Source organism: Nocardia sp. NPDC050717 (assembly GCF_040654275.1).
Lineage (GTDB): Bacteria > Actinomycetota > Actinomycetes > Mycobacteriales > Mycobacteriaceae > Nocardia.
Genome location: NZ_JBFAHR010000007.1, coordinates 56,432 through 114,102 on the forward strand (window position 1 = coordinate 56,432; position 57,671 = coordinate 114,102).

44 protein-coding genes (2 of these 44 running past the window's edge) are annotated in these 57,671 nt (G+C 70.6%); 22 read left to right on the forward strand and 22 right to left on the reverse strand.

The window, feature by feature from the left end:
• The 5 genes from AB0H56_RS16055 to AB0H56_RS16075 all read right to left on the reverse strand — a co-directional run.
• On the reverse strand, positions 1-534 hold the 5' portion of the coding sequence (locus AB0H56_RS16055) for an NADH-quinone oxidoreductase subunit C (RefSeq protein ID WP_357163085.1). 222 nt of this gene lie to the left of the window's left edge; 534 of the gene's 756 nt are visible here — the first part of the coding sequence; the start codon lies at positions 532-534; its stop codon lies beyond the left edge, outside the window.
• Complete coding sequence (locus AB0H56_RS16060) at positions 531-1,085, reverse strand: NADH-quinone oxidoreductase subunit B (RefSeq protein ID WP_067489943.1); 555 nt, start codon at positions 1,083-1,085, stop codon at positions 531-533. Before AB0H56_RS16060 ends, AB0H56_RS16055 begins: the two co-directional genes overlap by 4 nt.
• A 10-nt stretch (positions 1,086-1,095) precedes the next feature.
• On the reverse strand, positions 1,096-1,476 hold the full coding sequence (locus AB0H56_RS16065; RefSeq protein WP_110039922.1) for an NADH-quinone oxidoreductase subunit A: 381 nt from the start codon (positions 1,474-1,476) through the stop codon (positions 1,096-1,098).
• 374 nt (positions 1,477-1,850) lie between these two features.
• Complete coding sequence (locus AB0H56_RS16070) at positions 1,851-2,252, reverse strand: hypothetical protein (RefSeq protein WP_357163088.1); 402 nt, start codon at positions 2,250-2,252, stop codon at positions 1,851-1,853.
• A 194-nt stretch (positions 2,253-2,446) separates the two neighbouring features.
• The gene (locus tag AB0H56_RS16075) at positions 2,447-2,998 is read right to left on the reverse strand and encodes a TetR/AcrR family transcriptional regulator (RefSeq protein WP_357163091.1); all 552 of its coding nucleotides are present in this window, start codon (positions 2,996-2,998) and stop codon (positions 2,447-2,449) included.
• Between the two features lie 73 nt (positions 2,999-3,071).
• Between AB0H56_RS16075 and AB0H56_RS16080 the strand changes: the two genes are divergently transcribed.
• A complete protein-coding gene (locus AB0H56_RS16080) occupies positions 3,072-4,277 on the forward strand; it encodes an FAD-dependent monooxygenase (protein WP_357163094.1) in 1,206 nt (401 codons plus the stop codon).
• Positions 4,278-4,352: 75 nt separating this feature from the next.
• Here AB0H56_RS16080 and AB0H56_RS16085 read toward each other — a convergent pair whose 3' ends face one another.
• On the reverse strand, positions 4,353-5,234 hold the full coding sequence (locus AB0H56_RS16085) for a LysR family transcriptional regulator (RefSeq protein ID WP_232998849.1): 882 nt from the start codon (positions 5,232-5,234) through the stop codon (positions 4,353-4,355).
• 199 nt (positions 5,235-5,433) lie between these two features.
• On the opposite strand from AB0H56_RS16085, the gene AB0H56_RS16090 reads away from it, so the two are divergent.
• From AB0H56_RS16090 to AB0H56_RS16110, 5 genes are read left to right on the forward strand one after another with little or no spacing between them, the layout of a single operon-like run.
• Positions 5,434-6,876 carry a form I ribulose bisphosphate carboxylase large subunit gene (locus AB0H56_RS16090; protein ID WP_357163098.1) on the forward strand — a complete coding sequence of 481 codons (1,443 nt, stop codon included), beginning with the start codon at positions 5,434-5,436 and terminating at the stop codon, positions 6,874-6,876.
• Positions 6,877-6,884: 8 nt separating this feature from the next.
• Positions 6,885-7,307 carry a ribulose bisphosphate carboxylase small subunit gene (locus tag AB0H56_RS16095; protein ID WP_357163100.1) on the forward strand — a complete coding sequence of 141 codons (423 nt, stop codon included), beginning with the start codon at positions 6,885-6,887 and terminating at the stop codon, positions 7,305-7,307.
• Positions 7,297-8,307 carry an AAA family ATPase gene (locus AB0H56_RS16100; RefSeq protein ID WP_357163103.1) on the forward strand — a complete coding sequence of 337 codons (1,011 nt, stop codon included), beginning with the start codon at positions 7,297-7,299 and terminating at the stop codon, positions 8,305-8,307. Before AB0H56_RS16095 ends, AB0H56_RS16100 begins: the two co-directional genes overlap by 11 nt.
• Positions 8,292-9,380, forward strand: a complete 1,089-nt coding sequence (locus AB0H56_RS16105) for a class 1 fructose-bisphosphatase (RefSeq protein ID WP_357163106.1) — start codon at positions 8,292-8,294, stop codon at positions 9,378-9,380. The genes AB0H56_RS16100 and AB0H56_RS16105 overlap by 16 nt, the downstream gene beginning before the upstream one ends.
• Before the next feature lie 9 nt (positions 9,381-9,389).
• Entirely contained in the window at positions 9,390-10,268 is an 879-nt protein-coding gene (locus AB0H56_RS16110) for a phosphoribulokinase (protein ID WP_357163109.1), read from the forward strand.
• On the opposite strand, the gene AB0H56_RS16115 is transcribed toward AB0H56_RS16110, so the two are convergent.
• Together AB0H56_RS16115 and AB0H56_RS16120 are read right to left on the reverse strand one after the other, a co-directional pair.
• Entirely contained in the window at positions 10,269-10,622 is a 354-nt protein-coding gene (locus AB0H56_RS16115) for a PLD nuclease N-terminal domain-containing protein (RefSeq protein WP_110039931.1), read from the reverse strand.
• Between the two features lie 7 nt (positions 10,623-10,629).
• Entirely contained in the window at positions 10,630-11,667 is a 1,038-nt protein-coding gene (locus tag AB0H56_RS16120) for a hypothetical protein (protein ID WP_357163112.1), read from the reverse strand.
• Positions 11,668-11,782: 115 nt separating this feature from the next.
• On the opposite strand from AB0H56_RS16120, the gene AB0H56_RS16125 reads away from it, so the two are divergent.
• On the forward strand, positions 11,783-12,394 hold the full coding sequence (locus AB0H56_RS16125; RefSeq protein WP_357163115.1) for a TetR/AcrR family transcriptional regulator: 612 nt from the start codon (positions 11,783-11,785) through the stop codon (positions 12,392-12,394).
• Here AB0H56_RS16125 and dinB read toward each other — a convergent pair.
• Complete coding sequence (gene dinB, locus AB0H56_RS16130; RefSeq protein WP_357163118.1) at positions 12,380-13,615, reverse strand: DNA polymerase IV; 1,236 nt, start codon at positions 13,613-13,615, stop codon at positions 12,380-12,382. The genes AB0H56_RS16125 and dinB overlap by 15 nt on opposite strands.
• Positions 13,616-13,749: 134 nt before the next feature.
• On the opposite strand from dinB, the gene AB0H56_RS16135 reads away from it, so the two are divergent.
• From AB0H56_RS16135 to AB0H56_RS16155, 5 genes are read left to right on the forward strand one after another with little or no spacing between them, the layout of a single operon-like run.
• The gene (locus AB0H56_RS16135; RefSeq protein WP_357163121.1) at positions 13,750-14,862 is read left to right on the forward strand and encodes a winged helix DNA-binding domain-containing protein; all 1,113 of its coding nucleotides are present in this window, start codon (positions 13,750-13,752) and stop codon (positions 14,860-14,862) included.
• 31 nt (positions 14,863-14,893) lie between these two features.
• Positions 14,894-15,973: a dihydrodipicolinate reductase gene (locus AB0H56_RS16140; protein WP_357163123.1), complete on the forward strand. Its 1,080-nt coding sequence runs from the start codon at positions 14,894-14,896 to the stop codon at positions 15,971-15,973.
• The gene (locus tag AB0H56_RS16145; protein ID WP_280220428.1) at positions 15,970-16,449 is read left to right on the forward strand and encodes a carboxymuconolactone decarboxylase family protein; all 480 of its coding nucleotides are present in this window, start codon (positions 15,970-15,972) and stop codon (positions 16,447-16,449) included. Before AB0H56_RS16140 ends, AB0H56_RS16145 begins: the two co-directional genes overlap by 4 nt.
• Before the next feature lie 18 nt (positions 16,450-16,467).
• Positions 16,468-16,881, forward strand: a complete 414-nt coding sequence (locus AB0H56_RS16150; protein WP_357163126.1) for an NUDIX domain-containing protein — start codon at positions 16,468-16,470, stop codon at positions 16,879-16,881.
• Positions 16,878-17,372, forward strand: a complete 495-nt coding sequence (locus AB0H56_RS16155; protein WP_357163129.1) for a hypothetical protein — start codon at positions 16,878-16,880, stop codon at positions 17,370-17,372. The genes AB0H56_RS16150 and AB0H56_RS16155 overlap by 4 nt, the downstream gene beginning before the upstream one ends.
• A 7-nt stretch (positions 17,373-17,379) precedes the next feature.
• On the opposite strand, the gene AB0H56_RS16160 is transcribed toward AB0H56_RS16155, so the two are convergent.
• Entirely contained in the window at positions 17,380-18,459 is a 1,080-nt protein-coding gene (locus AB0H56_RS16160; protein ID WP_357163132.1) for an epoxide hydrolase family protein, read from the reverse strand.
• A 114-nt stretch (positions 18,460-18,573) separates the two neighbouring features.
• On the opposite strand from AB0H56_RS16160, the gene AB0H56_RS16165 reads away from it, so the two are divergent.
• Complete coding sequence (locus AB0H56_RS16165) at positions 18,574-19,053, forward strand: MarR family winged helix-turn-helix transcriptional regulator (protein WP_357163135.1); 480 nt, start codon at positions 18,574-18,576, stop codon at positions 19,051-19,053.
• Positions 19,054-19,182: 129 nt separating this feature from the next.
• Complete coding sequence (locus AB0H56_RS16170; protein ID WP_357163137.1) at positions 19,183-20,220, forward strand: fused (3R)-hydroxyacyl-ACP dehydratase subunits HadA/HadB; 1,038 nt, start codon at positions 19,183-19,185, stop codon at positions 20,218-20,220.
• On the opposite strand, the gene AB0H56_RS16175 is transcribed toward AB0H56_RS16170, so the two are convergent.
• Both AB0H56_RS16175 and AB0H56_RS16180 read right to left on the reverse strand, forming a co-directional pair.
• Positions 20,221-22,410 (reverse strand): molybdopterin-dependent oxidoreductase, encoded by a 2,190-nt coding sequence (locus AB0H56_RS16175; protein WP_357163140.1) that lies wholly within the window; start codon positions 22,408-22,410, stop codon positions 20,221-20,223.
• 122 nt (positions 22,411-22,532) lie between these two features.
• Positions 22,533-38,657, reverse strand: coding sequence for an amino acid adenylation domain-containing protein (locus AB0H56_RS16180; RefSeq protein WP_357163143.1), 16,125 nt, complete (start codon positions 38,655-38,657; stop codon positions 22,533-22,535).
• A 268-nt stretch (positions 38,658-38,925) separates the two neighbouring features.
• On the opposite strand from AB0H56_RS16180, the gene AB0H56_RS16185 reads away from it, so the two are divergent.
• The 6 genes from AB0H56_RS16185 to AB0H56_RS16210 all read left to right on the forward strand — a co-directional run bounded on the left by AB0H56_RS16185 (position 38,926) and on the right by AB0H56_RS16210 (position 45,576).
• Positions 38,926-40,158 (forward strand): helix-turn-helix domain-containing protein, encoded by a 1,233-nt coding sequence (locus AB0H56_RS16185; RefSeq protein ID WP_357163146.1) that lies wholly within the window; start codon positions 38,926-38,928, stop codon positions 40,156-40,158.
• 260 nt (positions 40,159-40,418) lie between these two features.
• The gene (locus AB0H56_RS16190; RefSeq protein ID WP_357163149.1) at positions 40,419-41,387 is read left to right on the forward strand and encodes a hypothetical protein; all 969 of its coding nucleotides are present in this window, start codon (positions 40,419-40,421) and stop codon (positions 41,385-41,387) included.
• A 45-nt stretch (positions 41,388-41,432) separates the two neighbouring features.
• Complete coding sequence (locus tag AB0H56_RS16195) at positions 41,433-42,482, forward strand: Gfo/Idh/MocA family oxidoreductase (RefSeq protein ID WP_357163152.1); 1,050 nt, start codon at positions 41,433-41,435, stop codon at positions 42,480-42,482.
• A 79-nt stretch (positions 42,483-42,561) separates the two neighbouring features.
• On the forward strand, positions 42,562-43,749 hold the full coding sequence (locus AB0H56_RS16200; protein WP_357163155.1) for an FAD-dependent oxidoreductase: 1,188 nt from the start codon (positions 42,562-42,564) through the stop codon (positions 43,747-43,749).
• 10 nt (positions 43,750-43,759) lie between these two features.
• Entirely contained in the window at positions 43,760-44,698 is a 939-nt protein-coding gene (locus AB0H56_RS16205) for a sigma-70 family RNA polymerase sigma factor (RefSeq protein WP_357163158.1), read from the forward strand.
• Positions 44,699-45,219: 521 nt separating this feature from the next.
• Entirely contained in the window at positions 45,220-45,576 is a 357-nt protein-coding gene (locus AB0H56_RS16210; RefSeq protein ID WP_357163161.1) for a hypothetical protein, read from the forward strand.
• A 411-nt stretch (positions 45,577-45,987) separates the two neighbouring features.
• Here AB0H56_RS16210 and AB0H56_RS16215 read toward each other — a convergent pair whose 3' ends face one another.
• Together AB0H56_RS16215 and AB0H56_RS16220 are read right to left on the reverse strand one after the other, a co-directional pair.
• Entirely contained in the window at positions 45,988-47,781 is a 1,794-nt protein-coding gene (locus AB0H56_RS16215) for a long-chain fatty acid--CoA ligase (protein ID WP_357163164.1), read from the reverse strand.
• Between the two features lie 39 nt (positions 47,782-47,820).
• Positions 47,821-49,116, reverse strand: coding sequence for an ABC transporter permease (locus AB0H56_RS16220; RefSeq protein ID WP_357163166.1), 1,296 nt, complete (start codon positions 49,114-49,116; stop codon positions 47,821-47,823).
• Between the two features lie 78 nt (positions 49,117-49,194).
• Here AB0H56_RS16220 and AB0H56_RS16225 point away from each other — a divergent pair, with 78 nt between their 5' ends.
• Complete coding sequence (locus tag AB0H56_RS16225; protein WP_357163168.1) at positions 49,195-49,785, forward strand: WHG domain-containing protein; 591 nt, start codon at positions 49,195-49,197, stop codon at positions 49,783-49,785.
• A gap of 114 nt (positions 49,786-49,899) precedes the next feature.
• Here AB0H56_RS16225 and AB0H56_RS16230 read toward each other — a convergent pair whose 3' ends face one another.
• The 8 genes from AB0H56_RS16230 to AB0H56_RS16265 all read right to left on the reverse strand — a co-directional run bounded on the left by AB0H56_RS16230 (position 49,900) and on the right by AB0H56_RS16265 (position 57,182).
• Positions 49,900-50,682 (reverse strand): carbonic anhydrase family protein, encoded by a 783-nt coding sequence (locus tag AB0H56_RS16230; RefSeq protein WP_357163171.1) that lies wholly within the window; start codon positions 50,680-50,682, stop codon positions 49,900-49,902.
• A 254-nt stretch (positions 50,683-50,936) separates the two neighbouring features.
• Positions 50,937-53,321 carry an excinuclease ABC subunit UvrA gene (locus AB0H56_RS16235; RefSeq protein WP_357163174.1) on the reverse strand — a complete coding sequence of 795 codons (2,385 nt, stop codon included), beginning with the start codon at positions 53,319-53,321 and terminating at the stop codon, positions 50,937-50,939.
• 56 nt (positions 53,322-53,377) lie between these two features.
• The gene (locus AB0H56_RS16240) at positions 53,378-53,785 is read right to left on the reverse strand and encodes a VOC family protein (protein ID WP_357163177.1); all 408 of its coding nucleotides are present in this window, start codon (positions 53,783-53,785) and stop codon (positions 53,378-53,380) included.
• 10 nt (positions 53,786-53,795) lie between these two features.
• Positions 53,796-54,239: an AraC family transcriptional regulator gene (locus AB0H56_RS16245; protein ID WP_357163180.1), complete on the reverse strand. Its 444-nt coding sequence runs from the start codon at positions 54,237-54,239 to the stop codon at positions 53,796-53,798.
• A gap of 42 nt (positions 54,240-54,281) precedes the next feature.
• A complete protein-coding gene (locus tag AB0H56_RS16250) occupies positions 54,282-54,698 on the reverse strand; it encodes a MerR family transcriptional regulator (RefSeq protein WP_357163183.1) in 417 nt (138 codons plus the stop codon).
• Positions 54,699-54,707: 9 nt separating this feature from the next.
• Positions 54,708-55,253, reverse strand: coding sequence for a class I SAM-dependent methyltransferase (locus AB0H56_RS16255; protein WP_357163186.1), 546 nt, complete (start codon positions 55,251-55,253; stop codon positions 54,708-54,710).
• 52 nt (positions 55,254-55,305) lie between these two features.
• Complete coding sequence (locus tag AB0H56_RS16260) at positions 55,306-56,091, reverse strand: N-acetylmuramoyl-L-alanine amidase-like domain-containing protein (protein WP_357163189.1); 786 nt, start codon at positions 56,089-56,091, stop codon at positions 55,306-55,308.
• 50 nt (positions 56,092-56,141) lie between these two features.
• Entirely contained in the window at positions 56,142-57,182 is a 1,041-nt protein-coding gene (locus AB0H56_RS16265; RefSeq protein ID WP_357163192.1) for an NAD(P)-dependent alcohol dehydrogenase, read from the reverse strand.
• Positions 57,183-57,370: 188 nt separating this feature from the next.
• Here AB0H56_RS16265 and AB0H56_RS16270 point away from each other — a divergent pair, with 188 nt between their 5' ends.
• Positions 57,371-57,671 carry the 5' end (the start) of a glucose 1-dehydrogenase gene (locus AB0H56_RS16270; RefSeq protein WP_357163195.1) on the forward strand. The gene runs 749 nt beyond the window's last position, so 301 of the gene's 1,050 nt are visible here — the first part of the coding sequence; the start codon lies at positions 57,371-57,373; its stop codon lies beyond the right edge, outside the window.

Sequence of the window (57,671 nt, forward strand, 5' to 3'; positions counted from 1 at the left end):
GATGTGCGGATCGGCATCGGGCGCCGACACTTCCAGCCGGATGCGCCTGTTGTGGGTGATCGACATGAGGTGATACACCGCGTGCAGTTCGCGGCCGCGCTCGTCGGGGTAGTGCACGCCGTTCACGCCGAGGCACAGTTCGAACCGCAGCGAGGAGTCGTCGCGCAGCGCGCTCGCCACCTCGACCAGGTGTTCGCGCCGCACGTGCAGGGTGATCTCGTCGCGGAAGACGACGATCCGCTCGATCACGGTGTCGAAGGCGATGACCCGGTGGGTGAGGGCGGCGCGCAGGGTGCCGACGAAGCCGTCGAACCAGCCGCCGTAGGGCGGGGGCGTGCCCGCGGGCAGCGCGACGGGGGTGACCAGGCCGCCGTAGCCGGAGGTGTCGCCGGTGCCGGTGACACCGAACATGCCGCGCCGGGTGCCGATCACCTCTTCGGCGGGCGGTGCCGGTGGCTTGGCCGGGGTGGGCGTCTCCTCCGGAATGTCTTGTCCGGCGGGGCTGTCGGCGTTGTCGGGTGCGTCGAACGTCATCGCAGCAGGCCCTCCATCCGAATGGTCGGGGTGCTGGCGAGGGCGGCCTGCTCGGCGGCGCGGATCGCTTCCTCGCGGTTGACGCCCATCGGCATCTCGGCGATCTTGGCGTGCAGGGCGAGGATCGCGTTGAGCAGCATCTCCGGCCGCGGCGGGCAGCCGGGCAGATAGATGTCGACCGGGACGACGTGGTCGACGCCCTGCACGATCGCGTAGTTGTTGAACATGCCGCCCGAGGACGCGCAGACGCCCATGGCCAGCACCCATTTCGGTTCGGTCATCTGGTCGTAGACCTGGCGCAGCACCGGGGCCATCTTCTGGCTCACGCGGCCCGCCACGATCATCAGGTCGGCTTGGCGGGGGGAGGCGCGGAAGGCCTCCATGCCGAAGCGGGCGATGTCGAATCGCCCTGCGCCGGTGGCCATCATCTCGATCGCGCAGCAGGCCAGCCCGAACGTCGCGGGCCACAGTGAACCCTTGCGCAGGTAGCCGGCGAAATCCTCGACCGTGCTCAGCAGGAACCCGCTGGGCAGTTTCTCTTCGAGACCCATTTTTTCCCACTCATTCCCAGCTGAGGCCGCCGCGCCGCCATTCGTAGGCGTAGGCGACCGACACATTGACGATGAACAGCGCCATCGCGGCGAGCCCGAACAGGCCGAGCGCGTCGAAGTGCACGGCCCACGGGTAGAGGAACACGATCTCGATGTCGAAGATGATGAACAACATCGCCGTGAGGTAGTACTTCACCGGAAAGCGCTGTCCCCCGGTGTTTCCCGGGCCACCGGCGACGGCGTGCGGCGTCGGCTCGATACCGCATTCATAGGGTTCCAATTTGGCCCGGTTGTTGCGCTTCGGACCCACCAGGGCCGCCATGATGACGGAGAACACCGCGAACGCCGCGGCGATGGCGCCGAGTACGAGTGCGGGCACCTCGATGTTCACGACTGCACTTCCCCTCCTCGCTGGAGCAGGTCGAGCCGTGTGGCCCGGCCGCGGACGGCAGCTTTCGGCGAGACGGGCCGACGACGTTGTCCGCCTGGTAACGGGGCTCGCGCAAGGCTGTGCGGCGATGACGGAGCGTTATATCTGAACCCGCGCTCGTGTGAGCTAAAGCACAGACTACCGCCGTGACCGGGGTCCGCCGCGCGTTTCCGGGGTGGGGTTTGATCGATTTCGGTACGGCGATTCATGAGCGATCCGGGGGTAATCCGGATTCCGCGCACGACCGGAAACCACTGTCGTCACCAGTGGTGATGGACAGCGGTGAGGGACTCGGGACTATCCGAGAGAGTGGGACGATGCCGCGGCGGCGCCGATCAGCGCGCGTGCAGGATGCCCGCGACCGCGTTGGTGAGCTGCATGGGGTCGATCGGGTGCGAGACGGCGGCCTCGGCACGCGACCAGTTCGCCAGCCAGGCGTCGTCGGGCCTGCCGGTCAGCACGACCAGCGGCGGGCACTCATCGATCTCGTCCTTGAGCTGCTTGGCGATGCCGAGGCCACCCGCGGGCGCGGACTCGCCGTCGAGGATGGCCAGGTCGATCCCGCCCGCGTCCATCTGCTCGATGACGACCGGCGCCGTGGCGACCTCGAAGAAATCGAGTTCGGGGAGGTCCGCGCGCGGCTTACGGCCCAGCGCCAGGATCACCTGTTGCCTGGTGTCGGCATCGTTGCTGTAGACCAGCACACGCAGCGGGGTGGAGCCCTTCGTTTCGGCCACGCTCGGATCGTACGTCCGCGCGGGCGCCGCGCGTGGCACGTTCGCCGGATCGGTGGGTTGGCCTGCGGGGCAAGGAACTCGGGACGTCGCGTCGGGCCGCCCTCCAGCGAGTTCACTCGGACCGCGTGGCGCGTCGAATCCGTTGCGGCGGATGGGGCTCCGCGCCAGCGGATTCGACGCGGCGACCGCCGAACTCACGCGGTGTCGCCGGTGATTCGACGCAGCGATCCGGCGAGATCCTTTCCGCTGGGGGCACTGGCGGGGTCGATGAGATATTGGGCCGCGAGGCCGGTGAGCAGTGCTTGATAGAGGGCGCCCGAGCCGCGGGTGTCGTTCTCGTCGACGCCGTCGAAGAGCGCGGCCAGGCCGGCCCGGGCCTCCTCGAGGTTGCCGGCGAGCTGGGCGCGCACGTCGGGGTGGGCGAGAGCCTCGAAGGTGGCCGACCACAGGCCGTGGTGCGTGGCGACGGTGGCCAGCGCGGCGTCCCATCGGTCGGCGAAGCGCTGCCACGGATCGGTGGAACTGTCGGGTACCCGCGCGAGCGCCGCGGCGAGTTCGGCGCCCCATTCGCGAGTGGCCTCGGCCAGCGCCTCGGTCAGCAGTGCCTCTTTGGTGCCGAAGTGATAACCGATCGCCGCCATGCTCACGCCGGCCGCGGCGGCGATGTCGCGCACCGTGGTCCGCGCGTAGCCCTTGTCGAACAGGCAGGCTCGTGCGCCCGTCAACAGATCCTCGCGATTTCCCATGGGCTCAGGGTAGCGCAAACGACTGAGACATCTGTCTTGCGCAAATGCCCAAATCGGTTGTACGGTTCTGTGCATGCGGCAGCTGAGCAACCGAAACGTCCTGATCTCGGGCGCGAGCATCGCCGGGCCCGCAGTGGCCTTCTGGCTGCGGCGCTACGGGTTCGAGGTGACGATCGTGGAGAAGGCGCCCACCGTGCGCGAGGGCGGAGAGGCCATCGACGTGCTCGGCACCGCCACCGAGCTGGTCCGGCGCATGGGCCTGCTCGACCGGGTGCACGAACTGAGCACCGGCAAGCGCGGCACCTCCTACGTCGACGCCTCCGGCAGGCCGCGTGCCAGCATCTCGAGTGAAATGTTCAACGGCGTCGGCGCGGACGGGGACACCGAGATCCAGCGCGGTGACCTGGCGCTGGTGCTGTACGAGGCCACCCGCGGCGATGTCGAGTACCTGTTCGGCGACTCCATCGCCGCGCTGGACCAGGACGAGAACGGGGTGCGGGTGCGCTTCGAACACTCCGAGCCGCGCACCTTCGATCTGGTGATCGGCGCGGACGGGGCGCACTCCCACACGCGCGCCCTGGTCTTCGGTCCGGAGGCGGAGTTCGCCCGGCACATGGGTTACTACATCTCCACCTACACCGTCCCGAACTTCCTCGGACTCGATCACTGGGAGCAGGACTACAACACCCCGGGCAAGATCGCCGGGGTTTACAGCGCCCGTGAGAACCGTGCGGCGAAAGCGACCTTCACCTGGGCCTCCGACCCGATCGACCACGACTACCGCGATGTCGCCCAGCAGAAGAAGATCCTCGCCGAGACATTCGCCGGGCAGGGCTGGCAGGTGCCGCGCCTGCTCGCCCATCTCGACGAGGCGCCCGACTTCTACTTCGACGCCATGGTCCAGATCCACATGAGCTCCTGGTCAACGGGCCGCGTGACGCTCGTCGGCGACGCGGGCTACTGTGCCTCTCCGCTGTCGGGGCAGGGCGCGAACCTCTCGCTCGTCGGCGCCTACACGCTGGCCGGCGAATTGGCAGCTGCGGCAGGTGAGTACACCGCGGCGTTCGCCGCCTACGAGCGGCGGCTGCGGCCCATGGTCGACGCCTGCCAGAAGTTCGCCGAAGGGACCGGCGCCTGGTACGCCCCGGCGAGCAACGCCATGATCCGCTTCCGCAACCTCAACGTGCGGCTGTTGCCCTATCTGCCCTGGCGAGGGCTGATCGGCGGGGCGCCCCAGAAGGTGGCTCGCACCCTCCCCGTCAAGGACTACGCGGCCTGACGGCACGCGCCGGTCCGGTGGAACTCGCGTGCGGCGCTCGACGCGGCGGGAGACGCCGCTCTGGTCGATATCGGGTCAGGGACCGATGGCGGCATGGAAGGCGTCGGTGCCGGTTTCGAGGGGGTCGATGAGATGGGCGAGGAACAGGCGGGTGGCCGGGGTGGGGGTGGGGGTGGTGACGGCGTGCCAGGCGCGGTCGAGGGGGGTGCCGGGGACGTCGAGGGTGCGCAACGCGCCCGAGTCGAGGTGTTCGCCGACGGCGTCGGAGTGGATGAGGGTGATGCCGAGGCCCTCGCGGGCCGCGGCGATGACAGCGCCGTGGGAACCCAGCGTGAGGGTGGGTGGGTCGATCTGGAGCCGATCGATGAGCGCGAGGGTGGCCTCCCTGGTGCCTGAGCCGTTGCCGCGCAGTAGCCAGGTGGTGTGGCGCGGATCGTGCGCGTCGTGGGTACCGACCACGACGAGGGTGCTCGGGCGACGTGCCTGGATCACCAGGTTGGCCTCGTGCGGCGGGCGGCCCGCGATCACGAGATCGGTTTCGTGGTGCTGCAATTCGAGGAACAGCACGTCGCGCGGCTGGATCGACAGGCTCAGCTCCACATCGGGATAGCGCTGCCGGAACGAGGCCAGCGGCCGCAGCACCACCGATTCACCGGCGGTGGCGACGACACCGATCCGCAGCCTGCCCGCCTCGGCCTGGCGGACCGCGGCGTGCGCCTCCTTCATGAGACCGAGGATCCCCCGGCAGTATTCGGCGTAGACCCGGCCCGCCTCGGTCAGGGCGATCCCGCGACCGGAGCGGGTGATCAGTTTGGCGCCGAGCTGCTTCTCGACGTGGGCGACCGCGGCCGACACCGCCGCCTCGGTGACGTGTAGCTGGGCGGCTGCCCGGCGGATACTGCCGAGCCGGGCCACCGCGAGGAACGTCTCCATCCGCCCCGCACTCACCCTGCCCATTACCCGACGGTAGCAAACTCAACGTTTCGGTTGAGCTTTCCCAGAAACATTCACATTGTTTGTGGGGGTTCCCGCCCCCATCCTGTAATTCATCAAGGCGCACACCGGATTCCACCGCCGGAGAGGTCAGGGCCCGGAGGCGGCAGCATGCGTAACCACGTAGGGCCCCTGATCCGGCGAATCAGATACAGGAGGAACCATGGCGGAAGAAACCGAACGGGATCGTTGGGATCCGGGTGTTCAGTCCTACGCGTCGATGGGATATTACGCACCCGACTATGTGCCGTCGGAGACCGATGTGCTCGCGGTGTTCCGGGTGACCCCGCAGCGCGGTGTCGACCCGATCGAGGCCGCGGCGGCCGTGGCGGGTGAATCCTCCACTGCCACTTGGACTGTCGTCTGGACCGACCGGCTCACCGCGCACTCGAAGTATCAGGCCAAGTGTTACCGGATCGACGAGGTGCCGGGCCGGGCGGGCGAGTACTTCGCCTACATCGCCTACGATCTGGATCTTTTCGAGGAGGGGTCGATCACCAACCTCACCTCCTCGATCATCGGAAATGTCTTCGGTTTCAAACCGCTGCTCGCCCTGCGGCTCGAGGACATGCGTATTCCGGTGGCCTATGTCAAGACCTTCCAGGGCCCGCCGCACGGCACGGTGATGGAACGCGAATATCTCAACAAATACGGCAGGCCGCTGCTGGGCGCGACGGTGAAACCGAAACTCGGGCTCTCGGCCCGGAATTACGGCCGGGTGATCTACGAGGCCTGCAAGGGCGGCCTGGACTTCACCAAGGACGACGAGAACATCAACTCCCAGCCGTTCATGCGCTGGCGCGACCGGTACCTGTTCGCGATGGAGGGCGTGAACCGGGCGATGGCCGAGACCGGCGAGATCAAGGGCCACTACCTCAATGTGACCGCCGCGAGCATGGAGGACATGTACGAGCGGGCCCAGTTCGCCAAGGAACTGGGCTCGGTGGTCATCATGATGGACCTGACCGTCGGGTACACCGCGATGCAGTCGATGTCGAAGTGGGCGCGGCGCAACGGTGTCCTGCTGCACCTGCACCGCGCGGGGCATTCGACCTTCACCCGGCAGAAGACCCACGGCGTGAGTTTCCGGGTGCTGGCGAAATGGTGCAGGCTGATCGGGGTCGACCATCTGCACGCGGGCACCGTGGTGGGCAAATTGGAAGGCGATCCGGCGACCACCCGCGGTTTCTACGACACGCTGCGCGAGAACCACATTCCGACCGAGCTCGGCAACGGCATCTTCTTCGACCAGGACTGGGCGAGCCTGCCCGGGGTGATGCCGGTGGCCTCGGGCGGTATCCACGCCGGGCAGATGCATCAGCTGCTGGATCTGTTCGGTGACGACGTGATCCTGCAGTTCGGCGGCGGCACCATCGGCCATCCCCTCGGGATCGCGGCGGGCGCCGAAGCGAACCGGGTGGCGCTGGAAGCGGTGGTCAAGGCCCGCAACGAAGGGCGCGACCTGCTGAAGGAGGGGCCCGACGTGCTGCGCACGGCCGCCTCGACCTGCCGTTCGCTCGAAGTCGCGCTGTCGACCTGGGGCGATGTCACCTTCGATTACACCTCCACCGACGCACCCGACGCGGTGCCGACGCCGAGTCTGTAGGGAGCATCATGTATCTGCGCCAGGGAACCTTCTCCTACCTGCCCGAACTCACCGACGACGAGATCGCGGCGCAGGTGCGCTACGCGCTGCTCAACAACTGGCCGGTCTCGATCGAGTACACCGACGATCCGCATCCGCGCAACACCTACTGGGAGATGTGGGGGCTGCCGCTGTTCGATCTGGACGAACCCGACGGGGTGCTCGCCGAGATCAACGCCTGCCGGGCGACGTTCCCGCGCCACTACGTGCGGGTAACGGCCTATGACGCCACCTACACGAAACAGACGACGGCACTGAGCTTCCTGGTGCAGCGTCCGGCCGAGGAGCCCGGCTTCGAGCTCACGCGCTCCGAGGCCGCCGATCGACGCCAGGTCTACAGCGTCCGCTCGTATGCGACGGGCCGTCCGCAGGGACAACGGTATGGCGGCTGAGGGGTCCGCGGGCGGATTCCGGTTGGCGCGGCCGGGCGTCGGTGACGCCCGGCCGTCGCGGCCGCAGCAGGAGACGGCCGAAGAACCGCCGCTCGGCGAGGACGCGCTGCTGGATCTGTCCGAGGACCTGGCCGGACACGATGTGGCCGCGACCTTGTCGGCCCTCGACGCGGAACTGATCGGGCTGGCGAATGTCAAGGATCGGGTCCGCGAGATCGCGGCGTTGCTGATGATCGACCGGGCCCGGCGCCGGTTCGGGTTGGCCTCGTCGCGCCCGACGATGCACATGAGTTTCACCGGCGGTCCCGGCACCGGCAAGACGACGGTGGCGTTGCGGATGGCGCAGATGCTGCACGCGCTGGGCTACATCCGGAAACCGAAGGTGCACACGGTGACCCGCGACGATCTGGTCGGGCAGTTCATCGGGCACACCGCGCCCAAGACGAAGGAGGCCATCGCCAAGGCCGCGGGCGGGGTGCTGTTCATCGACGAGGCCTACTACCTGTTCCGGCCGGAGAACGAACGCGACTACGGGCAGGAGGTGATCGAGATCCTGCTGCAGGAGATGGAGAACGAACGCGCGAACCTGGTGGTCATCTTCGCCGGCTACCCGGACCGGATGGATCGCTTCTTCTCCGCGAACCCCGGCTTGTCCTCCCGCGTCGCCCACCATCTCGAGTTCGCCGACTACACCCACGAGGAGTTGCTGGGGATCGCCGAGGTGATGGTGGCGGGGGAGAACTTCCGCTTCGACGCGGCGGCGCGCGCCGCCTTCGCCGAATACCTGACGGCCCGGATGACCCGCCCGCGGTTCTCCAACGCGCGCAGTGTGCGCAACGCCATCGATCGGTGCCGGTTGCGGCAGGCCAAGCGACTGGTGGAGGCGGGGCGGCCGCTGTCGAAGACGGATCTGATCACGCTGTGTGATCGGGATGTCTACGGCAGCAGCGTCTTCGACGAGGCCCCGGTGGAGGTGGCGCCGCAATGCCGAACAGCGTGAAGACGCTCACCCGGTACACCATCGAGGAGGAGCACAGGCATCCCGGCTCGTCGGGCGAGTTCTCGGCGCTGGTGAACGTGGTGGCCACGGCGACGAAGATCATCGCCAATCAGGTGACGCGGGGCGCGATCCTCGGCCAGAGCGGTCCGGAGGAGCCGATGTCGGTGAGCAGACGGCTGGACGTGCTGACCGACGAGATCATGGTGGCCCAGACGCAGTGGACCGGGCATCTGTCGGGGCTGTTGTCCGAGCAGCGGGCGACGGCGCTGGCGGTGCCGTCGACCGAGCGGCGCGGCAAGTACCTGCTGGCCTTCGACGCGCTCGACGGGTCGAGCAATATCGACGTGAATCTGCCGGTCGGTTCGATATTCAGCATTCTGCGTGCCCCGCAGGAGGTCCTCGACGGTACGGCCGAACCCGGCGACGAGGACTTCCTGCAGCCGGGTGTGCGGCAGGTGTGCGCCGGGTTCACGCTCTACGGCCCGGCGACGATGCTGGTGCTCACCACCGGCAGCGGCGTGGACGGGTTCACCCTGGACCGGGAGATCGGCGCGTTCGTGCTGACCCACCCGGGCATGCGGATCCCCGAGGACACCTCGGGTTTCGCGATCAACGCCGCCAACGAGCGCTTCTGGGAGCGGCCGGTGCGCCGCTACGTGCACGAATGCCTGGAGGGGGTGGACGGGCCGCGCGGCCGCGATTTCAACATGCGGTGGGTGGCCTCGCTGGTGGCCGACACCTTCCACATCCTCACCAGGGGCGGAATGTATCTGTACCCGCGCGACACCCGCAATCCGGCACGGCCGGGGCGGGTGTCGCTGCTCTACGGCGCGAATCCGATCGCGTTCATCGTGGAGCAGGCCGGGGGCGCGGCCAGCACCGGCCACGACCGGGTGATGGCGGTGCCGCCGGCGGAGGTCCATCAGCGGGTGCCGTTCATCTTCGGCTCACGCAACGAGGTGCTGCGGGTGGAGCGCTATCACCGGGAGCCCGACGCGGGACCGAGTTTCGACAGCTCGCTGTTCGGGACGCGCTCGCTCTTCCGTCCGGCCAAGCACGACCAGCGCACCTAGGAGACGCCCATGTCGGTCAAGCATCCCGTTGTCGCGATCACCGGGTCCTCCGGTGCCGGCACGACCAGTGTCACCCGGACCTTCGAGGACATCTTCCGGAGGGAGGGCATCAGCGCGGTGGTGGTGGAGGGGGACTCGTTCCATCGTTTCGACCGCGCGGAGATGAAGATCGCGATGGCCGAGGCCGAGCAGCAACGCAATACGACGTTCTCCCATTTCGGGGAGGACGCGAATCTGCTCCCGGAACTGGAGACGCTGTTCCGGGAGTACGGCGAATCCGGTGTCGGGCAGGTCCGCAGGTACCTGCACGACGACGAGGAGGCCAAGCCCTACGGGCAGCCGGCGGGCACGTTCACCCCGTGGGAGGATCTCGCGCCGGGCAGCGACCTGCTGTTCTACGAGGGACTGCACGGCGCGGCGGTGACCGATTCGGTGAACGTGGCGCGCTACACCGATCTGCTGGTCGGGGTGGTGCCGATCATCAACCTCGAATGGATCCAGAAGGTGTACCGCGACAAGACCCATCGCGGTTACTCCAGTGAGGCGGTGATCGACACCATCCTGCGCCGCATGCCCGACTACGTGAAATACATCTGCCCGCAGTTCTCGCGGACGTATGTGAACTTCCAGCGGGTGCCGACCGTGGACACCTCGAATCCGTTCATCGCGCGCAGCATTCCGACCGCGGACGAGAGTTTCGTGGTGATCCGGTTCGCCGATCCCAAGGTGATCGACTTCCCGTATCTGCTGTCGATGCTGCACGATTCGTTCATGTCGCGCCCGAACTGCATCGTGGTGCCGGGCGGGAAGATGGAACTGGCGATGCAGTTGATCTTCACGCCACTGATCCTGCGGCTGATGGACAAGCGGCCCAAACGGTTCGTCTGATCAGGCCTGGTCCTCGTCGCGTTCGGCCTGCTGCCTGCGGGCCTCGCGACGCTGCTGTTCGGCGCGCTCGCGCAGACCGCGCAGGAACGCCTCGTCGTCGTCGGGATTGGACGCGACCGCGCGGCCCGGCCGGTCGTATTCGCTGTAGCGGGTGGTGGCTGGGCGACGTTCGGGACCGACCGGCCGCCCGGCGAACAGCCACAGCAGGGCCCCGACCGTGGGCACCAGCACGACCACGAGAATCCAGCCCATCTTCGGCAGATGGCGGATCCCGTCATCGGGGCTGGTGATGATGTCGACGAGGCAGTACACCCACAGGGCGAGGGTCAAGAAGCCGAGGACGGCGTAAGGCATTGGCCGACTATCCCATGCGCGCGGCGGCCCGCGCATCCCGGTAATGCTCGGCGACGGCGGGGAAGGCGGCCTTGGGTTCCCAGTTCATCGTGGGATAGGCGGTGCCGGTGCGGCCGTCGAGGACCTTGACGATGCCGTAGCTGGCGAGGTCGAGGTCGTCGAGCGGGTCGCCGTCGGGGCGGTGGGGCATGTCGTAGAGGGCGAACAGGAACACGAACGCGGTGTCGATGCCCGCGTCCTCGAACAGGTCGAGCAGTTCGCGCACGTAGGTCGCCTGGCCTTCCTCGTCGCGGGTGTGGGTGGCGGTGAGGCGGATCGGGCCCGGGTTGTATTCGACGATGTCGAGGCCGTTGGCGCCGACGTCACCCGCGCCCCGGAAGGTGGCCGCGCCGAATTCGGTGACGGCCACCGGTTTTCCCTGCGTGACGAGCGCGCGGACGCCGTCGGCGAAGCGGTCGGCGACGGCCGCTGAGCGGTACAGGTCGACCGAGATCAGGTCGAACAGCGTCCAGTCCACACGTTCGAGGGGAACCGACGCGTAGGTGAGCCGGCCGGTGAATCGTTGCCGGACCGCCGGGACGGTCGCGTGGAAGAAGGCGTTGAGCCGTTCACTCGCCCGGGCCACGCGCTCGGGCAGCGTGTCGGTGTCGGTGAGCGAGGCGACGCGTTCGGTGACGGTGTCACCGGGCAGGAATCCGCCGGTCATCAGGCTGAGCTCGGCGCCGATGACCAGGACGACCTCGGCGCCGCGGCGGCGCAGCCGTTCGGCCCGCTCGGCGCAGTCGAGCAGGAACGCGCGCATCTGGTCGGTGTCCTGTTCCAGCGGGTACGGCGAGAACCACACCTCGAGACCGAGGTCCGCGGCATGGGTCGCGGCGAGTTCGAGGCGGTCGGCGTCGCCGCCGACGATCCGGACGGCGGTGCAGTGCAGGTCGTCGCGGATGATCCGCAGTTCCGCGCGGACGACGTCGGGGTCGAAATGTGGTCGGGAGGAGAGGCCGTCACGGAGGAACCCGGTGTCATAGGTGATGCCTGTGGCGCGCATGGTGCTGCCCTTTCGGAACGAATTTAAGGTACGACAAGTACCCTAATGGTTGCATCAGCTGCCGACAAGGCACTGCTGTTTGGGTACGATGCTGCGGAATCGAAGGAGGTCGTCCGTGGCGGAAACAGAGAAGCCGACGCGTCGCCGTGGCGCCGAACTCGAGGACGCGATCCTGCGCGCGGCCGCCGACGAACTCTGCGACGGCGGTTACGCCGGGCTCACCATGGACAAGGTGGCCCAGCGCGCGGGGACCAACAAGAACGCGATCTACCGGCGCTGGCCCCATCGGCTCGCCCTCGGCATCGCCGCCTACCGGCGCCTGGCCACCGCCGTCGACGTACCCGACACCGGCGACCTGCGCACCGACGCCCTCGAACTGCTGCGGCGGGCGAATCAACACTGGAGTTCGGCACTCGGTGCGATCATGCGCGAACTGCTCGCCGCGGCCGGTGGCGCCGCCGAACTGCTCGCCCAGCTGCCCGAACAGTCCGTCGACGCGACCGCGGCCACCTGGCTCACGGTGCTCGGACGGGCCGTGGCGCGCGGCGAGGCGGCACCGGAATGCCTGCGGCCCCGGGTCGCGACCGTGGCGATCGTGCTGTTGCGCAACGAGTTCGTGCTGCGCGGCGTACCGACCGCGCCCGACGACGTGCTCGTCGAGATCGTCGACGAGGTGTTCCTGCCGCTGGTGCGCAGCAGCGGGGCGAGGTCCTCAGTCGGGAAGTAGCGGTACCGACAGGCCCTCGCCCTTTTTCAGCAGCGCCGCCCTGGTGACGGCGGCCGATCCGAAGCGGCGGCGCAGGTCGTCCAGCGTGGCGTCGAGCGTGTTCTCCGCGCGGGGTTCCAGCGGAAGGGTCAGCTGCATGGTGTCGGAGTCGTCGAGGTTGGTCAGCGACAGGCCGATCAGGGTGATGCCGCGTTCGTCGATCAACGGCTGGGCGGCGGCGAGCAACTCGCGCGCGGCCCGGCGCAGCGTCGCGGTGGCATCGGTCGCCTCGACGAGGGTGTGTGAGCGGGTGGCGCGGGTGAAGTCGTCGAAGCGTAAGCGCAGGATGACCGTGCGGCAGACCCGGTCGGCGGCGCGCAGCCTGCGGCCGAGGCGGTCGGTGAGTCCGTCGAGGTAGGCGGCGATCTCGTCGGGTTCGCGCCGCCTGCGGCCGAGCGCGCGCTGGGCGCCGATCGAGCGGCGGCGCCGGCCCGTCTCGACCCGGCGCGGGTCACGCGCCCAGGACAGGGCGAACAGGTGCCGGGCCGCGCCGGGGCCGAGGATGGCGCGCAGGTGGGGTTCGCCGAGCTCGGCGAGCTGGCCGACCCGGGTGATGCCGTGGGTGCGCAGCGTGGCGGCGGTGACCGCGCCGACGCCCCACAGGCGTTCGACCGGCAGCGGGTGCAGGAAATCGAGTTCGCCGCCGGGCTCGACGAGCCGCAGCCCGTCGGGCTTGGCGACCGCGGAGGCCACTTTGGCCAGGAACTTGGTGCGGGCGATGCCGACCGAGATCGGGAGTCCGACCTTCGCGCTGACCTCGGTGCGCAGCGTGCGCGCGATGTCGATCGGTTCGCCCCGGATGCGGCGCAGGCCGCCGACGTCGAGGAAGGCCTCGTCGATGGAGATCCCCTCCACGAGCGGGGTGGTGTCGTGGAAGATCGCGAACACCGCTTTGCTGGCTTCGGCGTAGGCCGCCATGCGTGGCGGCACGACCACCGCGTGCGGGCACAACCGCAGCGCCTGCCCCGCGTTCATCGGGGTGCGGATGCCGAAGGCCTTGGCCTCGTAGCTGGCGGCCAGCACCACGCCACCGCCGACGATCACCGGCTTGCCGCGCAGCCACGGCTGGTCGCGTTGCTCCACGGAGGCGTAGAAGGAATCCAGATCGGCGTGCAGGATCGACGCCTCGGCGCGGGTCTGGATGCGCGGGCGCCGCGCTGCGACGGAATCGGACACGAACATATGTTCGCATCGGGGTGTGACAGAAAAGATTGCCTCACGATTGCCGCGGATCGACTCCCCCTGGTCGCAGCGCGCGCTGTCGGTGGGCTCTGATGTGATGTACGGCGTCCCTACGGTGAAAGAGGTTGCTGCGCATGGTGAGTGTCGAGTGGGATCAGGTGTTCGCGTGGCGGCTGGCCCGCCAGTTCCTCACCGATCCGTCGAACGGCTCGGCCACCGACATCGCCGAGCGCTCGGCCGGAATCCAGGCGCAGGTGGCCTCGGCGGCCGAGACGGCGGTGGCCGTGCGCAGCCGGGTCGCCCGCCCGAACGCGGTGGCCGAGGCACTGGACTCGGGCGGCCTGGTGAAGACCTGGGCCATGCGCGGCACGCTGCACGCCATGCCGCCCGCGCAGGCCGCGGCCGCGCTCGCGCTCATCGGCTCGGCGCGGACCTGGGAGAAACCCGCGTGGCGCAAGACCTTCGGCGCCACCCCCGACGAGGTGGCCGCCCTGGTCGAGGTGGTGTCGAGCATCCTCGGTGACCAGGTGCTCACCCGCGCCGAGCTCGTCGAGGCGGTGCTGGCCGAACCGGGTTTCGCCCATCTCGCCGACCAGCTGCGCTCCGGCTGGGGCGCGGTGCTCAAACCGCTGGCCTGGCAGGGCGCGCTGTGCCACGGTCCGATGCGCGGCACCAAGGTCACCTTCACCGCCCCCGGCCACCTGATCCCCGGCTGGACGGGAATCCCCGAGCCCGACGTCGCGGCGCCCACGCTGATCAAGGCCTACCTCGGTGCCTACGGCCCGGCGACACCGGAAGCGTTCGACACCTGGCTCAGCCGCAACAATCTGCGCAAGACCGTGGTGCGCGGATGGTTCGCCGAGCTGGGCGCGGAACTGACGCAGGTCGATGTCGAGGGCAGGACCGGATGGATCCCGGCCGAGTTCGCCGACGACCTCGCCGCGGCGAGCCTCGACGGCGCGGTCCACCTGCTCGGCCCGTTCGATCAGTACGTCCTCGGCCCCGGCACCGGTGACACCGCGCTGCTGCCGCCCGAGCATCGGGCGAAGGTGAGCAGGACCGCGGGCTGGATCTCACCGCTGGTCGTGGTCGGCGGGCGCATCGCCGGGACCTGGGAACGCGTCGACGACGCGATCGTGCTCGCGCTCTTCGACGGCGCCGCCGTGCCGAGGCGGGCGCTCGCCGCGGCCGTGGACCGGCTGGGTTCCGCGCTCGGTGCGACCGCGCTGACCGTCCGAAACGCCTGACACCAAACCAAGCACTTGTTAGGCTCGCGCGATGATCCCCACGATCGTCTGGGGCACCGGCAATGTCGGCCGCGCGGCCATCCGTGCCGTGGCCGCCCACCCGGCGCTGGAACTCACGGGGGTGCTCGTGCACAACCCCGACAAGATCGGCCGTGACGCGGGCACGCTCGCCGGTCTAGACACCGAACTGGGCGTGGCCGCGTCCGCCGACATCGACGCCGTGCTCACCGCCGGGCCGCGCGCCGTCGTGTACGCGGCCTCCGGTGACATCCGCCCCGACGACGCGCTCGCCGACATCGTGCGTGCCGTGCGCGCGGGCGCCGTCGTCGTCACCCCGGCCCTCTACCCGCTCTACGATCCGGTCGGCGCGCCCGCCGAACTGCGCGAGCCGGTGCTGGCCGCGATCGCCGAGGGCGGTGGGTCGCTGTTCGTCTCCGGCGTCGATCCCGGCTGGGGCAACGATGTGCTGCCGCTGTTGATGAGCGGGCTGGCGAGCACCCTCGACGTGGTGCGCTGCCAGGAGATCTTCGACTACTCCACCTACGACCAACCGGACTCGGTGCGCTATCTGGTCGGCATGGGACAGCCGATGGACTATCAACCGCCGATGCTGCTGCCGTCCGTGCCGACCATGGTGTGGGGCGGGCAGATTCGGCTCATGGCCAGGGCGCTGGGCGTGGAACTCGACGAGATCCGCGAGACGCTGGACCGGCGTGCACTCGATGCGACCGTGCAGACCGTGCAGATGGGCGAGTTCGCGGCGGGCACCCAGGGCGCGGTGCGGTTCGAGGTGCAGGGCATCGTCGAGGGCGAGCCGCGCATCGTCATCGAACACGTCACCCGCATCCACCCGAGCTGCGCGCCGGACTGGCCGACACCGCCGGACGGCGTCGGCGCGCACCGGGTGATCATCGAGGGCACGCCGCGCATCGAGGTGAGCGTGGAGGCCTCCGACGAAGGCGGCAACCGGTCGGCGGGCGGAAACGCCACGGCGGTGGGCCGATTGGTGAACGCGATCGACTGGCTGGTCGCGGCCGAACCCGGCCTCTACGACGCGCTCGACGTGCCGCTGCGGCCCGCGGTCGGCAAACTCGGAAGGAAGACCCCATGATCATCGACATTCCCGAGGGCAAGGACCCGATCGGCTACGTGTGGGGCGAGATGGTCCCCGGCATCGGCGTCGCCGCCGCCGCGTTCTCGCTCTCGGTCTACGAGCACTCGACCCTGGGTCTGCGCGAGTTCGAGGCCGCGCGGCTGCGGATCGCGCAGATCAACGGGTGCCTGTTCTGTCAGGACTGGCGCACCGAACGCGACGGGCAGAAGGTGGAGGCCGAATTCGCCGAGGCCGTGACGAACTGGCGCACCACCGATCGCTTCGACGAGCGCGCCCGGCTCGCCGCCGAGTACGCCGAACGCTACGCCACCGACCATCACAACCTCGACGACGCGTTCTGGGCCAGGATGTTCGAGCACTACTCCCAGGCCGAGGTGGTCGAACTGAGCATGAGCATCGGCTCGTGGCTGGCGTTCGGCAGGCTCAACCGCGTGCTCGGACTGGACACCGTCTGCGTCCTGCCGGGGCACTGACGGGCGTAGGCTGCGGCCGTGGTGGACTCTTCGGTACAGCAGCTGATCGACACCGTCGCCTGGGTTCTGATCGAGGACGGGCGCATCCTCTGCGGGCGCCCGCGCGGCAAGGACGTGTACTTCATTCCCGGCGGCAAACGGGAGGGCGCCGAGACCGACCTGCAGACGCTGGTGCGTGAGGTCGCCGAGGAGCTGACGGTCGAGCTCGACGCCGACACCGCCGTGCACGTGGGCACCTACGAGGCGGCGGTGGCCGACGGGCACGCGACGGTGGTCCGGATGGCCTGCTACACCGCCGAGTACCGGGGCGTGCTCACCGCCAGCAGCGAGATCGACGCGCTGGCCTGGTTCGGGTACCGGGACCGCGATCTCGTGCCGCCGGTGGACCAGTTGCTCTTCGACGATCTCGCCGCGGCGGGCTTGTTACGGTGACCGGCGGCGGGCTCGCGCGCACGGTCGCCTACGCGCTGCTGGCGCTGCCGCTGGCCTTCGCGCCGGCGCGGACCCGGTTGCGGGTACCGCGGCGGCTGTTGCGGGAGCCCGTGGCCGCGCGGCGGATCGGTACCGGTCGCTGCGTGGCGCACTCGGTGCTGTCGGCCGGTCCGGGTGTCGTGGCCTGGTTCCTGCTGATGCTGACCGTATTGGGGCTGGTGCGTGGGCTGCTGTACCCGCTGGTCGCCGCGAACGACTACGAGAATTCCTGGGGCGGGCCGACATTGGTGGGCGCGTGGGCGGTGCACGCGGCGGTGAGCCTGCTGGTGGCGCCGCTGTTCGTCGGGGTGATCGCCGCGCTCGGTCGGGTGCAGTTGCGGGTGACCCAGGCCGTCTTCGGTGGCGAGAGCCCGTGGTGGGTGTTGCCGGCCGCCGTGGCTCTCACCGCGGCGGGCGCACTGTTCTTCGTGTCGTGGGTGCAGCAGATCTGAGCACGGTTCAGGACCTGGCCAGGAAGAACTCGCGGATGTCGGCGGCCAGCAGGTCGGGCACCTCCATCGCGGCGAAGTGCCCGCCACGGTCGAATTCCGACCAGTGCCGGATGTCGTAGCGCCGTTCGGCCAGTGGGCGCACGGATTGGGTGATGTCGTGCGGGAACACCGCCACGCCGAGTGGGACGGGGCAGGTCGTGGCGCCACGTGGGGTGTCGCGGTGCAGCCGGGCCGAGGACGCCGCGGTGGCGGTGAACCAGTACAGCGAGACATCGGTGAGCAAGCGGTCGTCGTCGACGGGGGTGCGCGGGTCGGTCCACTGTGCGAATCGCTCGGCGATCCAGGCCAATTGGCCGACCGGGGAGTCGGTGAGGGCGTAGCCGAGGGTCTGCGGGGTGGTGGCCTGCAGCGCCTGGTAGGGCGGGCGGTCGGCCATCAGCCGGCGCACGGTGTCGAGCCGGGCCAGGTCGGTCGGGGACAGGTCGAGCTCGGCGCCGGGGTCGGGGCGGGTCGGCAGGTAGTTGACGTGCACGCCGACGACGTGACCGGGCGCGTGGGCGCCGAGCGCGATCGAGATGCCCGCGCCGAAATCGCCGCCCTGGGCGCCGTAGCGGTCGTAGCCGAGGCGGCGCATCAGTTCGGCCCAGGCGCGGGCGACGCGCTCGACGTCCCAGCCTCGTTCGTGGGTGGGCCCGGAGAAGCCGTAGCCGGGGATCGACGGGATCACCAGGTGGAACTCACGCGACAGCGGCGCGATGACGTCGAGGAATTCCAGGAACGAGCCGGGCCAGCCGTGGGTGAGGATCAGGGCGCGCGCGTGCGGGTCGGCGGAGCGGACGTGGACGAAATGGATGGTCTGGCCGTCGATCTCGGTGGTGAAGTGCGGAAGTTCGTTGAGGCGGGCCTCGTGTGCGCGCCAGTCGTAGCCGTCGCGCCAGTGCTCGGCGAGTTGTCGCAGCCGGGTGAGGGGGAAGCCGTAGTCCCAGCCCGCGTCGGCGACTTCGTTGGGCCATCGGGTGCGTGCCAGGCGGTCGCGCAGGTCGTCGAGGTCGGCCTGGGGGATGTGGATGCGGAGGGGGTCGATCATGGTCGTCTCCTGCCGGTTCGTTCGAGCGGTAAACGTTTGGCTGGCAAATGTTTGCATGACCTACGATATCAACGGTTCGTTGGCTAGTCCAACGATCGAGGTAGACTCCCGGACATGGCGAAGCCCCCCGCGTCGACACGGCCCAGTTGGGAGACCCTGCCCAGCTGGCTGCTCACCCAGACCGCCCACCACGCCCATCGCCTCGTCAGCGACGGCTTCGCGGCCGTCGGTGGCCGCGGCTACCACTACCGTGTGCTCGCGACCCTGGCCGAATTCGGTCCCGCCAGCCAGGCCGGCGTCGGGCGTCGCAGCGGCATCCATGTCAGCGACCTCGTGGCCACCATCAACGAACTCGCCGAACGGGACCTGGTCGAACGCGCGCCCGACCCGACCGACCGGCGCCGCAACGTCATCTCCCTGACCACCGCGGGCCGGCGTCAGCTGCGCCGCCTCGAACAGCGACTCGCCGCCGCCCAGGACGAACTGCTGGCACCGCTCGCCCCGGCCGACCGCGAACGGCTGACCGGGCTCTTGTCGACGCTGCTGGCCCACCACGACCAGCTCACCGACGGCGCCCCCGACGCGCGGCGCTGAGCCATCGGCACGCCGGGTACGGCGTGGCAGCGGCGGGTCGGGCTGTGAAGTACACCAACGTGTGCGCGATATCGCGGTGAGTCCGCTAGCCTGCCGGGTGTCCGTTCCCCGAACGAAGGTGATCTCAAAGTGACTTCCGTGGTCGATGCCCCTGATATCGCGTCGAAGGTAGGGCATTACTACCGGGTCGACGACGTCTACGAGGTCGGCCGGGAGAAGGTCCGCGAATACGCCAGGGCGGTACAGGATTTCCACCCCGCGCACTGGGAGGAGGAGGCCGCGACCGCGCTCGGCTACCGCGGGCTCGTCGCCCCGCTGACGTTCACCTCCATCCCGGCGATGGCGGCCAACCGTGCGCTGTTCGAGTCCGTGGTCACCGGCTACGACATGTTCGTGCAGACCGAGCAGGTCTTCGAACAGCACAAGCCGATCGTGGCCGGTGACCGGCTCGTGGTCGACGTGGAACTGTCCTCGGTGCGCCGGATCGCGGGCAAGGACCTCATCACCGTCACCAACACCTTCGCCGACGAATCCGGCGAGACCGTGCACGTCATGCACACCACCGTCGTCGGCATCACCGGTGACGGCGTCGACCCCGCGATCACCGCCGCCGTGGAGAACGTGATGGTGCACGGGGTCAAGGTGTTCGGCAACGGCGACGCCGCCACCGAGTACGTGGAGACGCCGCTGCGTCCCGAGGGTGAACTGCGGCTCTCGGCCGAGGGCACCACCCGCGCGCCCGGTACGACCCTGTCGTTCGAGGAGCTGACCGTCGGCGCCGAACTCCCGATCCGCGAGGCGCGGCTCTCGCGCGGCGATCTGGTGAACTACGCGGGTGTCTCCGGCGACGGCAACCCGATCCACTGGGACGCCGCCATCGCCGAGCTGGCCGGGCTGCCCGACGTGATCGCGCACGGCATGCTCACCATGGGTCTGGGCGCCGGTTTCGTCTCGGCGTGGTCGGGCGATCCGGGCGCGGTGACCCGCTACGGCGTGCGCCTGTCGAACATGGTGATCGTCGACAAGCAGGCCGGTGGCGAGATCGAGTACACCGGCCGGGTGAAGTCGATCGATCCCGAGACCCGCTCGGCCGTGATCGCGATCGTCGCGAAGTCGGGTGGTCGCAAGATCTTCGGCCTGGCGACCACCACGCTGCGGTTCCGCTGATCAGTGCGGCGCGGCCACCGCGGCCGCGCCGTGCCCGGTGGGCGTCGCCCGGACGGGTCCGACGCGCACCCAGGTGTTGTTGACCGCCGCCGCCCCCGACAGCGGGTCGGCGCGGTCGGGATCGTGCAGCAGATTCACGTTCACGCCCGGATGCGCGGCGGCCACCTGCCAGCCGACGCCCGCGCCGAGATGGCCCCAGCCGTGCGGGACCGCGACCACCCCGGCGCGGATGTCGTCGCTGATCTCCACAGGCGCCACGATCGCGCCGACCGGGGATTCCACGGTGGCCGGATCACCGTCGGCCAGACCGCGTTCGGCGGCGTCGGCCGGGTGCATGAGGACGGTGCAGCGGTCACGGCCCTTGACCATCGTTTCGATGTTGTGCAGCCAGGAGTTGTTGCTGCGCAGGTGACGGCGCCCGATGAGCTGCAGGTCGTAGCCGGAGACCACGGTGGTGTCGGTATCGGCGAGGACGGCGCGCACCGCGCTCAGGAAGTCCGGCGGCGACAGGTTCACCCTGCGGTCCTTCGTGCCGATCAGCTCGCGCAGGCGGGGCACCAGCGGGCCTAGGTCGACGCCGCCGGTGGCGGCGCGAAGACGGGTGACGGTCAACCCTTTCCGGCCCTTGCGCAGCACACCGTAGGGGCCTGCCGCGATGGCTGCCGCGGTCAGGCGCAGCGGGCTGAGCTGATCGAGCAGGCCGGTGAGCGCACGGCCGGTGAACCGGCGCGCGGGCAGCGGTGTCAGTTCGGTGATCAGGCGGGCCAGGATCTGCCAGTCCTCGAGCCCGTCCGCGGGCGGGGTGAACACGGCGGCGTCGAAGCGGGCGTTGTTGCGCACGCTGAACACGGGGAACAGCAGGTTGAGGTCCTCGCGCTCCAGCGGGGAGACCGGCGGCAGGATGATGTCGGCGTGCCGGGTGGTCTCGGTGACGTACATGTCGACCGCGACGTAGAAGTCGAGGGATTCCAGGGCGTCGTCGAGGCGGCCACGCTGCGGAGTGGACAGGACCGGGTTGCCCGCGTAGGTGATCATGGCCCTGATCCGGTCGGGTCCCTCGGTGAGGATGTCCTGGGCCAGGGCCGACACCGGCAGTTCGCCGCGGAAGGATTTCCTCGTGCCGGATCGGTCGGTCCACGCGCCGTGGCCCATGGGCAGGTATTTGCCGTAGCGGGCGGCGTCGACGGGCGGGGTCGCGAACATCTGCCCGCCCGCGCGGTCGAGGTTGCCGGTGACGGCGTTGATCGTGTTCACCAGCCAGTGCGTGAGGGTTCCGGTGACCTGCAGGCACACCCCGATCCGCGCGTAGAGCACGGCCGACCGCGCGGCGGCGTGCTCGCGGGCCAGGGCGCGGATGGTGTCGGCGTCGACGCCGGCGTGTGGCGCCATCCGTTCCGGGGTGGTCGCCTCGACCAGCCGGACCACCTCGTCGAAGCCCGAGCACTGCTCGCCCACGGCCTGCGGGTCGCACAGGTCTTCCCCGATCAGCACGTGCAGCATGCCGAGCAGCAGGAACACGTCACCGCCGGGCCGCACCGCCACGTGCTGGTCGGCCAGGCGCGCGGTCTCGGTGCGGCGCGGGTCGATGACGACGACGGTGCCGCCCCGCCGACGGACCTCGCTGATGCGGGTGCGCGCCCCCGGCATGGTGGTGATCGAACCGTTGGACACCGCGGGGTTGGCGCCCAGGATCACCAGCCGGTCGGTGCGGTCGATGTCGGTGACCGGCATGAGGACGTTGGCGCCGAACATCCGCCAGGCGACGAATTCCTGCGGGAACTGGTCGATCGAGGAGGCGGTGAAGAAGTTGCGCGTGAGCAGCGCCACGCGCAGGGCCACGGCGTAGAGCACCGAGGAACTGTGCGCGGCCGGATTGCCCATGTACATGCCGATGGCGCTGGGGCCGTGCGCGTGCCGGACCGCGCGCAGGCGCTGCCCGATCTCGCGGAACGCCTCGTCCCAGCCGATCGGTTCGAAGGCGTCGCCGACCCGGCGGACCGGGGTGCGCAGCCGGTCCGGATCGTGGTGCAGGCCGCCCATGGCCGTGGCCTTCGGGCAGATGTAGCCCTTGGACAGCACGTCCTCGGGATTGCCTTCGATCCGGGTGACCCGCTCGTTCGCGACCGTCACCAGAATCCCGCAGTGCGCCTCGCACAGTGTGCACTGCCGGGCGATCGTCTTCGTGTCCACGCTGACCCCATCCTTCGCCGAACCGCTCGATCCACGCTAGCGCGGTCGGCCCGCCCGAAAGATCCGACCACGGTCGGAGATTCAGCCGATCACCGTGGTGGCGTGCCGCGGATACGGCCGGGTCACCACCGTTGCCGCAGCGTGGCAGCGATGACGCGCAGGGCGGCGTCGTCGGTCATGTGCCAGTGCGTGGCGTCCACGGGCTGGTTGTGCACCGGGCCCGTGACCGCCGCGGTCCAGGACGCGGCTCCCGTCGAGCCGATCGGATCGTCGTGGGCGGCGGTGAAATAGGTGAGGGCACCGTCGAACACGCGCGGGCGGTAGGCGGCGTCGAGGGCCACCGAGGCGATCGCGGCGTCGACGATCCGGTCGAGCCGGGCCGGATCGAGCGCGACCTGGGGCGCGGAGCGTTCGCACAGCTCGCGCACCAGGTGCCGCGGGTCGAGAGCCCCCGCGGCGTCGTCGCCGGCGAAGCCGCCGAGCAGATCCGCCGCGGTGACGACACCGACGGTGTGGTCGGCGCAGGCTGCGGTCAACCGGGAGTCGAGCATGGCCAGCAGGGCGACCTGTTCGCCTTCGTCCTGGAGTTGCACGGCCATGGCGTGGGCGATGACACCGCCGAGGGACCAGCCGAGCAGGTGATAGGGGCCCTCGGCCTGCACTTCCCGGATCTGCTTGACGTAGAGCCGGGCCAAGTCCTCGATCGAATCCGGCAGCGGCTGCGCGGAGTTCAGGGCCGGTGACTGCAGCCCGTAGAGCGGACGGTCCGGGTCGAGGTGGGCGGCCAGGCCTCCGAAGGACCAGGCCACGCCGCCGATCGGGTGCACACAGAACAGCGGCTCGCGGGCACCCGAGGGGCGCAACGGCAGCAGCACGTCGAAGGCGGTGTCGGCGCTCTCGGCGGCCTGCGCCGCGACGATGCCTGCCGGGGTGGGCGCGGTGAAGATCGCGGTGACCGGCACGGTGGCCCCGAGTGCGCCGCTGAGCCGGGCCGCGAGCCGGGTGGCGCTGAGGGAGGTGCCGCCGAGTTCGAAGAAGTGGTCGTCGAGCCCGACCCGATCCACCCGCAGGACCTCGGCGAAGATGTCGCACACCCGCTGCTCGACCTCGGTGCCCGGCGCCCGGTAGGCACGGACGGCCAGGTCGGGCGCGGGTAGCGCGGCGCGGTCGAGCTTGCCGACCGAGGTCAACGGCACCGCGTCGAGGACGACGACGGTGGCGGGCACCAGGTGCGAGGGCAGCGCCCGCGCGGCCCGGTCGAGCAGGTCGGCGACGACGATCTCGTGCCCGGGCTCGGGCACGACATAGGACACCAGCACGGTCGCACCGGCCTGGTTCTCCCGGCCCACCGTGACCGCGAAGCCGACATCGGCGTGTTCGGCGAGCACGGCATCGATCTCGGCGGTTTCGATGCGGAAGCCGCGGATCTTGAGCTGGAAGTCGGTGCGCCCCCGGTATTCCAGCTCACCGCCGGCGGTCCACGCCGCCAGGTCGCCGGTGCGGTAGAGGCGGGCGCCCGCGCGGAACGGGTTGGCCACGAATCGTTCCGCGGTGAGGTCGGGGCGGTCGAGGTAGCCCGAGGCGAGCTGGGTCCCGGCCAGGTAGAGCTCACCGGGTACCCCGGCGGGGACGGGCCGCAGGCGCGCGTCCAGCACATAGACCTGGCTGTTCCACACCGGCCGCCCGATCGGGACGGTCTCGGTGTCGCTGTCCGACACCCGGTGGCTGGTGATGGACACCGCGGCCTCGGTGGGCCCGTACACGTTGAACAGGGCGGTGCCGGGCGCGGCGGCGGTGAATCGGCGCACCAGGGCGGGCGGCAGCGCCTCCCCGATCGCGAGGACCCGCCGCACCGCGGCCGGGAACGGGACCGTGAGCAGGGCGTCGAGCATGGACGGCACCGTGTGCAGTGTGGTGACGCCTTCGCGGCGCATCAGCTCGGCGAGGTGGTGCGGATCCCGATGACCATCGGGTGCGGCCAGCACCAGCCGTCCGCCGCAGACCGCGGTCGACCAGAACTCCCAGACCGACAGGTCGAAGCTCGCCGCGGTCTTCAGCAGCACCGCGTCCTGTGCGGTGAGTCCGAATTCCGCTGTCTTCCAGCGCAGTTGGTTCACGATCGCGGCATGGGAGACGGCGACGCCCTTCGGGCGGCCGGTCGAGCCGGAGGTGAAGATCACGTAGGCGGTGTTCGCGGCGCGCAACGGCGCGATCCGGTCCGAGTCGGTGAGCGGGTCGGGCCGGTGCCGCGTCAGGTCGAGCCGGTCGACGGTGAGCACGGCGTTGCCCGGCGCGGTGAAGCCGGTCGCGGTGTCGGTGAGGACCAGCAGGGGGACGGCGGTGTCGAGGATGTGGGCGTGCCGGGCCGCGGGCTGGTCGGGGTCGATCGGCACGTAGGCCCCGCCCGCCGCGGCGACCGCGTACATGGCCACCACCAGGGCGGGGCCGCGGCGCAGCGCCAGCGCGACCCGCGTCTCCGGGCCCACCCCGGCGGCGACGAGATGGCGGGCCAACCGGTTCACCCTCGCGTCCAGCTCCGCGAAGCTCCAGCGGGTGTCGCCGGCGACCAGGGCGAGTTGTTCGGGGACCGCGGCGACCGTGTCGGCGAACAGCGACCCGAGCGTGGCGCGGGGATCGCCCTGGCGGGCGGTGCGATTCCAGGTGTCGAGGATGGTGGTCCGCTCGGCGGGGGCCAGGACGTCGACGGTGTGGATCGGCGCGGTGGGGTCGGCGGTCACGGCGGTGAGGAAGCGGGTGAAGCGGTCGAGGAACCCGCGCACGGTCGCCGCGTCGAACAGGTCGGCGGCGAAGGTGCAGTGGCCGCTGATGCCCGCGGGGGCACCGTCGGCGTCGTAGCTGTCGGCCAGGATCAGGTGCAGGTCGAACTGGGACAGCGCGCGGTCCAGTTCCACCGACGACACCTCGATGCCGGGCAGATCCATGCGCACCGTGGCCAGGTTCTGGAACGACAGACCCACCTGGAACAGGGGATGCCGGGCCGTGGACCGGGCCGGGTTGAGCACTTCCACGAGTTGTTCGAACGGGATGTCGGCGTGGGCGAAGGCCCGCAGGTCGCTCTCGCGCTGCCGGGTCAGGTGCGCGCCGAAACCGGCGTCGTGGTCGACCCGGGTCCGGAAGACCAGGGTGTTGACGAACATGCCGATCAGGTCGTCGAGCGCGGCGTCGCCGCGGCCGGCGACCGGGGTGCCGATGGCGATGTCGGTGGTGCCCGCCAGCCGGGCCAGGACCACGGCCAGGGCGGTGTGCACGGCCATGAACAGGGTGGCGCCGTAGGCGCGGGCCAGGTCGGTGAGCGCGGCGTGGGTGGCGGCGTCGAGCGTGAGCGGCACGCGGCCGCCCGCGTAGGTCTGGATCGCCGGGCGCGGCCGGTCACGGGGCAGGTCGAGCTGGTCGGGGAGCCCGGCCAGTTCGCGGCGCCAGTAGGCGATCTGTTCGGCCGCCGTGGACGTGGGATCGGTGTCGTCGCCGAGGAGCACCCGCTGCCACAGCGCGTAGTCGGCGTACTGCACGGGCAGCGGTTCCCAGCTCGGCGCCGTGCCCTGCGCGCGAGCGGTGTAAGCGGTGACCAGGTCCCTGGTGAGCGGTCCGCCGGAGAAGCCGTCGCCGCTGATGTGGTGCACCGTCATCGCCAGCACGTGCGCGCCGGGCGCGACGCGGAACAGGCAGGCGCGCAACGGCACTTCGCCGGTCACGTCGAACACTGTCGACACCAGCTGTGCCACCGCCGCCTCGGTGTCGGTGACGGTCTCCACCCGCAGCGTCGGCACGTCGGGGTGGTCCGGCGGGAGGATCACCTGCACGGGCGCCTCGTCGACGGACGGGTACCGGGTGCGCAGGATCTCGTGCCGGGCAACGACATCGCCGAAGGCGCCGGCCAGCGCCTCGGTGTCGAGCGCACCCGTCAGGCGCAGCACGATCGGGATGTTGTAGGCGGCGGTGCGGGTGTCGAACCGGTTGAGGAACCACATGCGCTGCTGCGCGGGCGACAGGGGGATCCGGTCGGGGCGTGCCGTCGCGCGCAGGGCGGGTCGGCGGTCGGCACGGGTCAGACGCGCGAGCTCGGCGGCGCACGCGGCGACGGTGGGGGCGGCGAACAGCACCCGCACCGGCACCCGCAGATCGACGGCCGCGCCGAGGCGGGCGGTCAGGCGGGTGGCGAGCAGGGAGTTGCCGCCGCGGTCGAAGAAGTTGTCGTCGGCGCCGACCCGGTCGACACCGAGTACGTCGGCGAACACCGCGGCGACGGTGCGTTCCAGCGCGGTCGACGGTTCCCGGTAGGGGTGCGCGGTGAAACTCGGCGCTGGCAGGGCGGTGCGGTCGAGTTTGCCCACCGCCGAGAGCGGGATCCGGTCGAGCACGACGATCGCGGCAGGCACCAGATGCGCGGGCAGCAGTGCCGAGGCCCACCCGGTGACGGCGGCGGGATCGATGTCGCTGCCGGTCACATACGACACCAGCACGGTCTCCCCGGCGGGGTTGGGGGCACCGACGGTGACGGCGACCCCGATCTGCGGATGCCGGGTCAGGACCGCGTCGACCTCGCCCGGTTCGATGCGGAAACCGCGAACCTTGATCTGGAAGTCGGTGCGCCCCAGGTATTCCAGCTCCGGGACGTCGCCTGCCCGCACCCAGCGGACCTGGTCGCCGGTGCGGTACAGCCGTTCACCCGCGCTCCACGGATTCGCGACGAACCGTTCCGCGGTCGTGGCAGCGCGGCCGTGATAGCCGCGGGCCAGGGCGGGCCCGGCCAGATACAGCTCGCCGGCGACACCGACGGGCACCGGATGCAACCGGACGTCGAGGACGAGGGCACGCACGCCGGGAACCGGGCGCCCGATCGTGACCCGCTGTCCCGCACGCAGACTGGCGTAGGTGGCGCCGATGGTGGCTTCGGTCGGACCGTAACCGTTGAGGAAGTAGCGCCCGGGTTGCCAGGCGGCCAGCAGATCGGCGGTGCTCGCCTCACCGCCCGCGGACACGCACACCAGATCGGGCAGGGCCGCCGGGTCGAGGGTGCCGAGCAGGGCGGGGGTGATGATCGTGTGCGTCACGCGTTCGGCGCGCAGCAGGTCGTCGAGGTCGGCTCCGCCAACGGTGTCCGGTGGCGCGATCACCAGGGTGGCGCCGCGGTGGAATGCGGTGCCGATCTCCTCGATGGACTGGTCGAAGCTGGGCGAGCACACGTGCAGCATGCGGTGGTCGTGGCGCAGACCCATCAGGTTGGACGAGTGCGCGACCAGGGCGCCGAGGCCGGCGTGGGTGACCACGACACCCTTGGGCAGACCGGTGGATCCGGAGGTGTAGATGAGGTAGGCGGCGTGGTCGTGGCGGATCGAGGCGCGCCGGTCGCGGTTGCGCACCGGGGTGCAGGCGCGCGCGGCGACGTGGGCGCGCACGTCGGCGTCGTCGAGCAGCAGCCACCGCACGGCGCCTGCGTGCGCGGGCCGGTGCGTGGCGAGGCTGACGCCGTGGGTGGCGCCGGAGTCGTCGAGCATGTGCCGGACCCGGTCGGCGGGGTAGGTGGGGTCGACCGGCAGGTAGACGCCGCCGGCTTTCGCGACGGCCCAGAACGCCAGGATCGCCTCGTACGAGCGGGGGATGGCGACGGCGACCACGGTTTCGGGTCCGACACCGTCGGCGATGAGGACGCGTGCCAGGCGCGCGGAATCCTCGTCGAGGGTGCCGTAGGTGATCTCGCGGCCGTTGTCGCGCACCGCGATCCGCTGCTGGCCGTAGCCGGTGCCGCGCACCAGGATCTCGGGCAGGGTGCCGGTGACCGGCGGGGTGGCGCCGTCACCGAGGTGCGGCAGCGCCGCGGCTTCGGCGTGGTCGGTCAGCGGCAGGTCCCCGACCGGGATCTCGGGGCGCCGGGCGGCGGCGGTGAGCAGCAGCACCAGGCGCCGCAGCAGGTCGGTCACGGTGGCGTCGTCGAATACCGCTCGGGCGTAGTCGATCTCGACGGTCGAGTGGTCCTCGGGAACGGTGATGACGAGGTCACCGGCCTGGTCGGGGCCACCGAGCGAGACCTGGGTCAACGCGGCGGGATCCGCGAGCCCGAGCAGGGCGGACAGTTCCGGCAGCGAAGGGCCGAGGTGCGTGCGCGCCTCGCGTTCGCTGTCCCGCGCGCGGGACAGCAGCTCGTGGAACGGGGTCGCGGGGTCGACGAGGGTGCGCAACGGCAGCGGGCCGGGGGCCGTGACGAGGATGTCGTCGCGGCCGGTGAGCCGGGCCAGCAGCACCGCGGTCGTCGTCCTGATCAGCGTGTGCCAGCTCACGCCCGCCGCGTCGGCGAGCGCCCGCGCATCCTGACGCGTGGCGGGCGGTACCGGCTGCTGTGCGCGGCCGCGGCCGTCGCCGTCCCCGTGCTGCCCGGGCAGTACGAGGCGGCCGGGCAGATCGGCCAGGGCGTGCCGCCAGTAGCGGGCGTGCCCGATCGGGTCGGCCACCGCGGCCGGACCGGCGAACGGGTCCGTCACGGGCGTGGCGATCAGCTGCTCGAGCGCGGTGCGGAGCCGGTCGGTGACGGCCCGCGCGGTCACCTCGGCGACGAGATCGCGGCGGTACTTGATCTGCACCCGGGTGCGGGCGCCGAGGAACACCAGCACCGTGATCGGGTAGTGGGTGTGGTCGGCGCCGCGCAGGTCCTCGACGCGCAGATCGTCGAGCGCGCCACTGGCCGCCCGCAGCCCCTCGACATCGACCGGATAGGACTCGAAGGCGAGCATGGTGTCGAACAATTCGCCCTGCCCGGCCACGCGCTGGATCGCGCCGAGCCCGAGGTGATGGTGATCCAGCAGCGCGGCCTGTTCGGCCTGCACCGCACGGACCAGCAGGCCCGCCGTCGCGGCCGTGACCCGCACGCGCACGGGCACCGCGTCGACGAACAGGCCGATCATGTCGCCCACGCCGTCGAGCTGCGGCGGCCGCCCCGAGATGGTGGCGCCGAAGACGACCTCGTCACGCCCGGTGCTCGCGGCCACCACCAGCCCCCACGCGGTCTGGAACACGGTGTTCGGGGTGACCTCGGTCGCGGCGGCGAAATCGGTCAGCGCGGCGGTCGCGGCGGTGTCGAGGTCGAATTCGCACAGCCCGAAACCGGTGCCGGTCGCCGGGGGCCACCGCAGCTCGGGTGCCAGTGCGGTCGGGCGCACGCCGGTGAGCGCCTGCGACCAGGCGTGTTCGGCGGCGGCCCGGTCCTGGCGGGTGAGCCAGGCCAGATAGTCGCGGTACGGGCGCACGGCCGGCAGCGGGGCCGCGTCACCGCCGGTCGCGTACAGGACCAGCAGTTCCTTCATCAGCAGCGGCATCGACCAGCCGTCGAGCAGGATGTGGTGGCCGGTCAGGACGAGCAGGCTGCGCCCGGAATCGGTGCGGTACACCGTGAATCGCAGCAGCGGCGCGATCGTGGGATCGAAGACCGTGCGCTGATCGGCGGCCAGCAGCTCGGGGATCGCGGTGTCGGCGACCTCGGTCACCAGGCGCACGGGAGCTTCCACACCCTCGGCCACCACCTGCACCGGGATGCCCTCAGCGGTGGTGACGAAGGCGGCGCGCAGATTGGCGTGCCGGTCGAGCACGGTCTGGGCGGCCCGCCGCAACCGGGCGAGGTCCAGCGCACCGGTCAGTTCGGCGACGAGCTGGATGACGTAGGCGTGCACCGATTCCTCGAGCAGTTCCCCCAGCGCCAGCAGCGAATGCTGCAGCGGCGAGAGCGGCAGCACCTCCGACAGTCCGGGGTGGGTGTGGCGCCAGCGGTCGAGGTCGTGCTGGGTCACCGGCACCAGGGCGACATCCGACGGTGTCAGCCCGCCCGCCGACGGATCACTCAGGTGCGCGGCGAGCGCGGTGAGCTGCGCGGTCCATTCCTCGGCGAGTTCGCGGACGGCGGCGTCGTCGAGAATGCCGGTGGCGTAGCGGAATCCGGCCTCCAGGCAGGGGCCCGACGCGGTGGTGACGGCGATGGCGTTGATGTCGAGGACGGCGTTCGCCGGCAGGTCGGGGCCGTGGTCGACGGCGATGTCGCCCAGGTCGCCGGTGGGCAGCCAGGCGTTGTCCGCGCTCTCGGCGCCGGTCCCGGCCCGGCCCAGATAGTTGAAGCCGATCTGCCCGATCTCGCCGGGGAGCCGGTGCGGCCGATCGGGGTCGTGGCGCAGCAGCCCGAACCCGATGCCGTGGTCGGGCACCGCGAGCACCTGCTCCTTGACGGTGCGCATCGTCGCGGCGAGTGTCTGGGCGCTGCCGTCGGCCGCGACCCCGGACAGGTCTAGAACGAGCGGATAAACGCTGGTGAACCAGCCGACGGTCCGTGTCAGGTCCGCGCCGGGCACCACGTCGTCGACGCGGCCGTGGCCCTCGACCCGGAGACGGACGGTGTCGGCGGCGATCCCGCGGCGGGCACGCCACTGGCGCACCGCCACGGCGAGCGCGGCCAGCAGGGCGTGGTCGGGGCCTGCCCGGTAGGCGGCGGGCAGGGTCGTCAGCAGCGTGTCACTCACCTCGACCGGCACCCGCACCGTCAGCGAGCGCGTGCTCGCCTCGGTGTCGCGGGTCCGGTCGAGCGCTCGGGCACCGAGGAGCGGATCGGGAGTGTCCAACACCCGCCGCCAGTAGTCGAATTCGGCGGAACGGTCGGCCTCGGCCAGGCCGTGTGCCCAGCGGCGGAACGAGGTCGCGACCGGGGCCAGGGTGATCGGCCGACCGGCGCTGTACTGCGCCCACGCGAGCACGAGATCGGGCAGCAGGATCCGCCACGAGACCCCGTCGATCGCGTAGTGGTGCGCGGCCACGGCCAGCACATCCTGGGCGTCGGCGCGGCGCACCCAGGTGCAGGCAAGCATGCGGCCCGCGGCCGGGTCCAGCGCCGACAACGCGGAATCCATGGCGGCGCTGCCGAAACGGGTGAGGTCGGGGCCGTCGGCGTGGCCCGCGTCGAGTTCGCCCACGAGCTCGTCGGCGTCGACGGCACCGGGCGCGAGCACCTCCCAACGCCACTGGTCGCCGTCGTGCCACAGGCGCGAACGCAACATGTCGTGGTGGGCCAGGACGGCGCCGAGTGTGGCGACCAGCCCGGCCCGGTCGATCCGCGCGGGCAGTGCGAGGACCATCGTCTGCGCGAACCGGTCGCGCGTCCCGTCGGCGAGGAATTCGACGAGCACCGGGGTCAACGGCACGGCACCGATTCCGCCGCCCGGCAGTTCGGTGAGCGTGGGCGCGTCGGTGCCGCCGGTGGTGGCGATTTCGGCGAGCCGGGCCACGGTGCGGTGTTCGAAGACGTCCCTGGTCGTGAACACCAGACCCGCGGCGCGCGCGAGCGAGACCAACTGGATGGACAGGATGCTGTCGCCACCGCGGGCGAAGAACGAGTCGTGCGCCCCCACCTCGGCGATGCCGAGCACCCGGGTGAACAGTTCGGCCAGCACGGTTTCGGTGTCACCGAGCGGTGCGCGGTCGCCGGCCGTGGCGAGGACCGGGGCAGGCAGCGCGCCGCGATCGAGTTTGCCGTTGGTCGTCAACGGCAGGGCGTCGAGGAGCACCACCGCCGACGGCACCAGCTGCGGCGGCAGGAGACCGGCGACGTACTCGATCAGATCCTCGGGGTCGAGCGTGTCTCCTTGGGCCGCAACCACATACGACACGAGGGTGATCGCACCGGCCGTCGTGGAGCGGCCCACCGTCGCCACGGCCGCAACGTCGGCCCTGGCGGCGAGGACCGCGTCGACCTCACCCGGCTCGATACGGAAGCCCCGCACCTTCAACTGGGTGTCGGCACGCCCCACATAGGTCAGCGCGCCGTCACGCAGGCGCACGAGATCGCCGGTGCGGTACATGCGCGCACCCTCGCCACCCCACGGATCGGCGAGGAACCGCGCCGCGGTCGTCCCGGGCTGCGCGCGGTAACCCCGCGCGACCGCGGGACCGGCGAGGTAGAGCTCACCGGTGACCCCCGGCGCGACGGGATGGAGCCGGGCGTCCAGGACCATCGCGTGCGTGCCGGCGACGGGCTCGCCGATCGTCACCGCGCCGCCTGCGGTGAGCTCGGCGTAGGTGGAGATGACGGTGGTCTCGGTGGGGCCGTACCCGTTGAGGTAGCGGCGGCCGGGCTGCCAGCGCGCCAGCAGGTCCGGGGTGGTCACGTCACCGCCCACCGACAGCACCCGCAGCGCGTCCAGGCCCGTCGGGTCCAGGGTGCCCAGCACCGCCGGGGTGATGATCGCGTGCGTCACCGACGCCTCGGCCAGCACGGCCGCGAGGTCGGGGCCACCCAGGATCTCGGCGGGCACCACGACCAGTGTGGCCCCGGTGGCGAACGCGCACAGCCACTCCAGGATCGAGGGGTCGAAGCAAGGGGAGCAGATGTGCAGGAACCGATCCTCGGCGCGCACCCCGTAGCGGCGCACCGCCTCGTCGAGCAGCGGGGCCAGCCCGGTGTGGGTCACCGTGACGCCCTTGGGCAGGCCGGTGGAACCGGAGGTGTAGATCAGATACGCCGGATGCGTCGGGCGCAGCGGGGCCTGCCGGTCACTGTCGGTGACCGGGGTGGCGGGGAAAGTGGCGCACGCCTGGTCGAGCGCGGGATCGTCCAGGCACAGCCAGTCCAGCTCGGCCGGTAGGTGGGTGCGGTGGGCGGTCGCGGTGAGGCCGAGTACCGCGCCCGAGTCGGCGACCAGGTGTCTCAGCCGGGCGGCAGGATAGGCCGGATCGATCGGGACGTACACGCCGCCCGCCTTGGCGATCGCCATCGCCGCGACCACCATCTCCGTCGATCTCGGCAGCGCGACCGCGACCGCCACCTCGGGTCCGACACCGCGCGCGATCAGCGCCCGCGCCCATCGTGAAGTGTGCTCGTCCAGTTCGCCGTAGGTCAGGACCCGGTCGCCCTCGCGGATCGCGATCCGGTCGCGCCCCCGGGAGACACCGCGGGTGAGCAGGTCGGGGAACAGGGCGGCGGGTTCGTCCTGGCCCGCGCGGACGGTGAGGGCGGCCAGTTCCCCGGCGCTGAGGACCGCCAGGTCACCGACCGGCGTGTGCGGACGTTCGAGCCCGCCGAGCAGCAGCCGCAGCATCCTGTCGGCCAGGACCGACAGCGTGGCGCGATCGAACAGCGCTGTGGCATAACCGAATTCGACGGCGATGCCCGCCGCGGGGTGCGTTCGCACGGTGAGCACGAGATCGCAGTGCGCGGCGTCCTCGCTGGTGCGATCCTCCGGCAGGATCATGACCCGGACCAGCGGCCGCGGCGCGTTCCAGCGCGCACGCTCATCCGGCGTCAAGCCCGCGGCCGGGCAGGCGCGTTCGGCCGCGGCCATCTCCCGCACCACCGCCTCGAAGGGCTGTCCACCCGGGATGCTTATTCGCACGAGCCGGGTGCCTTCGCCGGCGAACCCGATCGCGAGGTCGGTACCGCCCGACACCCGGGCGAGCAGCACGGCGAACACACTGTGCGCGATCGTGGCGACATCGACCTCGCGGTCGCGTGCGAATCGCTTGATCCGCGCGCACAATTCGGCGGGCAGGGGGATGCCTACGCGGCCGTCGATCGTCACCGGGGTCTGCGGGCGCGGGCGATCGGTCGGCAGCGCCGGTTCGGGCACATCGGTGAGCACGGTGCGCCAGTACGCGGCGCGCGCGATCGGGTCCGCGCGCCGGGCCAGCCGCGCGCGCAGATCCGCGACGGGCAGATCCGGACTGTCGACGAAGGCGTCGAGCACGATCCGCAGCCGCGCCGCCAGCGCGTCCGCGGTCGCGGCGGTGAGCCGGTCGCGCCGATACTGCAGACCCACCCGGATGCCCGCGCCCACCTCGACACCGACCGCGACCGGATAGTGGGTGGCGTTGGCCGCCACCACGTCGACGATCTCGAGCCCGTCCAGCGCGCCGTGCGCTTGCCGCATCCCCTCGTTGTCCACCGGATAGGACTCGAAGGCCAGCAGAGTGTCGAACAGCTCGCCGGCGCCCGCCGCGCGCTGGATCTCGGGCAACCCCAGATGATGGCCCTCGAGCAGCGCGACCTGCTCGGCCTGCACCCGTGCGGACAGGATCCGCAGCGACGCCCCCGACTCGGCACGCACCCGCACCGGGACGGTGTTGGCGAACAGGCCGACCATGGTGTCGACACCGTCGAGCTGCGGCGGCCTGCCCGACACCACCGCACCGAACACCACGTCCTCGGCGCCGACCGCCTCGGCCAGCACCAGCCCCCACGCGGCCTGGAACAGCGTGTTGACCGTGACCTCGTGTGCCGCGGCGACCGTCCCGAGCACCTCGGCCTCGGTGGGGGACCACTCGACCGTGGCCGTCCCGTGGCCCGGCTCCGGGTGCGCCGGCGGCGACACCGCCGCCGCCAGCATCGTGGGTTCCTGTCCGGCCAGCGCCTCGGCCCAGCCGCGCAGGGCCGCGTCGCGGTCCTGTCCGGCCAGCCAGCTCAGGTAGTCGCGGTAGGGGCGCACCGGTGGCAGCGGTGCGGGCGCGCCGTCGGCCGCGTAAGCGACGAGCAGCTCGCGCATCAGCAACGGCATCGACCAGCCGTCCACCAGCAGGTGATGCACCGTCAGCACCAGGTGTGTCCCGGTGTGACGGTAGAGGGTGAACCGCACCAGCGGCGCCACCGCCGGATCGAACCCGGCCTTCGCCTCGGCGGCCAGGAACTCGCTCGCCGCCGCGGGCTCGGTGTCGACCACCCGCCACGGCACCGCGACGGACTCGGCGACGAACCCGACCGGCGTCCCGCTCGCCGAGGTCCCGAACGAGGTGCGCAGGATCGCGTGCCGATCCAGCACCACCTGCGCCGCCCGGCGCAGCCGCGCCGTATCCACGTCACCGGCCAGCTCCACCGCCAGCTGCACCAGATACGGGTCCTCCGGCGACACCTGCGCCAGGAACAACAGACCCCGCTGCAGCGGCGCCAACGACACCACATCGACGAGGCCGGGACGTTCCTGATGCCAGCGGTCGAGTTCGTCCTGCCCGACCCGCACCAGCGCCACATCGGCCGGGGTGAGCCCGCCCGCGGCCGGACCACGCAGATGCTCGGCCAGCACCTCCAGTGCCGCCGTCCAGCATTCGGCCAGCTCCCGCACCGACGCCTCGTCGACGATCCCCGCCGCGTAGGAGAACGACGCCCGCAACCGCAGCCCCGCCTCGGTATCGGTGGCCAGCGCGTTCACGTCGATCACCGCCGCCGCGGGCAGTTCCGGATCCTGTCGCGCGACCGGCTCGCCCCACTCGGCCGTCGGCAACCAGCCGCCGGCGGCCGGATCGGCCGACACCTCACCCGCCGAGACCCGCCCCAGATAGTTGAAGCCGACCTGACCGAGCGAACCGCCGAGCACCTGCGCCGACCCGGCGTCGAGGTGACGGAGCATGCCGAAGCCGATCCCCTTGTGCGGCACCGCGAGCAGCTGCTCCTTGACCGCCTTCACCACCGCCGCGGTCGCCGCGCCAGCACGCCAGGCGTCGTCGAGGTCGACACCGCTCAGGTCAAGCGCGACCGGATACATGCTGGTGAACCAGCCGACCGTCCGCGTCAGATCCGCGCCGGGCACCGCCGAAGCCTCCCTGCCGTGCCCCTCCAACCGGATCCGGGTGGCCGGCGCGTCGACGCCACGGCGCGCACGCCACGTGCGCACCGCCAGCGCCAGCGCGGCGAGCAGACCGTCCTCGGCGCCGGCGCGATACCGCGTCGGCAACGCCGTGAGGACGGCCTCGGTGATGTCGGCGGGCACGGTGACGCTGAAGGTCCGCACGGTCGAGGCGGTGTCGACGGCGGGATCCAGCACGCGATCGCCGACGAGCGGGTCCGGCACGGCCAGCGCCTCGCGCCAGTGATCGAGTTCCTCGCGGCGCGCCGCCGCCGATTCGGTCAACCCGTGCGCCCAGCGCCGGAACGAGGTCCCCACCGCGGGCAGCACCACGGGCCTGCCCGCCGAAGACAGTGCCCACGCGGCGACCAGGTCCGACAACAGAATCCGCCAGGACACGCCGTCGATCACCGCGTGGTGGGCCGCCACCACCAACGCGCCGGGACCGTCGGCCCGGCGCAGCCAGGTGACGGCGAGCATGCGCGCGGCCGGATCCAACGCCGCCAGCGCGCCATCCATGGCCGACTCGGCGACCGCGTCGAGCGACGCCCCCGCCGGGACCTCGACCGTGGTGAGCAGGTCGCGCACGTCCACACTGCCCGGCGGCGGGGTCTCGAGCCGCCACTGTCCGTCGCGGAGCCCCAGCCTGGCCCGCAGCATGTCGTGGTGATCGACGACCGCGCCGAGCACCGCCACCAGACCGTCCCTGTCGATCGATTCGGGCAGGGCCAGCACCATCTGCTGACTGAACCTGCCGAACACCCGGCCACCCGCCACCATCGCGGCCAGCACGGGCGTCAACGGCAGCTCACCCACTCCGGCGCCGGGCAGCTCCGGCAGGTTCGCCACCGGCTCGCCACCGAGCACAGCGACTCGCGCCAGCCCCGCCACCGTGCGATGCTCGAACACCTGCTGCGGGGTGAACACGATCCCGGCCGCCCGCGCCCTGGTCACCAGCTGGATCGACAGAATGCTGTCGCCACCGGCGGCGAAGAACGAATCCTCCGCCCCCACCCGCTCCACCCCGAGCACCTGCGCGAACAACTCCGCGATCCGCGTCTCCACCGGACCGTACGGCGCCCGCGACCCCACCGCACCGAACACCGGCACGGGCAGCGCGCCGCGATCGAGCTTCCCGTTCGGCGTCAACGGCAACTCGTCGAGCACGACCACCACGGTCGGCACCATGTGCCCGGGCAGCGCGGCCGCGACGAACTCGGTGAGCCGCGCCGTGTCGACCGAAACACCTTGCCGGGCGAGGACATACGCCACCAGCACCGTCGCCCCGGACTCGGCCCGCACCCCGACCGTGACCGCGAAGTCCACCTCCGGATGCGCGGTCAGCGCCGCGTCGATCTCCCCGAGCTCCACCCGGAAGCCACGCACCTTCACCTGGAAGTCCGCCCGGCCCAGGTACTCCAGCTCACCCTCGGCCGTGCGGCGCACCAGATCACCGGTGCGATACATGCGCGCACCCTCCGCCCCGGCGAACGGCGAGGCCACGAACCGGTCCGCCGTGAGAGCCGGCCTGCCCAGATAGCTCTGCGCCAGCGCCGGACCCGACAGATACAGCTCACCGGCCACCCCCACCGGAACCGGCCGTAATCGGGCATCCAGCACCACCGCGCCGACCCCGGCGAACGCCGCGCCGATCGTGATCGGCCGCCCCGGCGCCAGCTCCGCGCTGCCCGTCGCCAGAATCGTCGCCTCGGTCGGCCCGTACCCGTTGAAGAACGCGCGCCCCGCGCCCGCCCACCGCGCCACCAGGGCGGGACCGAACGCGTCACCGGCCACGACCACGACCCGCACCGCATCCAGACCGCGCGGATCGACCGACTCCAGCGCCGCGGGCGTGATCATCAGGTGCGTCACCCGCTCCCGGCCCAGCAGATCCGCCAGTTCGGGACCGCCGAACACCGACGGCGGCGACACCACCAGCCGCGCCCCCGCCTGGAAGGTCACCAGCAGCTCGAGCACCGATACGTCGAAGCTGGGGGAGCACACGTGCAGCACCCTCGACTCGGCATCCACCCGGTAGCGCTCCCGCGCCGCCGCCACCAGCGCGCCCAGACCGGCGTGGGTGACGACCACACCCTTCGGGCGCCCCGTCGACCCGGAGGTGTAGATGACATAGGCGGGATGCTGCGCGCTCAGCGGGCGGACGCGGTCCAGGTAGGAGACCGGATGCGCGGGCAGCTCGGCGATGCCCGGGTCGTCCATCGACATCCAGGCGATCCCGTCGCCGAGCTGATCGGCCCACGCCGCGCAGGTCAGCCCGAGCACCGCCCCCGAATCCGCCACCAGGAAAGCGATCCGCTCCGCGGGCAAGCCGGGATCGACCGGCACATAGGCCGCACCGGCCTTGGCGACCGCCCACACCGCGAGCACCGACTCGACCGACCGGGTGACACCCAGCGCCACCACGTCACCGGGACCCACACCGCGCGCGATCAGCGCACGCGCCAACCGCGAGGACCGCTCGTCGAGCTCGGTGTAGGTGAGCTCGCGGCGCACACCGCCGGCGGGGGACCAGACGAGCGCGATGCGGTCACCGGCGGTATCGACCGCGGCGGTCAGCAGCTGTGTGAAGAGTGGGCTGCTCGCCTTGCGATTGCCTCGACCACGCGCCGCACGACGAACCTCACCCATCCGAGCACTACATCCTTCACCTGTCCGGGCCCACGGTGTCGTGATGATCCATGAACCCTGTCGGATTCTGGGCCTACCGGGGGTGGACCAGGTCGAACAAGCTGAAAGGAGTCGATCTCGGGGCGTTCGGCGACCATGACACCACAGGTTGCGGTGTCAAGACCACACAATCGGCGGGCAACCCCGCTCCCAGGCAAGCCCGACACCGAAATTTGTGCGCATGACACAATGTCGCGGACGGAATTTGTGCAAGGAACGGAGCGGGCCGGTGGCGGCGTACGGATCACTGGTGTGGGTCGGCCAGGCGCTCGGCCCCCTCACCGAGACCGTCACCGAGGACCTCATCCGGGTGACCGAACAACTCATCCCCGTCACCGACCTCGCCTTCGACCTCGCCGAGATGCGCGCCGCCAGCATCGCCGAGAACATCGCCCTCGTCCAATACGTCCTGGCCAACAACATCGACCCCGCCACCATCACCCCACCCGCGGGCGCCGCCGCCTACGCCCAGCGACTCGCCCGCCGCGGCGTCCCGCTCACCGTCCTGCTGCGCGCCTACGGACTCGGCCAGTACCGGCTCCTCGACACCGCGATCGGCTTGATCCTGGCCGTCCCCGGACCCGACCACGCCACCCGGATCGCCGAACTCCTGAAGTTCGCGGGCACCTACCTCGACCGCCTCAACTCCTCCATGGGCCGCATCTACGAAGCCGAACGCGACCGGTGGCTCAGCAGCCGCCACGCCGCCCGCCAGCAGTGGATCACCCGGCTCCTCGACAGCGACGACGTCGACCTCGCCGCCGCCGAAGCCGCGCTGGACTACCGCCTCGACCAGCACCACCTGGCCACCGAAGTGTGGACCACCCCCGAGGCCGCCGACACCGTCCGCGCCCTCGACCAGACCCGCAGGCTCCTCGCCACCGAAATGCGTTCCGGCGGCGCCGAACTGGTCGCCACCACCGGCGACCGCGCACTGCGGATCTGGTTCCCCACCGACCCCGGGCAGCGCCTCGACCCGGCCGCGCTCACCGACCGGATCAGCACCGCGGGCCTGCCCGTGCGGGTCGTCGTCGGCCCCGTCGGCACCGGCCTCGCCGGCTTCCGGCGCACCGCGCGCGGCGCCGCACGCGCCAAAGCGCTCGTGGCGTCGGCGGGGGCCACCGCACCGGTCGTCACCGGATACGACACCGTCGCCCCCTTCGCACTGCTCGCCGACGACCCCGACGAACTCGCCGACCTGGCCCGCCGCGTCCTCGGCCCGCTCGCGGCCGACACCCCCAAGGCCACGCTCCTGCGCCACACCCTCGAGGTGTTCCTCGCCGAAGGCGCCAGCTACTCCCGCACCGCCCGCGCCCTCGACGTGCACCGCAACACCGTGCAATACCGCATCCAGCAGCTCACCGGCCGCTACGGCATCGCCCTCGACACCGACACCTTCGAACTGCGCTTCGCCCTCGGCGTCTGCCGGTGGTACCGCCAGGTCCTCACCCGGCCGATCTGAGTCCCACCGGTTTGTGCGTGACGCACAGTATCGAGTATCACGAAAAGATCTCGAGGTGCGAGCTTCGCCACTGGCCACACCACCACACACCCCGCGCCGCACCGGCGAAATCCGGCCGCTGACGGGCCGAAGACCACCACGGGGGAGCGACATCACGCCAGGTCACCGGCACGTCACGAAGCCATCGCTGTGGTGGATACACAGACACGCCACCTACAGTCGAGAACCGTCCGTACCACCAACCCCGGGAAGTTCGCCCCATGCCACACACCGCGCCGAGCACCGCCACGTGCCACGACGCCCTGGCGCTGGCCGTCCGCGCACCCTCGGTCCACAACTCCCAGCCCTGGCGCTGGAAGATCACGCGGGGCCGGGTCGACCTGTACGCCGACTTCGGACGCCAGCTCACCGCGACCGACCCCCGCGCCCGCGCCCTCCTGGTCAGCTGCGGCGCCGCCCTCAACCACCTCGAGGTCGCGTTCGCCATGCTCGGCTGGCGCGCCGACATCACCCGCATGCCCGACCCCGCGCGCCCCGATCACCTCGCCACCGTGGGCTTCACCCCCCAGCCACCCACCGACCTCGACATCCGGCTGGCCGCCGCCATCCACGTCCGCCGGTCCGACCGGCGCCGCTACCCTGGCCTGCCCATCCCCACCACCGACCTGCGCGCCATCACCCGCAGCGCCGCCCGCTACGGCACCGCGGCACGACACGTCCCCGACCCGCTGCTCACCCAGCTCGCCGCCCCCATGCGCCGCGCCGCCGACCGCCACGCCACCGACGCCGCCTACCAGGCCGAACTGGCCGCATGGAGCGGCTGCCACGGCGCCCCGACCGGCGTCCCCGCCCGCAACGCGCCCGCCGCCCGATCACCCGAGGAGATCCCCATGCGGGTCTTCGCGGGCACCGAACTCGCCGAATTCACCGACGGCCCCGACTCGGCGCACTGGCTCGTGGTCTGCACACCCCGCGACGACCGCCTCGCCCAATTGCGCGCCGGTGAAGCGACCAGCGCCATGCTGCTGCAAGCCACCTACCGCGGCCTCGCCACCAGCCTGCAGTCCGAACCCCTCGGCATGCTCGACCTCCGCGACCAGATCCGCGCGACCGTCCTGCGCGAATGCGCCTACCCGCACGTCATGATCCGCCTCGGCGTCATGCCGTTCGCGGCCACACCGCTGGAATCCACGCCACGACGACCGATCACCGACGTCCTCGTCGCCTGAGAAATCGGTTGACGCCCAACAGATCCCTTGTCTAGACCTGTCACCATGCGCATCGGAGTGGTCGGACTGGGAATGGGCCTGTACCTGGCCTCGTGGAGTCGTCGGCTCGGCATCGACGTCGTCGCGGGCTGCGACCGCGACGCACAACGCCGCACAGACGCGGCCGCCGCCCTGCCCGGCACCGACATCCACGCGGACTGGACCGCGCTGCTGGACCTCGACCTCGACGGCGTCGTCCTCGCCAACGACTTCGACGAACACGCACCCCTGGCCATCGCCTTCCTCGACCGCGGCGTCCACGTGCTCTCCGAAGCCGCCGCCTGCGCCGACGAAGACCAGGCCACAGCACTCCTCGAGGCGGAGCGGCGCTCCACCGCCACCTACTCCTTCGCCGAGAACTACGTCTTCCACCCACACGTCGAACTCCTGCGCGCCGCCGTGGAAAACGGGGAGATCGGCCGTGTCACCCTCATCGAAGCCGACTACCTGCACGGCATGTCCCCCGAGGACGTCACCGCACTGATCGGCGACCCCGGCCACTGGCGCGGCCGCATCGCGCCCACCGCCTACTGCACCCACACGCTGTCGCCGATCCTGGCCCTCACCGGCCAACACCCGACCGAGGTCAGCGCCTTCCTCGTCGACACCACCGACGCACGCACCGCCGCGGTCCTGGTGGTCCGGCTCAGCGGCGGGGGACTGGCCATCGCCCGCCACGGCTTCCTGCAGGGCGAACCCGACAGCCACTGGAGCTGGGTCTCGGTCCGCGGCAGCGAGGGAATCGCCGAGTCGCTGCGGGCGCCGGGGGAGCGCGCGTGGTCGGTGCGGGTCCGCAAGGAATCCTGGACCGCCCCGGACGGCGTCGTCCGCGACGAAGTCCGCACGCCGACAGCGGTCACTCTGCCCGACGGCACCCCCGTCGAATCCAAAGCTGTCGGCACGGTCCGCATCCTCGAGGGATTCCGGGCGACCGTCGAACACGGCGCCGCGCCCCTGGTCCCCGTCGGCCCGGCCGTCGCCGCCTCCCTCGTCGGCGTCGCCGGCGCCCGCTCCCTGCGGGAAGGGTCACGCCCGGTACGCATGCCCGACCTGTGACCCACCTCACTCACGCTCCCTGTCAGGAAATCGCGCGCTGTCCCGTTCAAGGGACACGCGAACCAGACAGGAGCGAACCATGAAGCACCGCATCGTCATCCTCGGCGCCGGATACGCCGGAGCCTTCTCCGCCGGATACCTGGCCAGGCAACTCCATGCGGACGATGTCGAGCTCACCGTCGTCAACGCCGAACCGGACTTCGTCGAACGATTGCGCCTGCACCAGCTCGCCGCCGGACAAGACCTCCGCCACCGGCCGCTGACCGAGATCTTCGCAGGCACCGGCATCCGGCTGCGCGTGGCCCGCGTGAGCGACATCGACCCCGCACACCACAGCGTCACCGTCGTCGACGATTCCGGCGTCGACCGGATCCCCTACGACACCCTGCTCTACACCCTCGGCAGCACAGCCGCCGTCGACCAGGTGCCCGGCGTCGCCGAACACGCCTTCCACGTCGCCGCACGCCCGGCCGCGCTGCGCCTGCGCCGCCGGCTGGGCGAACTGGGGGAGGGCGGCACCGTCCTGGTGGTCGGCGGCAACCTCACCGCGATCGAAGCCGTCACCGAGATCGCCGAATCCCACCCGCACCTGCGCGTGAGCCTGGCGACCCGGGGCCAAGCGGGTGGCTGGCTCGGCCCGAAAGCCCGACGGCACCTGTTCCGTGCCTTCGATCGGCTCGGCGTCACGGTCCACGAACACACCACCATCGACCGGGTGGACGCCACCGCGGCGATCGCCGCCGACGGCACACGATTCGCCGCCGACGCCGTCGTGTGGGCCGCCGGATTCGCCGTCCACCCGATCGCGGCCGCCTGCGGACTCGACGTGCGACCCAACGGGCAGATCGTCGTCGACCGGCAGATGCGGTCGGTCTCGCATCCCGACGTCTACGTCGCCGGGGACGCCGCGTTCGTCGTCGGCGACAACGGCCGCCCGCTGCCCATGTCGTGCGCGTCCGCGGGCTCGACGAGCATGCAGGCCACGGGCGCGATCATCGGCGATCGCACCGGCCGCACCATCGCGACCAACGCCCAGCCCTACGTCGGCAACCACATCAGCCTCGGCCGCAAGGACGGCATCTTCCAACTCGTTGACGGCGACGCGCACGCCCGGTCGTGGGCATTGTGCGGCAGAACCGCCGCCCGCGTGAAGAAGACGATCCTCGACACCGCCGCGTGGAGCCTGCGGCACCCCACCTTCGGCAAGCCCGGCCACCACTACCGGTCCGTGAGCCGACCGCAGGTGCCCGGGCTGGTCGCCGGATAGATTCGGGCTCATGGATCTCGCCGCCGTCACCCGATTCGAGGCCAGCCGGACGCGGCTGGCCTCGATCGCCTACCGCCTGCTCGGCTCGGCGGCCGACGCCGAGGACACCGTGCAGGACGCGTTCCTGCGGTGGCAGGCCGCCGACCGCGCCCATGTCGACGTCCCGGAGGCCTGGCTGACCAAGATCGTCACCAACCTGGCCCTGGACCGGCTCCGCTCGGCGAAGGCACGGCACGAACGCGCGGTCGGCACCTGGATGCCGGAACCACTGCTCGACGGCGATCCGCTGCTCGGTCCGGCCGACACCGCCGAGCAACGCGAATCGGTGACGCTGGCGGTGCTCACGCTCATGGAACGCCTCGCACCGGTCGAACGCGCCGCCTACGTCCTGCACGAGGCCTTCGCCTACAGCCATGCCGAGATCGCGGACATGCTCGGGATCTCCGTGGCGAGCAGTCAGCAGCACACGCACCGCGCCAAGCGTCGCGTCGCCGCCGCCCGCATCACCACGCCCGCCGATCGCGCCGCCGCCCGTCGCGTGGTGGAGGCGTTCGTGGATGCCGCGTCGTCGGGCCGCGTCGCACCCCTCGTGGCCCTGCTGACCGATGACGCGACCGGCTTGTCCGACGGTGTCGGGGGACTGGCCGACCCGTTCCTCCGATTCCCGACGCCGCGGCGGCTCGCGAGCGCGGTGCGCGCGGGGTTGAAGCCGTCGCCGGCCAAATACCAGCTCGCCGGTGGGTCACCGGCGATTCACGCTGCCGTGGTCAACGGGAGTCCGGCCATGCTCTTCACCCTGGAGGGCCGGGTCCTCGGCATCGCGGTCCTGGATATCCGCGGCGCGCGGATCGCGGAGGTACGGGGAATAGCCGGGCCCGGCCGAATTGCCCGTCTGGGCGCCGAATGGCAGCGACAGGAGCACGGCGTGCCGATTGTCGCCGCATGGTGACAGCGCGGCCGAAAACAATAGGTTTGAATTTCGGTGAAATAGGGTAGGCGGGTCGGCCACGGGGGAGTGTTGTGGGTACATGGAAAGTACTAACCGACCCGCCTGACATGCATTCGTTGGCGCCGACCCGGTGGATGGGTGGCTGTTCGCGACCACCTGCGGCTACGTCGGGAGCATCGGCGGCTGGCCCTGTGAGCAGCAACGTTTCCGCTAACGTTTTTCGGGGAATTCCGATATCACGTAGTGCAACCACCTTTTCGTCGCCTAACTAGCTGGGGGGTCCGATCGGCGGCGGATTGAGCGGAAGGGAGGTGAGTAAAATGGTCGTGGACTTCTTCCAGTGGCTCGCGAGTGCCATCTTCAATTTCTTCATCTGAGTTGGCTACGCATTATGACTTTTGGTGGCGCACTTTCCGGCGCCACCAATGGTCGGGTACATAGCGACGATTGCTGAACATTCGACCGGGTCAGCCGGGGCCTGCGGGCGTACAATCAGTAGCCCGAGGCGACAGGAGACGACGATGTCCATACGCGCCACCGGACCAGCGATGATCCGGACCGCAGCGATTGCCGTAGCCGTCGGTTCGGCCGTTTTGTTCGGCGCGACCGGGCAGGCTGCCGCCGAGGTCGAACCCGGTCCCTACACGTCCACGACATTGTCGGGCGGGATCGTGCTCCTGCAACGTGATGCCCGCGTCGAGGGTGGGGAACTGGTCCTGATCGGCCGTTATCCGATCCAGCCGACGCCCAGCGGTGGTTACGTGGACATTTTTCCCGGCCACCGGGTGGTGATGAACAGCGACGGACGCGGCGGCTACTCGGGTCCGGCATTCTTCGGCGGCGTGGAAATCGGCGCCATCACGCTGACACCGCGCTGAACGAGTCTTGATGCGGGGGTAGCGGGTTGTGCGCTGCCGTCGATCATCTGCGGGCTTTACTTGACATAATGTGCATTATCGGCGTTTGAACGCGGCCGGTCAGGAGGTGGGTTTGCGTACATCGTTCTGCGCCGCATGCAGCATTGCAGTCCACGCCTCGGCTCGCTGGACTCCCGGCTCAGATGGACGGCCGCACGCGCATGTCCGCTATCCGCACCACGCGTGCTGGTCCGTGGGCTGTCCGCCGCCACCTGATCTGAGCCCGTTGTCCGCGAGTTCTGCCCGTCCAGGCCTCATCGCCCCGGGTGGGCCGCCTCACCGAAGACTCGTCCAACCTCTGGCGCACTCCCCTCCACTTCCCCAACCCCTTATTTCGTCACAGTGACGAAACAAGGGGGGTTGGGCGGGAAGTCAGGAATAGATCTTCTCCACGTCCTCCGCGTACTTCTTCATGACCTCCGCCCGCCGCAGCGACATCTTCGGCGTCAGCTCACCCGTCGCCTCGGTCCAGTCGACCGGCAGGATCCGCACCTTCTTCACGGCCTCGGCATGGGACACCAGCTTGTTGGTTTCGGCGACGGCGGCGTCGATTTCCGCGACGAGATCCGGGTGTTCGATCAGGGTCTCCAGCGGTGTGCCTGCCGGCAGACCGTGCCGCCGCACCCAGTCGGGCACCGTCTCCGGATCGAGTGTGAGCAGTGCTCCGATGAACGGGCGACCGTCACCGACCACCATCGCCTGGCCGATCAGCGGGTGCGCGCGCAGCGCGTCCTCGAGCAGGCCCGGTGCGACGTTCTTGCCGCCCGCGGTGACGAGGATTTCCTTCTTGCGGCCGGTGATGGTCAGGTAGCCGTCACGGTCGACGGCGCCGAGATCGCCGGTATGGAACCAGCCGTCGGTGAATGCCGCCGCGGTGGCCTCGGGGTTGCCCCAGTACTCGCCGAACACGACCGGCCCGCGCAGCAGCAGTTCGCCGTCGTCGGCGATGCGGATGCCGTGGCCCTCGGTCGGGCGGCCGACCGTGCCGACGCGGGTGTTGCCCGGCGTGTTCACGGTGATCGCCGCGGTCGTCTCGGTGAGGCCGTAGCCCTCGTAGATCGGGACGCCGACGCCGCGGAAGAAGTGGCCGAGGCGGGCACCGAGCGGTCCGCCGCCGGAGACCGCGGCCGTGCACTGTCCGCCGAGGGCGGCACGCAACTGCCCGTACACGAGTTTGTCGAAGAGGGCGTGCTCGAGGCGGCGCAGGAGCCCGGGTCCGCCATGGTCGAGTGACTCGCTCCAGGCGATCGCGGTATCGGTCGCCCGGTCGAAGATCCAGCCCTTGCCGCCCGCGTGCGCCTTCTGCTTCGCGCCGTGGAAGACCTTCTCGAAGACGCGCGGCACCGCCAGGATGAAATGCGGCCGGAAGCTGCCGAACTGGTCGACGAGGGTGGACCAGTCCGCGCTGAACGCGACGACGACCTTGGCGTCGAGGGCTGCCAGGGTGACCGCCCGCGCGAAGACGTGCGCGAGTGGCAGGAACATCAGGGTCTTGTTGCCGTCGGTGACGAATTCGCTCAGCGCGATCCGGTCGGACTTCGATTCCGCGTAGAGGTTCGCGTGGGTGAGCAGCACACCTTTGGGGCGGCCCGTCGTGCCGGAGGTGTAGATGAGGGTGGCGGGCGAGTTCGCGCCGACCTCGGCGCGGCGCGTGTGCACGGTGTTGTCGTCGAGGTGGGCGCCGCGCTGGGTGAGCGCGGCGATCACGTCGTGGTCGATCTGCAGGATCTCGCGCAGGGCGGGCAGGTCGTCGAGGGGGATCTGGTCGATGACCGCGCGGTGCTTGTCGCTGTCGACGACGAGCAGCTGGGTGGCGGAGTCCTGCAGGATCCACTTGGCCTGTTCGGCGGCGGAGCTGTCGTAGATGGCGACGGTGCAGCCGCCTGCGGCCCAGATGGCGTGGTCGAGCACGATCCACTCGTAGCGGGTGGGCGCCATGATGGCGACGCGGTCGCCGAAGCTGATGCCCGAGGCGATGAGGCCCTTGGCCACTCCGGTGACGGTGCGAGCGAATTCGGCGGCGGTGACGTCGGCCAGGTCGCCGTTGTCGGTCGCGACCTGGAACAGCACCGTGTCCGGGGTGTGCTCCGCGTGCCGGAACACGCTGTCGGAATTGTTCGCGTGTTCCGGAATGGTGTAGGAAGCCGGGGCTTCGAACTCGCGCATCAGTGGCCTTCCACGTGGGTGACTGGTCGGTGGGTTGCGCTAACGCGCGGTCGCCGGTTCGCGGCGGTGGTCCAGACCGAGGCGGTACAGGCCACGCAGGTCGTAGGTGTGGGTGGCGACGGCGCCGAGCACCAGGCCGATCGCGAGGCCGAGCAGGGTCATCCAGAGTCCTTGGCTCAGACCGGCTTCGAGGCGGCCGTCGAAGAACAGGATGGCGCGCACGGCGAGGTAGATCTGGTGCATGGGTTCGAAGGAGGCCAGGTCGGCGATCCAGCGCGGGGTGGCTTCCAGCGGGATGGTGCCCGAGGACGAGGGGATGCCGAGGACGACGAACACGATGAGGTTGATCATCAGTCCGGCGGTGCCGAAGGCGGCCATCACCGACAGGCCGGTGACCGCGATGGCGATGATCGCCAGGGTGCCGTAGAGGAACAGCAGCAGGGGTCGCTCGAGCGACATGTCGAGCAGCGCGCCGACGGCGAGGAAGGCGGCGGAGGCCAGGGGTGCGCTGATGGCGGCGATCCCCCACTTGATGAGCAGCGTCCGCCAGCGGCTGATCTTGGCGGGCGTGGTCGGTTTGTGCCACGGCCCGTATTCGGCGGGGACGAAGCCGAGTGATCCGTCGACGAGGGAGTTGATCATCATCGCGCCGCTGAAGCCGACGATCAGCAGGACGAGGGTGTAGAAGAACGCGGCCAGGCCTTGGCCGGTGCCTTCGGGCAGCGGGTGGTAGGCGGTGACGACGACGTCGATGGGTTGGGTGAGCTGCAGGCGCGCGGCGCCGCTGAGCGGGGTGGCGCCGGCCGCGGCGTTCACCTGCTCGGTGAGCTGGGTGCCGACGGTGGCGTTGACCTGGGTCATGGCCTTGTCGGCGATGGTCTGCATGATCTGGGCGGCGAGGGTGCCCGCGCGCGGGTTGGTCTGCACGGTGATGATCGGGCGTTCGACGTCGCCGGGGACGATCGCGCCGGCGCCGAGGATGGCGACGCGTTTGGTGAAGTCGCCGGGGATGACGATGGCGCCGTAGACCTCGCCGTTCCGCAGCTGCTGTTGAGCTTCGTTGATGCCGAGGGTGCGCAGGTCGATCTTGTCGGCGGGGATGTTCTCCCCCAGCGCGGTGGTGATCTGGTCGCCGAGGTTGGTGGGTGCGCCGGCGAGGGTGTCGCCGACGTCCTGGTTGACCAAGGCGATCGGGAAGTCGTGCAGGTGCTTCTCGGGGTCGGCGGTGTAGCCGAGGTACATGGTTCCCAGGAGCGCGGCCAGCACGGTGACGAGGGTGACGGGGGCGAACCAGGCGCGCAGGGGCATGCTGCGCTGCGGCGAGTTGTCAGTCATGGCAATGGCTAATGTAGTCAGCGACTACAAAGTAGTCAATGCAAACATTCGGCGCGTGTCGGATATCCTGCTTGCACCATGTCCCTGCACTCGCGCTATCACCACGGAGACCTCCGCGCCGCCCTGCTGCAGCACGCCGAGAAGGCGTTGCGCAGCGTCGGCGCGGACGGGCTGTCGCTGCGTCAGCTGGCCCGCGACACCGGCGTCAGCCATGCGGCGCCGAGCAGGCACTTCCGCGACAAGCAGGCACTCCTGGACGCCTTGGCCGTCACCGGGCTGGAACGGCTCGGTGAGTGCTTCGAACGGGCCGCGACCGACGGTCCGATCACGACCCGCCTGCAGACCCTGGCCCGCGCGTATCTGCGCTTCGCCGTCGACAATCCGGAACTGCTCCCCCTGATGTTCGCGCGCAGGCAAGCCTCCACCGCGGCGGAGATCCAGGAGGCCGCCGACCGCGCCTTCGCCGTCCCGATCGCTCTCATCGCCGAGGGCCAGGCGGCAGGCGAGATCGTCCCCGGCGATCCCAGACGCCTCGGCGTCACCGCGATGGCGGCCCTGCAGGGCCTGGCCGCCTTCATCGGCTCGGGCTACACCGCCGACTACGACTCCGAACAGCTCCTCGACGACCTGGTCGGTCACCTGACCCTGGGTCTACTCCCCCGCCCCTGAACGCGGCCCCGCGTGTCCGGGGTGGGCCATCACAGCAAGTGGGTGGTCAGGAACCGGATCGGGACGGACTGCGGCTGATCCTCAACGGCCTGAAGGCCTGAGCGGTACCCGCGTCTAGTTGGTGCCCGCGAGGATGATCGGGCGGTCGTAGCGGGGTTGGACCGGGCGGTTGGTGTGTGGGAAGAGTGCGCGGTAGCGGTCGACATCGGTGACAGCGACCGGGCTGGGGTCACGCAGGACGATCCAGGCGACGCCCTCGGTGCACGGCGGGGTCGTCAGGGAGCCTTCGTAGCGGAACTGGGTGCGGTTGTCCGGCAGGAAGGCGCTCGGATCGATGTTGCTGAGCGTCCTGGTGGCGCCGACCCTATCCGGTGCGGCGGTGAGGACCCCCGTCAGTGGGCTCGGGGCGGTCTGGGCACGGAGCAGGACCGCCAGGACGGCGAGGCGTCCGGCCTGGTCGGCGTGCACGAGGTGCAGTTCCATGGCGGCTTCGGCCCCGTCGAGGGTGTGCTCGCTGGGTAGGTGGAAGTGGTACTGGCGCAACGAGAACGGGGTGCCGTCCACGATGATCCGGTTACCGGAGTCGGCGGGCACGTCGGCTTGGACGGCGTGGCCGTTGTTGGTGAGCGCGGCGGCGGGGACGGGTCGGTAGTCGATCTCGATGTGGTCGGTGGGGTGTGTCTCCGTGGCGCCGGGGAGGTCGACGGGTGACTGGGCGTGGCCGTTTCGGCAGGTCGCGTACTGCTTGTCGAGGTCGGCCCAGTGGTCGGGGCCTTCGCGGTCGTAGTCCCAGTGCGAGGGGGCGGCGGCGGAATCGGAGCCACCGCACCCGGCGACGGCGAGCAGGGCGAGGGCGGCCAGCGCCCCTCGGCGGTTCAGGACGGTTCGATGCGACACCGGCGCGACTCCTCGGTCCAGGGCTGCGCGGCCGGCCCGGTCGCGCTCTCGGCGCACGCGAGACCATCGCGTCACCGACCAGTTCCGGCATGTCCGTTTCGTACCGAATATCCCTCTGGTGCAGGCGATTTCGCGTGCGAGAACCTCAGGCTAGGCCGGTGGGTGCGGCCGGTACCAGGGGTGACGGCGGCGAGATACGTCACACCGAGCTGCCCCTCCCCCACGATCCTTTCGTCCGGGGAGGGGCAGCGCGGTCAGGCGCCGACGTAGTCGGCGAGGTGCTCGCCGGTGAGGGTGGAGCGGGCCGCGACGAGATCGGCGGGGGTGCCCTCGAAGACGATCTGGCCGCCGTCGTGACCGGCGCCGGGGCCGAGGTCGATGATCCAGTCGGCGTGGGCCATCACGGCCTGGTGGTGTTCGACGACGATGACGGACTTGCCCGCGTCGACGAGGCGATCGAGCAGGCCGAGCAGCTGTTCGACGTCGGCGAGGTGCAGGCCGGTGGTCGGCTCGTCGAGGATGTAGACGCCGCCCTTGTCGGCCATGTGGGTGGCCAGCTTCAGGCGCTGGCGCTCACCGCCGGACAGGGTGGTGAGCGGCTGACCGATGGTGAGATAGCCGAGCCCGACCTCGGTGAGGTGGGTGAGGATCTTGTGCGCGGCCGGGGTACGGGCCTCCCCCTCGCCGAAGAACTCGCGGGCCTCGTCGACGGGCATCGACAGGACTTCGCTGATGTTCTTGCCCGCGAAGGTGTAGTCGAGGACCTCGGCCATGAACCGTTTGCCCTCGCACACCTCACACACCGTGGACACCCCGGCCATCATGGCGAGGTCGGTGTAGACCACGCCCGCGCCGTTGCAGTTCGGGCACGCCCCTTCGGAATTGGCGCTGAACAGGGCGGGCTTGGCGCCGGTGGCCTTGGCGAAGGCCTTGCGGATGTGGTCGAGCAGGCCGGTGTAGGTGGCGGGGTTGCTGCGCCGCGATCCCTTGATGGGGGCCTGGTCGACGGAGATGACGCCCTCGTCGATCGGGATGGAGCCGTGCACGAGCGAGCTCTTGCCGGAGCCCGCGACGCCGGTGACGGCCACCAGCACACCGAGCGGGACGTCGACGTCGACATCGCGCAGGTTGTTCGCCTTCGCGCCGCGGATCTTCAGCGCGCCCTTCGGTTTGCGCACCGTGTCCTTGACCGTGGCGCGGTCGTCGAAGTGTCGGCCGGTGACCGTGTCGCTGGCGCGCAGCCCGTCGACGGTGCCCTCGAAGCAGATGGTGCCGCCCTTGGAACCGGCGGCGGGGCCGAGGTCGACGATGTGGTCGGCGATGACGATGGTCTCGGGCTTGTGTTCGACGACGAGCACCGTGTTGCCCTTGTCGCGCAGGCGCAGCAGCAGGTCGTTCATGCGCTGGATGTCGTGCGGGTGCAGGCCGGCGGTGGGCTCGTCGAAGACGTAGGTGACGTCGGTGAGCGAGGACCCGAGGTGGCGGATCATCTTGACGCGCTGGGCTTCACCGCCGGACAGGGTGCCCGAGGGGCGCGACAGCGACAGGTAGCCGAGGCCGATCTCGACGAAGGAGTCCAGGGTCTGGCGCAGCGATTCCAGCAGTGGCGCGACCGACGGGTCCTCGACGGTCTTCACCCATTCGGCGAGATCGGTGATCTGCATGGCGCAGGCGTCGGCGATGCTGACGCCGTCGATCTTGGAGGAGCGGGCCTCGGCGGACAGGCGGGTGCCGTCGCAGTCGGGGCAGGTGCCGAAGGTGACGGCGCGTTCGACGAAGGCCCGCACGTGCGGCTGCAGCGCTTCGACATCCTTGGACAGCATGGACTTGCGGATCTTGGGGATCAGGCCCTCGTAGGTGAGGTTGATGCCGTCCACCTTGATCTTGGTGGGTTCCTTGTAGAGCAGGTCGGCGAGCTGCTTCTTGGTGTACTTCTTGATCGGCTTGGCCGGGTCGAAGAAGCCGCTGCCCTTGTAGATCCGTCCCATCCAGCCGTCCATGCTGTAGCCGGGGATGGTGAACGGGCCCTCGTCGAGGGACTTGTTCTCGTCGTAGAGCTGGGTGAGGTCGATGTCGTTGACGGTGCCCTTGCCCTCACAGGTGGGACACATGCCGCCGGTGATGGAGAAGCTGCGGCGTTCCTTGACGGTGACGCCGTTCTTCTCCACGGCGACCGCGCCGGACCCGCTGATCGAGGCGACGTTGAAGGAGAACGCCTGGGAGGAGCCGATGTGCGGGTCACCGAGTCGGCTGAACAGGATGCGCAGCATCGCGTTGGCGTCGGTGACGGTGCCGACGGTGGAGCGCGGGTCGGCGCCGAGGCGGGACTGGTCGACGAGGATGGCGGTGGTGAGGCCCTCGAGGACGTCGACGTCGGGGCGCGACTGGCTGGGCATGAAGCCCTGGACGAACGCGCTGTAGGTCTCGTTGATCAGGCGCTGGGACTCCGCGGCGATGGTGCCGAAGACCAGCGAGCTCTTGCCGGACCCGGAGACGCCGGTGAACACGGTGAGCCTGCGCTTGGGGATCTCGACACTGATGTCGCGCAGGTTGTTGACCCGGGCGCCGTGTACTCGGATCAGGTCGTGGCTGTCGGCCGGTTCCACGGTCGGGGTGGTGGTTTTCGTGGCCGTACTCATGGGTCTCCTAGGTCGTTCGGCGTCGCCGGTCGATGGTAGCCGCGGGGTCCGACTCACTATGTCTGCTGAATGCGGATCATGTTGCCCGCGGGATCGCGGAAGGCGCAGTCGCGGACGCCGTAGGGCTGGTCGGTGGGTTCCTGCACGACCTCGATGTCGCCGGCCTGGAGTTTGGCGAAGAGTCCGTCGAGGTCTTCGGTGGCGAGGTTGACCCCGGCGTAGGTGCCCTTGGCCATCATCTCGGTGATGACGCGGCGTTCCTCGTCGGTGATGCCGGGGTCGGCGGCGGGCGGGTGCAGCACGATGGCGGTGTCGGGCTGGTTGGCCGGGCCGACGGTGATCCAGCGCAGGCCGTTGTAGCCGACGTCGTTGCGGACCTCGAAGCCGAGCGCGTCGCGGTAGAAGGCGAGGGCGGCGTCGGGGTCGTCGTGGGGCAGGTAGGTCTGGTGAATGGTGATGTTCATGGCGACCACGCTATCGGCCGCTGGTGGTCGGTGCTTCTCGATTCCTGATCGGTCTGGTCACCTTCTTGGCCACGCACGACGGCATTCCCGCGGTGGCTTCGGCTTGTTGCTGCCGGTAGACGCTGGGCGGCACGCCGACGAGTTCGGTGAAGCGGGTGCTGAAGGTGCCCAGCGAGGACGAGCCGACGGCGAAGCACACCTCGGTGACGCTCATGTCGCCGCGGCGCAGCAGCGCCATGGCGCGTTCGATGCGGCGGGTCATCAGGTAGGAGTACACGGATTCGCCGTAGGCGGCCCGGAATTGCCTGCTCAGATGGCCCGCGGAGAGGTGGACGCCGCGGGCGAGGGCTTCGACGTCGAGGGGCTGGGCGTATTCGCGGTCGATCCGGTCGCGGACGCGACGCAGCAGCGCGAGATCCCTGAGGTGCTGGGGCCGGTCCGGCGTGCTGGTCACCTGTGTGATCGTCTCATGGCGGGGCGATTGTCCGCAGCCTGGTTACCACTCAGCGATCGTGTCGGCTCGGCGGACGGCAGCGAGGCGATCGCGGAAGTGTGGGCAGGTGCGGAAGTCCTCGGCGTCGCAGTCGAGGACGTGGGCGACCGCGTCGAGGGCGGCCCTGGTGCGGGCCAGCCGGGCGGTGAGGCGGGTGTGGTGTTCGCGCAGCACCTTGACGCGGGTCGCCCGGTCGGGGGCGCAGGTGAACAGCACGGCCAGCTCGTCCAGGGAGAGGCCGGCCTGCTTGCCAAGGACGATCATGGCGATGGTGTCCAGGTCGCTGTCGCGATAGCGGCGGCGGCCCGCGGTGTCGCGGTCGGGGGTGAGCAGACCGCGGTCCTCCCAGTGCCGCAGCACGTGGGTGCCCAGGCCGAAGTGGGCCGCCGCAGCGCCGATCGTGGTGTGGGTCCCCGTCATTCGTCCAGCCTAGGCAGTCGCGTGGTAGCGGGTGACGATCGCGAGCGGATGCCACGGCAGCCGGACGGGGGTGGTGCGGACGGTGCCGAAATGGGTGGCGAGCGCGCGTCGGCTCGCGGTGGCGCGCGCGAAGCGGAAGTCGTAGACGGTGAGTGCGCCGCCGGGGGCAAGGACGCGGCGCAGTTCGCGGGCGGCGGCGTCGAGGTCCGGCCATTCGTGCATGCTCAGGCTGGACACGGCCGTGTCGAGGCCGGCGTCGGGGTAGGGCAGGTCGCGCACGTCGGCGACGGCGAGTTCGACGGGCTGATCGGCGAGGTGGCGGCGGGCGATCTCGATCATGTGCGGGGACAGGTCGACGCCGTGCAGGCGCAGGTCGGGTCGGCGGGCCGCCAGGCACGACAGCAGGCGTCCGGGCCCGGTGCCGATGTCGGCGACGGCGGCCCCGGGCCCGGTCGCGGTGTCGATGTCGGTGGCGATGCGCCGGTAGAGGCTGCCGAGCAGGCGGGTGGCGCGGCGGTCGTAGCCGAGGCTCGCGGCGTGGTCGAAGGTGGTCATGCGTTCACGGTGCCGCTTCAGGTCGACCTGAAGTCAAGTGCGGCAGCGTGGTTCACAGAGGGCGCAGGACGACGATGCCCGGCGTGGTGCGGATGTAATCGGCAAGCGGGGTGTCCACGACCCGGTATTCGGCGAGGGAGGAGGCGTTGCGGAAGACCGGCCCGGTGGGTGTGTGCACGACGAGGCCGACATGGGTGACATCGAGTCCCGTGTCGGGCGAGTAGGCGCCGAGGAAGTCGCCGGTGCGCAGGCCCGCGATCACTCCCCCGTCGACCGCGGCGGCGGGGATGTGGGTGACGGCGCGGTCGACGACGGGAATGCCGGGCAGGTACGTGCCGCCGTCGGCCTTGGCGTTGAGCTGCTTGGTGACGGTGACCGCGGCGGGGCTCAGGCTCGCGGTGATGTCGGTGGCGGCGCGGCGCCCGGTGTTCGCCCAGTCGGTGAAGAAGTGCTTGCGCTGGGCGAATTCGACGCGGCTGTCGACGTAGCGGGTGGCGAGCAGGTTGGCGACGAACTGGTCGCGGTCACCGGAGCGGGAGGCGGCCTCGAGGTAGTCGAGGTAGGTGAAGCAGTCGACGCGGCGCAGGTCGATGACGAGTTGTTCGGCTTCGGTGGCCGAGCCGACGAGCATGTTCGCCCCGTAGGGGGTGTCGAGCAGGCGCGCGCCGAGGCGGGCGAGCAGTTCGCCGCGGTCGATGTCCCCGGCTTCGGCGCGCACGGCCAGCAGCTCGTCGATCTTGCGGCTGGTGGTGTCGTCGAGGGTCGGGGCCGCCGAGGCGGGTGCGGTGGCGCCGAGGAGGGCGGCGAGCACGAACAGGATCGGGACGATGATGCGCAAGACGCCTCCAGCTGCCGACGGACGGTCGGTGTCCACCGTAGCGTGACGGTTCAGCGGCCGGGGACGATGACGGCGCGGCCGGTGATCTCGCCGGCGTGCAGGCGTTCGTAGGCCAGTGGCGCTTCGTCGAGGGAGAACGTCTCCACGTGCACCGACACCTCGCCCCTGCGCGCGATGTCGAGGACCTCGATGAGTTCGGACCGGGTGCCCCAGTATGGGGAGCACACGGTGGTCTCGTAGGGCAGGCTGCCGAACCCGACCTCGACGGTGCCGCCACCGAGCCCGACGACGGTGATGTCGGCGGCCACGCCCGCGGCGGCCGCCGCGGTGGCGGTGGTGGGTGGGGCGCCGACGAAGTCGAGGATCACCTGCGCGCCGTCGCCGTCGGTGAGGGCGCGGATGCGCTCGGCCGCGCCGGCGTCGGAGAGGACGGTGTCGTGCGCGCCGACCCGGCGGGCCAGTTCGAGCCGCTCCTCGGACAGGTCGAGGGCGATGATCCTGGTCGCGGTCATGGCGCGCAGCAGCTGGATGGCGACGTGGCCGAGCCCGCCCGCGCCGATGACGACGCAGGTGCTGCCGGGGACGAGTTTGGGCAGTGACAGGTTGATCGCGTGGTAGGGCGTGAGTCCCGCGTCGGTGAGGGAGACGTTCTGCACGGGGTCGAGGTCACCCAGCGGAACGAGGTGGCGTGGATCGTCGACGATCAGGTATTCGGCCATGGCGCCGGGTGCGCCGAGGCCGGGCGGGAAGATGCCGAGTTCCTTCGCGCGCAGGCAGTAGTTCTCGATGCCCTTGGCGCACATGTGGCAGTGGCCGCAGCCCCACGGCCCGTAGACGGCCATCATGGCCCCGAGTTCGACGCCGTCGACGCCGGCACCGAGCGCGGCGACAGTGCCGGCGCCCTCGTGGCCGAGGGTCAGTGGGAGCGGGAAGCCGAGCTGGTCGGCGGGCATGCCCATCACCGCGATGTCGGAGTGGCACACGCCGGCGGCGGCGACCTTCAGCAGGACCTGGCCGGGTCCGGGTTCGGGGTCGGGGACGGTGACGACTTCGGGCGCGGATCCCGGGCTGCGGTACTGAACGGCCTGCACTGGTACCTCCCACGTCGTGGTCGAGCAGCTGTCGGCGGCTTCCTCGATCGTGGCAGCATTAGCCGGCACATCGCAAGCTATTCGCGATCTTGTCGGTACTGCGTGACCGGGCCGGGTTCCCGTAGCGTTGTCGCAGGTATTCGTGCAGGTTCCGACAGCGTCGCCGAGGTGGCGGAAGGGTTGCCGACATGCGTGCATTGACCGTGATTCCGAATCAGCCGGGCTCGTTGAGCATCGCGGAGGTCCCGGATCCGCAGGCGGGGCCGGACGAACTGCTCGTCGACGGGGTGGCGCTGGGTATCTGCGGCACCGACCGTGAGATCGCCGAGGGCAGCTACGGCTGGGCGCCACCGGGCCGCGAACGGCTGGTCCTCGGGCACGAGTCGCTGGGCCGGGTGCGCACGGCCCCCGACGGAAGTGGTTTCGCCACGGGCGATCTCGTGGTGGGCATCGTGCGCAGGCCCGACCCGGTGCCGTGTGGCGCGTGCG

What these genes read in the sequence shown, in the direction of transcription:
- AB0H56_RS16060 (WP_067489943.1), bottom strand. Translation starts at nt 1,085, where the DNA reads ATGGGTCTCGAAGAGAAACTGCCCAGCGGGTTCCTGCTGAGCACGGTC.
- AB0H56_RS16075 (WP_357163091.1), bottom strand. Translation starts at nt 2,998, where the DNA reads ATGGGAAATCGCGAGGATCTGTTGACGGGCGCACGAGCCTGCCTGTTC.
- AB0H56_RS16080 (WP_357163094.1), top strand. Translation starts at nt 3,072, where the DNA reads ATGCGGCAGCTGAGCAACCGAAACGTCCTGATCTCGGGCGCGAGCATC.
- AB0H56_RS16085 (WP_232998849.1), bottom strand. Translation starts at nt 5,234, where the DNA reads ATGGGCAGGGTGAGTGCGGGGCGGATGGAGACGTTCCTCGCGGTGGCC.
- AB0H56_RS16090 (WP_357163098.1), top strand. Translation starts at nt 5,434, where the DNA reads ATGGCGGAAGAAACCGAACGGGATCGTTGGGATCCGGGTGTTCAGTCC.
- AB0H56_RS16095 (WP_357163100.1), top strand. Translation starts at nt 6,885, where the DNA reads ATGTATCTGCGCCAGGGAACCTTCTCCTACCTGCCCGAACTCACCGAC.
- AB0H56_RS16100 (WP_357163103.1), top strand. Translation starts at nt 7,297, where the DNA reads ATGGCGGCTGAGGGGTCCGCGGGCGGATTCCGGTTGGCGCGGCCGGGC.
- AB0H56_RS16105 (WP_357163106.1), top strand. Translation starts at nt 8,292, where the DNA reads ATGCCGAACAGCGTGAAGACGCTCACCCGGTACACCATCGAGGAGGAG.
- AB0H56_RS16110 (WP_357163109.1), top strand. Translation starts at nt 9,390, where the DNA reads ATGTCGGTCAAGCATCCCGTTGTCGCGATCACCGGGTCCTCCGGTGCC.
- AB0H56_RS16115 (WP_110039931.1), bottom strand. Translation starts at nt 10,622, where the DNA reads ATGCCTTACGCCGTCCTCGGCTTCTTGACCCTCGCCCTGTGGGTGTAC.
- AB0H56_RS16120 (WP_357163112.1), bottom strand. Translation starts at nt 11,667, where the DNA reads ATGCGCGCCACAGGCATCACCTATGACACCGGGTTCCTCCGTGACGGC.
- dinB (WP_357163118.1), bottom strand. Translation starts at nt 13,615, where the DNA reads ATGTTCGTGTCCGATTCCGTCGCAGCGCGGCGCCCGCGCATCCAGACC.
- AB0H56_RS16135 (WP_357163121.1), top strand. Translation starts at nt 13,750, where the DNA reads ATGGTGAGTGTCGAGTGGGATCAGGTGTTCGCGTGGCGGCTGGCCCGC.
- AB0H56_RS16140 (WP_357163123.1), top strand. Translation starts at nt 14,894, where the DNA reads ATGATCCCCACGATCGTCTGGGGCACCGGCAATGTCGGCCGCGCGGCC.
- AB0H56_RS16145 (WP_280220428.1), top strand. Translation starts at nt 15,970, where the DNA reads ATGATCATCGACATTCCCGAGGGCAAGGACCCGATCGGCTACGTGTGG.
- AB0H56_RS16160 (WP_357163132.1), bottom strand. Translation starts at nt 18,459, where the DNA reads ATGATCGACCCCCTCCGCATCCACATCCCCCAGGCCGACCTCGACGAC.
- AB0H56_RS16165 (WP_357163135.1), top strand. Translation starts at nt 18,574, where the DNA reads ATGGCGAAGCCCCCCGCGTCGACACGGCCCAGTTGGGAGACCCTGCCC.
- AB0H56_RS16180 (WP_357163143.1), bottom strand. Translation starts at nt 38,657, where the DNA reads ATGGGTGAGGTTCGTCGTGCGGCGCGTGGTCGAGGCAATCGCAAGGCG.
- AB0H56_RS16190 (WP_357163149.1), top strand. Translation starts at nt 40,419, where the DNA reads ATGCCACACACCGCGCCGAGCACCGCCACGTGCCACGACGCCCTGGCG.
- AB0H56_RS16195 (WP_357163152.1), top strand. Translation starts at nt 41,433, where the DNA reads ATGCGCATCGGAGTGGTCGGACTGGGAATGGGCCTGTACCTGGCCTCG.
- AB0H56_RS16200 (WP_357163155.1), top strand. Translation starts at nt 42,562, where the DNA reads ATGAAGCACCGCATCGTCATCCTCGGCGCCGGATACGCCGGAGCCTTC.
- AB0H56_RS16205 (WP_357163158.1), top strand. Translation starts at nt 43,760, where the DNA reads ATGGATCTCGCCGCCGTCACCCGATTCGAGGCCAGCCGGACGCGGCTG.
- AB0H56_RS16210 (WP_357163161.1), top strand. Translation starts at nt 45,220, where the DNA reads ATGTCCATACGCGCCACCGGACCAGCGATGATCCGGACCGCAGCGATT.
- AB0H56_RS16215 (WP_357163164.1), bottom strand. Translation starts at nt 47,781, where the DNA reads ATGCGCGAGTTCGAAGCCCCGGCTTCCTACACCATTCCGGAACACGCG.
- AB0H56_RS16220 (WP_357163166.1), bottom strand. Translation starts at nt 49,116, where the DNA reads ATGACTGACAACTCGCCGCAGCGCAGCATGCCCCTGCGCGCCTGGTTC.
- AB0H56_RS16225 (WP_357163168.1), top strand. Translation starts at nt 49,195, where the DNA reads ATGTCCCTGCACTCGCGCTATCACCACGGAGACCTCCGCGCCGCCCTG.
- AB0H56_RS16235 (WP_357163174.1), bottom strand. Translation starts at nt 53,321, where the DNA reads ATGAGTACGGCCACGAAAACCACCACCCCGACCGTGGAACCGGCCGAC.
- AB0H56_RS16240 (WP_357163177.1), bottom strand. Translation starts at nt 53,785, where the DNA reads ATGAACATCACCATTCACCAGACCTACCTGCCCCACGACGACCCCGAC.
- AB0H56_RS16250 (WP_357163183.1), bottom strand. Translation starts at nt 54,698, where the DNA reads ATGACGGGGACCCACACCACGATCGGCGCTGCGGCGGCCCACTTCGGC.
- AB0H56_RS16255 (WP_357163186.1), bottom strand. Translation starts at nt 55,253, where the DNA reads ATGACCACCTTCGACCACGCCGCGAGCCTCGGCTACGACCGCCGCGCC.